The organism is Arthrobacter gengyunqii, assembly GCF_023022985.1.
GTDB lineage: Bacteria > Actinomycetota > Actinomycetes > Actinomycetales > Micrococcaceae > Arthrobacter_B > Arthrobacter_B gengyunqii.
In genome coordinates, this window is record NZ_CP095461.1 from 451,641 (window position 1) to 508,191 (window position 56,551).

The following is a 56,551-nucleotide window of genomic DNA, read 5'->3' on the forward strand; positions in this document are numbered from 1 at the left end:
GCAGGAAATTTGAGAAGGGCTGTCCTTAGTACGAGAGGACCGGGACGGACGAACCTCTGGTGTGTCAGTTGTACTGCCAAGTGCACCGCTGATTAGCTACGTTCGGATGGGATAACCGCTGAAAGCATCTAAGCGGGAAGCCCGCTTCGAGATGAGATTTCCATACACCTTGTGTGTGAGAGGCCCCCAGCCAGACCACTGGGTTGATAGGCCGGATGTGGAAGCGGGGACTAAAGACCCGTGAAGCTGACCGGTACTAATAGGCCGATAACTTACACCACACCATGATCTGGGCAGGAAACGACTTCAAACGTTCCCGCCAAAGAAGGATCATGTTGATCATGCTGCTTGCGTCCACTATGTGGTTCCCGGATAACAAACCCGTTGTGTGGTTTGTCACCGAAGGAACTGGTACTGAATCATCTGTTATGGGTGGTTTGGTGCCGTAGAATAAAGGAAGTGTTCATTCTTACGCGTGAACATCTTTTTCATGACAGGCACCCCGTAAAGGGTGTGTTTGGTTGTGACCCATGTTTTCCCCTCCACCAGGAGTTTTGGCTGGTGGTGCGGGTGGTAGGGTTACGGCGGTCATAGCGTGGGGGAAACGCCCGGTCCCATTCCGAACCCGGAAGCTAAGACCCACAGCGCCGATGGTACTGCATCCGGGAGGATGTGGGAGAGTAGGTCACCGCCGGACAATATTTTGGTTGAGAGGTTGAGGCCCGTACCCTTTTGGTACGGGCCTCAACTGTTTAAGGCCCCGCCCTGGTTGCGGGGCCCAACTTGTTTAACCCGATGTTCTTATATGGGGCCGCCCGTATACGGTCCAGGCCTGCGGGCAGCCGTGACAGCTAGGCTTGGACGATGAACTCTTCCCTCTTTTCACATGCTGAACAGCCCGAGCCGGCTAAGGAAACGATTTCCGTTCCGGACGTCGTCGTGGAACGGAGTGTGCCACGCGAATTGCACGAAGCGTTCAACGGGTTCACCGAGTACATCCATCTGTGGTGGCCCGAGGAGTTTACGGAGTTTGGTGAGGGGACACACCCTGAGTTTGAATCAGGCGCACTGACGGAGACCGGTCCTGAAGGGGAGTCCGCGGTGTGGGCGACGGTTGTCAGGAGGGTGCAGGACGCCGAGTTGGTGCTGGACTGGGTGGCCCGCCACAGCCCGCAGACCCCGACGGAGGTACATCTTCGTTTTACCGCAGTGAACGAGGCAACTACCCTCGTCATCCTGTCGCACTCCGGGTTCGACGCGGTCGCGGAGCCGGTGCAGACCCATGAGGACTTTTCTGCTGTTTGGCCGCAGGTCCTGGACCGGTACGCACGGTTCATGGGCGCCCGGTAGCATCCTCCTATGACTGCAGACACGCTCCTGGACCTGTCCCGCTCTTTGCCCGGCATTGATATGGATACGTCACCGGAGGTGCTGGCTGCCTACGGGACTGATCAGGGCCCTGTTCTGGAGTACGTGAATCCGTTGGCCGTACTGTGGGCGCAGTCCGTTCTCGAAGTGCAGGAGATTCTGCGCTGGGCTTCTCGCACCGGAACGGCAGTGGTTCCCCGCGGTGCCGGTACCGGGGTGTCCGGCGGAGCCCACGCCACAGCGGGATGCATCGTCCTCAGCCTGGAACGGATGAACAAGATCCACGAAATTCGTCCTGAGGATGAGCTGGCCAGGGTGGAGCCGGGAGTCATTAATGCCGACCTCAACGCAGCCGCGGCTGAATTCGGGCTGATGTACGCGCCCGACCCCGCGAGCTACCGGGTCTCCACTATCGGCGGAAATGTCGCGACCAACGCCGGAGGACTGCGCTGTGCCAAATACGGCGTGACGCGGGATTCCGTCTTGTCTCTTGAGGTTGTCCTGGCCGACGGAACCCTCGTGACCACGGGCCATCAGACTTTCAAGGGCGTGGCGGGATACGACTTGACGGGACTCTTCACCGGCTCGGAGGGGACCCTGGGAATCGTGGTGGGCATAACCGTGCGGCTGCGGTATCTCCCCGTTGAAGTATGCACGATCGCCGGGTTCTTCCCCGATATCGAGAGCGCTGCTGCCGGGGTGCTGGCGGTGGGCCGCGCACGCGTCCAGCCGGCCATCATGGAGCTGCTCGACGCCGAGACCATGGTGGCGCTGGACGCCGCGCACGGCTCCAACCTGCGCTCCCGGGGTGCCGCCCTGCTTCTTCTCCAGACGGACGGTTACGGCGCCGCGGCCGAGGCCGACGTCGTGCGTTCAGTGCTGAGCGAGCTGGGCGGGCAGGTCAGCATGGAGGGATCGGAGGAGGCACTGCAACTGGTTGACCTTCGCCGGCACAGCCGCGGAGACGCCATCCACACCGAGCACCGGGTGGGGGAGGACGTTGCGGTGCCGCGCTCCCGGCTGGTCTCCTATATCGCCGAATTGAACCGCATGGCACGCGAGCATGAGGTGCGCCTGAAAGTGGTGGCACATGCGGGAGATGGAAATCTTCATCCCACCTTCTGGGTGGACAAAACCGAAGGCAGCGCCGGCCTTGAACGGCTGGACGCTGCCCTCGATGAATCCATAGCCCTTGCCCTGGCGATGGGAGGCACTATCACCGGTGAACACGGGGTGGGCCAGTTCAAGCTCCGCTGGCTGGCGCAGGAGCAGCAGGAACAAGTCCTGGAACTGCAGCGCCGCATCAAAGCGGTGTTTGACCCGGCGGGGATCCTCAACCCAGGGAAAGCGATCCTCACCAACTGAGAGCATCCCCGGCAGGACCCGTGCTCCTGAGATACCTTAGGCCAGTCGAAGCCACACAGTGCAGTTCGGACGGATTTTGGTTCCTTCCAGAGCGGAAGCCGAACTCATGGCAAGCACCGGAAGCTCCGGCAGCTGGATCGGATTCTCTCCCATGTTCATGGCGACCAGGACGTTTCCGTTGACGAAGGCAACCAGCCCTTCGGCGTCGTGCTCCGGCCACCATGCCAGGGACCCGGAGCCCAGCGAGAGCTCGCGGCGAATCTCCAGCGCCGTGCGGTACATGTTCAGCGACGAGAACTGGTCCCTGCGCTGGATGTCCCGTGAATGCCGGCCCCAGTAGCCCGGCTGGGGCAGCCAGGTTTGTCCTGAGGAGCTGAACCCGAAGGACGGTTCGTGTACTCGCCAGGGCAGAGGCACGCGGCTGCCGTCGCGGCCCACCCGAACTCCTGCTGTGCGGTGATAAGTGGGATCCTGCCGGAACTCGTCAGGCATCAAGGTGTGGTCCGGGAGGCCGAGCTCCTCGCCCTGATACAGATACACGCCACCGGGCAATGCCAGCATCAGCATGGTGGCCGCGCGTGCCCGGGCCGCCCCCAGCTGATAGTTGGGCTGGACGTCGCGGGGGCCGACTCCGTCGCCGCTGCGCAGGGTATTGGCTTCCAGCCCGAAGCGGGACACATGCCGGACGACGTCGTGGTTGGACAGCACCCAGGTGGTGGGAGCACCTACCTTGTCGAAGGCCCGTAGCGAGGAATCGATAATCTCCCGCAACTTCTCGGGGTTCCACGGATGGGTCAGATACGCGAAGTTGAAGGCCTGCTGCATTTCATCCGAGCGGACCCAGTCCGTCAGCCGGTCCAGCGGGTCAACGTTGGCTTCGGCGCACAGGACACGTTCGCCGTCGTATTCGTCAAGGAGCTTCCGCCAGGACCTAAAGATGTCGTGGATGCCCGGCTGGCCGAACATGGGGGCTTCATATCCCGGGAAGCCTTCGGAGGAGGCGCCGTCGGCCTGCCCGCCCCAGTCCGGCAGCCCGGATTTCTTGATCAGCGCATGCGCCACGTCCACCCGGAAACCGCCCACGCCGCGATCCAGCCAGAACCGCAGGATGCGCTCAAACTCCTTCCGGACCGCAGGATTGTCCCAGTTAAAGTCCGGCTGGGAGGTGTCGAAAAGATGCAGGTACCACTGGCCCGGGGTTCCGTCCGGGTTGGCGATCCGGGTCCACGCTGGTCCGCCAAAGTGGGACTGCCAGTTGTTCGGGGGGTTTTCGCCGTTCTCGCCGGTTCCGTCCCGGAAGATAAACATGTCCCGCTCGGGTGAGCCGGGTTCCGCGGCGAGTGCTGCTTGGAACAGGGGATGTTGGTCGGAGCAGTGGTTGGGTACCAGGTCCACGATGACCCGGATGCCGTACTCGCCGGCTTTGGCCACCAAGGCGTCGAAATCCTCCATGGTGCCGAAGATCGGGTCCACCGAGCAGTAATCTGCGACGTCGTAACCGGCATCTTTCTGGGGAGACCGGTAGAAGGGTGAGAGCCAGATGGCATCGATCGCGAGTTCGGCCAGAGCCGGAATTTCAGCGGTAATACCCGGCAGATCCCCCACCCCGTCACCACGCAGATCGCGGAAGGAGCGTGGATAGATCTGATAAATCACCGAGGAACGCCACCATTCGCTGCCGGGCTGGCCGTTGTGCACGGGGACTGTCCGAAGGGCTTGTCCCGGAACGCGGGGAACTGCTGACGTGGACATGTTTGAGAAGCACCCTCCTGTCTTGATCCGCCTCAATCAGGTCTGTTACCAATGGCATTAACGCCCCGCAACCGGGCCTTATGCCACTCATTCTGTGTGAGTTTCGGCATAAATGCCCGCGCTGCGGCGGACTAATCACCTGCCATTTGGCCCGGGGCCCCTCCGGCTTCAAGGATTTTCATGGTCCGGGTATCGGTGGACAGCAGGATGGCTGCCTCATCCCGGCGGTGGCGGAGAACGGTATCCAGATAGGACTGCACCGCCTCGGCCATGGGGACATTGCGGTTTTCCCTTTCCGACATGTACCACCGGTGCTCGAGCACCTCATGCACCACTTCGGCCTGTTCCAGTTTGCTGCCCAGTTCCCGGGGCACGGCCTTCACGATCGGCTCGAAAACCTGGGTGACCCACAGATGGGCGCTGAGTTCCTCGTCCAGATCAGGGTGGTTGTCCGCTCGGTAGGAATCCATGTCATTGAGCAGGCGGCGGGCCTGGTTTTCCTGGGCATCCAGCCCGGTCAGCCGCAGCAGACGCCGCTGGTGATGGCCGGCGTCGACCACCTTGGGCTGGAGCTGGACCTGGGTGCCGTCCGCGGTGGTCTTGATGGTGAGTTCGTCGACGTCGAACCCCAGGTCATTGAGTCGGCGGATGCGCGCGTTCACGCGCCAGCGTTCACCCAGTTCGAAGGATTCCAGCTCCGTAAGTTCCGCCCAGAGATTCCGGTAGCTGTCCATGATGCGTTCGCTGGTGGCCAGCGGATCGACACTGTCTTCGATCAAACCGCCTTCCGCGAGGTCCATCAGCTCGCCGGCAATGTTGACCCTGGCGATCTCCAGATCATATTCGCGCTGGCCTCGGGACAACTCCGGGTAAAGCTCACCGGTTTCGGCATCCACCAAGTAGGCGGCAAAAGCGCCGGCATCGCGCCGGAACAGGGTGTTGGACAAGGACACATCACCCCAATAGAAGCCGGCCAGATGAAGCCGGACCAACAGCAGCGCCTGGGCGTCGATGAGCCGGGTGAGGGTGACCTGGCGCAGGGTCTGGGAAAAGACGGCCCGGTACGGCAGCGAAAAGCGCAGGTGCTTGGTGACGAGGACCGGCTGCAGCTCTTGGCCTTTCACATCGTAGCGGCCGGTAATGACGGCCACCGGCTCGACGCTGGGAACATTGAGCCGGCGCAGCTTGCGCAGCATGTGATATTCCTGCCGGGCCACGTGCTCACTGGTTTCTTTGATCGCTATCAGCGAGCCGCCCATTCGTGCGAAGCGGACGACATGGCGGGAAATACCCCGGGGCAGTGCCGCGAGGTTTTCCTTGGGCCAGTCTTCAAGGGGCAGGTGCCATGGCAGGTCCAGCAGCCCCGGGTCCATCGAGGCGGCGGTAATGTTCAGGGACGCGAGGGCCTTTTGCGGAGTCGAGGGATGAAGCCGGGGCAGTTTGCCCTGCTGATCCCAGTCCGTCGGCTCGTCACGCCATTTGGCGCCTGCGGGTTCGGTCATAAGCACATGCCTTTTATCGAACGTCCTGGTGAAACGGGGATGAGGTTAAAGCAGAAATGCGGTGGCCCCTTAAACGAGTTTAGATCAGTCGCAGAGGCCACCGCATATTCAGGGGAAGGATCAGGCGTGGTCCGCCAGGCGCTCACCGTTGGCGGCGTCGAACAAGTGCACGTGGCCCTGCTGCGGGCGGACGTACAGGGTGTCACCCTTCATCGGGGGACGGCGTCCGTCGACTCGAACCACCATGTCGCGGTCCGTGCCGTCCAGGGTGGTGTGGCCGTAAACGTACGCATCGGCGCCGAGCTCTTCGACCACATCAACTTCCACCTTGAGTCCGGAGCTGGAGGAATCCACGATCTCCAAGTCTTCCGGGCGGACACCCAAGGTGACGGTTTTGCCCGCGGCTGCACCCAGCACGGAGCTGGACACCGGGTAGATGGCGCCGCCGAAAGCGACACCGCCGTCCACCACGGGCAGTTCCAGCAGGTTCATGGCAGGAGAGCCGATGAAGCCGGCCACAAAGACGTTCTTAGGGTGGTCGTACAGGTTGCGCGGGGTATCCACCTGCTGCAGGATGCCGTCCTTGAGCACGGCCACGCGGTCGCCCATGGTCATGGCCTCGACCTGGTCGTGGGTGACGTAGACCGTGGTGACGCCGAGTCGGCGCGTCAATGATGCGATCTGGGTACGGGTTTGTACGCGCAACTTGGCATCAAGGTTGGACAGCGGCTCGTCCATGAGGAAGACCTGCGGGTTACGGACAATGGCACGGCCCATGGCGACGCGCTGGCGCTGGCCGCCGGAGAGTGCCTTCGGCTTGCGGTCCAGATAATCCTCGAGGTCCAGGAGCTTGGCGGCCTCGCGGACGCGCTCCATCCGCTCTTCCTTGCCGACGCCTGCGATTTTCAGGGCAAAGCCCATGTTGTCCGCCACGGACATGTGCGGGTATAGGGCGTAGTTCTGGAAAACCATGGCAATGTCACGGTCTTTGGGCGGAACATCCGTGACGTCGCGGTCACCGATGAGGATGCGGCCGGAATTGACGTCTTCGAGTCCTGCGAGCATGCGCAGCGAAGTCGACTTTCCGCAGCCGGAGGGGCCAACCAGAACCAGGAACTCGCCGTCGGCGATCTCCAGACTGAGGTTGTCCACGGCCGGGCGGTCAGTGCCCGGGTACAGGCGAGTGGCCTGGTCAAACGTTACCGTTGCCATGAGATTTCTCCTTCACGGGCAGGTACGTGCCCGACGATCCGTTGTGAAGTGCATATTGAGTTGTAAAGCAGGTGGCAGCGGTTGTGGCCGCGGTCACAGGGTCAGTATGCCATACCCGTCACCGGACGGTTCATCTGCGCGCGCGGCGCAGGTCCAGCAGCTGTTCCAGGACCGCGGTGAAGGCATTCGGGGACTCCACCCGGAAGGCGGCCCGGGTCTCCCCGGAGCCGATTTTGATGCCCAGGTCTCCGGGCTCCAGTGCACAGAAACCGTGCTCATCGGTGACGTCGTCGCCGGCGAACAGCACCGCCGTCGCACCGGTAAGTTCGCGCAGGGCGCGGATTCCTTCTCCCTTGTTGGTATGGACAACGGAGGCTTCCAGGACCCGCTTGCCGTCCGTGAGCTGTACACCGTCCAGTGCGCCGAGTCCCCGCCGTGCTGCGTCGGTTGCGGCTGAGGCGACATCATCCGGTGCGCTGCGGGTGTGGAGTACAACGCCGGCCGGCTTTGCTTCCAGCCACGTGCCCGGATGCGACGAGGTCACCCTTTCCACCGCTTCGCGTGCCCTCGCCAGCAAGTCAACCTGCTCCGGTGTCAGACGCAGCGGTTCGGCATTGGGGCCAGTCCAGGCCTCTGCGCCGTGGCTGCCGATCAGCAGGGTTTCCGGCTCGGGGGAGGCGGTCCGGCGCAGGCTGTCCAATGCGCGTCCGGAGATCAGGGCCGTAAAGGTGTCAGGGAGTTCGCCCAGCCCCGCCACGGCCGCAGCGGACGCCGGAAGCGGCCGTGCATCGTCGGCGTGCTCCACCAGGGGCGCGAGCGTGCCGTCAAAGTCCAGCGCCACCAGCAACGTTTCCGTGGCTGCCACCCGTGCCAGTGCCTGCATCAGGTCCGCAGGAAGTCCGCTCATTGTGCTGCCTCCGAATCTCCCTGCTGCAGGGCACTGAGGAAGTTCTTGGACCAGCGCTCCACGTCATTCTGCAGGACCTGCCGGCGCATCAGCCGCATCCGGCGCTGGGCGTCACGGTCCGGCATGTGAATGGCCGTAAGGATGGAATCCTTCAGCCCGTCAATGTCATGCGGGTTCATCAGCACCGCCTGGCGCAGCTGGTCCGCGGCGCCGGCGAACTCGCTGAGCACGAGCGCACCGGTGTTGTTGATGCGGGCGGCCACATACTCCTTGGCCACCAGATTCATGCCGTCCCGCAGAGCAGTGACCAGCATGACGTCGGCGGCGAGATAGAGGGCCACCATTTCCTCCACCGGATAGCTGTGGTGCAGGTAGCGGATGGCGGTGTTGCCCATGGTGTCGTAGGTGCCGTTGATCCGGCCCACTGTGCCCTCCACCTCTTCGCGCAGCAGCCGGTACTGTTCCACGCGTTCGCGGCTGGGGCTGGCAACCTGGATCAGCGAAGCATCCTCGACGTTGAGTTTGCCGTCCTGGAGGAGCTCCCCGTAAGCCTTCAACCTGTGGCTGATGCCCTTGGTGTAGTCCAGTCGGTCCACGCCCAGCAGGACAGTCTTGGGATCGCCGAGTTCCTTGCGGATCTGCTTGGACCGCTCGATGATGTCCTCGCGTTTGGCCAACTCGGTGATCTGTTCAACGTCAATGGAAATCGGGAAGGACTCAGCCCGCGAAACGTAGGAGACGCCGTCCTCATTGGTGACGTGCACCTGCTGCTGGCGGACGGTGTGTCCGGCGAAGCGGCGCACGCAGCGCAGGAAGTTGCTGGCATCCGAGGGGCGCTGGAAGCCGATCAGGTCCGCGCCAAGCAGGCCCTCAATGATGTTGCGGCGCCAGGGCAGCTGGGCGAAAATCTCCAGCGGCGGGAAGGGAATGTGGTTGAAGAAACCAATCTTCAGGTCCGGGCGGTCCTTGCGCAGCATCTGCGGCACCAGCTGCAGCTGGTAGTCCTGGACCCACACGGTGGCGCCCTTGGCCGCCATGGTGGCAGCGGCGTCGGCGAAGCGGCGGTTCACGGTCCGGTACGAATCCCACCAGGTGCGGTGGAATTCCGGCGGCGCAATGACGTCATGGTAGAGCGGCCACAGCGTGGCATTGGAGAAGCCCTCGTAATACAGCTCCACTTCGGATGCGCTCAGCGGAACCGGCAGCAGATGCATGTTGTCATGATCGAACTCGTCCAGCTCTTCGTCCGGGGCTCCATGCCAGCCCACCCACGCGCCGTCGGCCTTGGCCATCACCGGGGCCAGCGCCGTGACCAGCCCGCCCGGGGAGCGTCGCCAGCTTTCGCCGTCGTCCGTACTTACCCGGTCCACCGGAAGGCGGTTGGAAACTACGATGAAATCGAAATCGCCATACCCGTCCGTGGCATTCTGTCCTGCGGAATCAGCGGCAGCAGCGTTCACGATAGGCACCCCTTGTTTGGCTTATGTATTTAGGCCACTCTATCCAAGGCTGGAAACTTTATGCCTGCTGAGGCCGTTGAAAGTAAGGGCGGACACCCCCGGTGGCCTAAACTGTTGCCTGCCGGCCGCATGCCCAAACGGGCAGGCGTGAGAGAGACATGAGGAACTATGACTGAGCGGAACCCCAAGCCCAGCAAGGCCGATCGCACGGCTGCTGCGCGCGAACAGGCGCGTGCCCTGCGTGAAGCCCAGAAGAAGAAGGAGCGGCGCAACAAGCTCCTGGTGCGCTGGGGCGTGGTGGTTGCCGTGGTGGCAGTCATCGTTATCGTGGCGCTTATCGTGGTGAATTCCATGCGGAGTGGCAACGGAGCGGAAGCCCAGACCGGAGAATCTCCGGCCAATGCCAACGAATTCGGCGGAATCACCGTGACCTCCACCACCGCGCTGGAGCCGACCGAACCGTTCAGCGTTGACGTTGCCTCGCTGCCGGAGGCTCCGTCAGAAGCAAAGGACGATGCACCGGTTCCGCCGGGCATTGAAGCAGCCGAAGCCGGCCAGCCGGTGCCGATCGTGGCTTATGTGGACGTGAACTGCGTGCATTGTGCCGACTTCGAGAAGGCCTACAACTCGCAGATCGCCACCTGGCTCGACGCCGGCGAGGTCACCTTTGAGTACCGCACCGTAGCGTTCCTGGACCGCGGATCACCCACGAACTACTCCTCGCGCGGCGCCAATGCCGCAGCCTGCGTGGCGGACACCAACCCGGAGTCCTACTGGGACTTCATGAGCGCCATCTTTGCCAACTACGACAACGGCGAGATCAAGAACGCGGAGCTGGCTGACATGGCCGAGTCCGTGGGGGCCGGCGATGCGTCCGACTGCATCCAGAATGATGGCTTCCGCGCCTTCGTGAACTACTCGGACCGTCTGGCCCGCGTGGACTACGTCAGCGGAACTCCCACCGTGTATGTCAACGGTGCGGAGAGCAACCCCAATGACTTCACTGCCGCTGTTGAGGCTGCAATCGAGGCCACCAAGTAAGTCATTTTTGGCTCTTCCTTGCGCGCCCGTTTCGCGTGGAACCCTCTGCGGGTTTCGCGGGAACGGGCGCTCTGGGTTAACCTTGTCTAGCGCAGTTGCCGTGTTTGCCTTTTTGGAGCACGACGACGGCGGTTTGCCGGCTTAGGCCGGCGCCGCCCCCTTAGCTCAGCTGGCCAGAGCACCTGTCTTGTAAACAGGGGGTCGCCGGTTCGAATCCGGCAGGGGGCTCCGCAAAACCCCTCCTGATCAGGCATAACGCCCGATGAGGAGGGGTTTTTCTATGGTGGCGAGTTACATGCTTGCCCGACCCACTTTTCCTCATCCCTCTCACGGAGCATGATCTGCTCAAACATGCTTCCAGGTGTTGCACGCCGGAAACACAGGGGAAACCACCACTTCCTAATGTGTAGTCATGACCGAGCAAACAACGCCCCAGCGCCCCAGATTCTACAAATCATTGTTCGTGCAATTGCTTGTCGCGGTGGTACTCGGAATTGTCGTGGGCTACGTCTGGCCCGAGGTAGGCGCGGCGTTCAAGGTGCTGGGCGACGGTTTTATCCGGCTCATCAAGATGATCATTGCCCCACTGATTTTCCTTGTCATTGTGACCGGCATAGCCCATATCAGTGACGTGAACGCCGTGGGCCGGGTGGGGGTCAAAGCCCTCGCATACTTTCTTGCCGCGTCCAGTTTCGCCCTGTTGTTTGGCATGGTGGTAGGCAACGTGGTGCGTCCCGGCGCCGGGCTGAACATCGACCCCGGCACCTTGGACACCTCTGCCCTGGATTCGAAAACCTCTGCTGAGGTGGCATCGCCTACGGAATTTATCCTCAACATCATCCCGGTGAGTGTCATAGACGCGTTTGCGTCGAATTCACTGCTGCAGGTGCTTTTCTTCGCCGTATTCTTCGGCGCAGCCGCCGTGGTGATAGGGCGCGAGACGTGTGAACCGGTTCTTAAAGTGATGGAAGCGACCTTGGAAATCATTTTCAAGGTCATGTCTTGGATTATGCGGCTGGCACCGATTGGCGCCTTCGGCGCCATGGCTTTCATTATCGGCGAGTATGGTCTGGCAACTCTCGGCACCTATGCCAAACTGATCGCCGCCTGCTACGGCGCAGCACTGCTGTTCATCGGCATTCTGTTCGTGATTGCCCGAGTTTGCGCAGGCGTTCCGTTGTGGCAGTTCATCAAGTACACCCGCGAAGAGTTCCTGCTGGCGCTCGGAACTGCTTCAACCGAATCTGTGATGCCCCGAATCATGACCAAACTGACCAACGCCGGGTGTTCCCGTGCAACAACCGGCCTGGTCATTCCCACCGGATACTCGTTCAATCTGGACGGCGCAGCTATCTATTTGTCCATCTCAGTGGTCTTCCTCGCCCAAGCATTCAACATCGATCTGAGCTTCGAGCAGCAACTGGGTGCCCTGGGCATCCTGCTGCTCACGTCCAAGGGCATGGCAGGGGTTCCCGGGTCATCTTTTCTGGCTCTGTCGGCCACGGCGGCGGCCCTCGGATTGTTCCCCGTCGCCGGAGTTGCCCTCCTGCTCGGCGCTGATCGTCTGATGGATTCCATGCGGGTGGTCGTCAACCTGATGGGCAACTGTGTGGCCACCTTCGTGGTGGCCAAGTGGGAAGGCCAGTTCGACCGGCAGGCGATGCTGGATGCCTTCGCCGGGCACGCAGCGACGGCGGACGGACCCGCGCCGGCCGTCACGCTACTGCCGGAACCGGCCGTCACGCTGCCGGAACCGGCAGCCGGGCCTGCGCAGGATTCCAAGGCACCCGCCACCATCAGGCTCCAGGGTTAGCCACCGGAGTGCAGCCGTTCATGATCATTCCAACCACGACGCCGTGGCCGAGCACGTGAGGCTCGACCACGGCGCGTGGTGTGTTCGAGGCGCCACCGGCCGGAGCGGCGGCCGGCGGGGTCAGACGGTGACCGGTCGGCCCGTTCCCGGGGACCCAGGCAGGGCAGCCGGGGACTCGCCGGGGAGGTTCGCGTCGCGCACCTCCTGGTACTGAGGGAGGTGGGTGTACAGCTCGTCGCGCAGCGGATTGCGGTGCCGTTTGACGATGGTGAACACCTGGTAGACCGCGACGGCGATGTTGGCCGCCAGCGAGATGGCCGACACGACGAACAGCGCGGTCGGGTTGTGCGAGGACTCGACAGCGAACGGCGACGTGCTCACGAACGTGGGGACCGCCATCGTGAACATCATCCACAATGCCAGCGTGTGGGCGCGGTGCTGGAGCCATGCACCCTTCTTGAGGAAGAACGCGGGGATGGTGCAGGAGATGAGCAGCGCCGCACCGGCGTAGAACGAGTGGTCACCGACACAGTTGTAGACGTAGGCGAAGTTCCACAGGTCGTACGCGATGATCCAGAACCACATCATGTCGGGCCAGATCATGTCCTTCGACTTGTCGCGAGAGACGATGATGCCCGTCCAGCCGCAGATGGTGAGCAGGTTCAGGATGCCGGCGATGGCGTTCATGTAGTTCCATGGACCGCCGACCATGAAAACGCCGTCGTGCATGCCCTGCAGGCCCGCCACCTCAAAGTCTCGGATGACCGCCTCAGCGATGTTGATCGCAAGGATCAGTGCAGGGAACATCAGCATCCAGCGGTTCTTCGCCAAGCGCGGGACGTACCGGATGAGCATGAAGCCCAGGCACCCGAGGAGTGCCGAGTACACCTTCACCCAGTGGAACCACGTTCCTGTGGACGATCCTTCTCCGGCCGTCGTGGGCCACACGAACACGGTCAGGAGGACGGGCAACGCCACGAAGAAGGCCAGACCGGCCCACTTCCAGCGCCGCGTCACTTCGTTAAGCGCAATGAGGGCAACCAGGACGACGCCGAACATCGCCCAGGAATACCAGGGAATCGATTCGTACAAGAACATCTAGGGACCTCTCCTTAGCAGCCCGGTGTATAAATGCCTTCGGATTTAAAGGTAGAAATGCCGGTAGCACAGGTCATTAGACAGATGAAGCGATGTGTCCAGTTCCGCCCGGTGTTACCTTCAGACATGACCGATGAGGTCCGCCCGGCGAAGCGTCATACGGATGCAAGAGCGGCTCTCGCAGCCGCGCTCAAGTCCCGGCTGCGCTCCCAGCCGCTCGACAGGGTGACAGTCACCGAATTGGTGCGGGACTGCGGGCTGACGCGGCAGGCGTTCTACTATCATTTCCCTGATGTGCGGCAGCTCGCCGTCTGGGTGTTCGAGACAGAGGTTGCCCGGCAGGTCCGCGCTTTTGCGGCTGAGGTGGGATGGGCCGACGGACTGGTGCGGTTGATGCTGTACATGCGCGATAACCGCTCGTCGACGCTCGGTGTCCTCAACGGTGTGGGCCAGCCCGGGCTCGAGCGTTTCCTGTTTTGGCAGATGCGCCCGATCACCGAGGCCGTGATGGACCAGGACGGTGGCGGACCGTCGCGCCCGCAGGACCGGATCCTGGTGGTCGACTTTTACACCTCGGCCGTGCTCGCCGTGGTGCTGCGATGGGTCGCGGACGGCATGGTCGACCACCCGTACAAGGTGGTGGGGGACCTGGAAATCATGCTGCATGGCGCCGTGCGGGAGTCCATCCGCAGGCTTGACGCGCGGGCAGCGCCGCCGGACGGAGGTCGACGGCAGTAACCGGGAAGTCCCCGCCTGATCGTCGACAGTTTTGAGGTGCTGGATATTTTCATGAAGCTGCCCTAGTCTATTTATTGTCAGAGTGACAATAAATCATCAGGAGAGCTTCATGGACGCGGTACTGGACTGGATGAACTCCCCGGCGGCAACTTTGCTCGGAGCACCCGTCAGCTGGATTGAAATCATCGGATTCGTTACCGGTGCGGCCTGCGTTTACGCCGTCGCCCGGCAAAAGTTGTGGAACTGGCCTGTCGGCATCGTGAACAATGTTGCATTCATGGTCCTGTTTTTCGGTGCAGGGTTGTACGGCGAGACCCTGCTCCAAGCAGTCTTTGCCGCCGTATCCGTCTACGGCTGGTACAACTGGGTCCGGGGAGCCCAAAACGCTGCCGGCAAGGGCGATCTTCCCATCCGCGACGGGAGCAGGACAGAAGTGGTCTGGGGTCTTGGCGCTGTTGCACTTGCCACGGTTGGCGTTGCCATGATCCTCACGCACGGCACCGACTCCCAGGTTCCCTGGCCGGACGCCTTTGTCCTGGCCGCTTCGCTCCTGGCCACTTACTGGCAGGCCCGGAAGATCTTCCAGCACTGGTACGTATGGATTGTGATTGACCTGGTCAGCATCCCGCTCTATTTCTCCCGTGGGCTCAATCTCACCGCCATCCTGTATATCGGCTTCACGGCCCTTTGCATCTACGGCCTGGTGGGGTGGATGCGGACCCGGTTGGCGGCAGGCACCCAGCGCGGCCAAACGCAGGAGGTGCCGGCATGACCCGCTTCGGGCAGGGAGTCGTCATTGGAAAGTTCTATCCACCGCATGCAGGACACCGGCACCTCATAGCCCGGGCCTCGGAGCAATCCGATCGGCTTGCGGTGGTAGTCCTTGGCAGCAGGTTTGAGAGCATCGGCCTTGAAGACCGCGTGAAGTGGCTGGCCGCGGAGTTCGACGGAACAAACGTCACCGTCATTGGCATGCCGGATGACTGCCCCGTGGATTACACCTCCGAGGCCGTATGGAAGGCGCACAATGAGGTGCTGCGCATGGCCCTCAAGATGAAAGGGATCACGGCAGTTGACGCGGTCTTCAGCTCCGAGGACTACGGCTGGCGGCTGGCCGACGATTTTGGGGCCGTCCACGTCATGGTTGACCGGGGCCGCACGGATAATCCCGTCAGCGGCACGCTGTGCCGGGATGACCTCAGCGACGCTTGGCAAAGCATCATCCGGCCTGCCCGGCAGGATCTGGCCGTGCGGATCATAGTGGTGGGCGCGCAGTCCACGGGCACCACCACTCTCGCCTCGGACCTGGCCCGGCACTACCGGGCCAGGTACCCAGGGCTGGCGGATGTCCCGGAGTATGGACGCCAGTTCACTTATGACAAGTTCGCGGCGGCGCAGGCCGCAGACCCCGACGCCGGCCTGAAGGATCTGGTCTGGACCGCAGAAGATTTCGCCGTCATTGGTGAACGGCAGAACCGGATGGAGAACGATGCTGCGGACCGGTGTCCGCTGGTGATTGCGGACACCGACGTCATCACCACCAGGCTCTTTGAGCGGGTTTATGTCGGCGAGCAGAGCTATGGTTCATGCCTGGCTGTGGACCGTATCCCGCGCCGTGATCTCTACCTCATCACGGATCACGACGGCGTGCCGTTCGAGGACGACGGATGGCGCGAGGCGGACCACCCGAGGGAAGAGATGACAGAGTGGTTCAAGGAAGAACTCACGGCGGCCGGAGCCTCGTGGATCCTGGTTTCAGGTAGTCCGGCCGAGCGCTTGTCCACGGCAACTGAGATTATTGACTTGATCATTGCCCGGCGGAACTCCTTCACCTCCCCGCCCTGGGCCACCCGGACCGTACTGACAGGAAGCTGATGGCCACTCAAGAGGAAAGGTTTCTCGCGGACTACGTGCCCCATGAGTATCCGTCAGTTGCGCTCGCCGTGGACCTGGTGGTCTTCGCCGTCACCGGGAGTACGCTGAATGCCGCTTTCGTCCGCCGCGGGACGCACCCTTTCAAGGGTGCCCTGGCCCTGCCCGGTGGATTCGTTTTACCGGATGAAGACGCGCTGACCGCCGCGTGGCGCGAGCTGGAGGAGGAGACCGGGCTGGACCTGGGCGCACACCGCGCGCACGTTGAGCAGCTGGCCACCTACAGTTCGCCGAACCGGGATCCCCGTATGCGAGTGGCGTCCGTTGCCCATCTGGCCCTGCTGGCAACCGACGGCCGGACCCTTCCGGAACTGTCCACGGGGAGCGACGCCGCGGCGGCCGAGTGGCTGCCCGTGTACGACGTCCTTGCAAACGCGGACTTGGCGTTTGACCACCGGGACATCCTTGGTGCCGGATTGGACCGGCTGGCAGGAAAGATCGAGTACACGCTCACTGCAGCGCGTCTTTTACCGGAGGAATTCACGCTGAAACAGCTCCGCAGCGTCTATCGGGCCGTGTGGAACACCGACAAGCTCGACGCAGGTAACTTCACCCGCAAAATGACCGGAGCCCTGCAGGACACCGGTCGTAAGGTCACCCGCGGCAAGGGTGCTCCGGCCACGGTATTCACGGTCAGGGACGAATATCTGAGCCCCCCGTTGATCCGGCCGGACCGGTGAGGGAACCGCGATGGTGTTGGAGCGGAAACGACAATAAACAAGTGCCGACACTTCGGCTTTTGTCATTGCACGGGTTCAATTTCCTTCCCCCGGGAAGCGTCCCCGGGGCATAGCCTGCCGCACCTGCGGCACCAGCTCCAGCAGATGCTCCTCCACATAGTCCAGGGCCAGCCGCACCGCGCCTGTGGGCACGAGCATCTTGCCCATGTCCGAGACAGCCAGCCGCGGCGGCTCCGCCACGTAGCCGGCGAGTTCCCGGGTCATGGCAGGCAGCAATGCCTCAGCGGATGCTGCCACGGCACCGCCAATGACGATCAGGCGGGGATCGAAGAAGGACGAAACAAGGGCCAGCACCCGGGCCATGCGCCGGGCAATCCGGTCCAGGATGTCCTGGGCCACCGGATCGCCGTCGACTGCTGCCTCGAAGACATAACGGGCCGAGGCGCGGTTGGTTTTCGACCCCACGAGGTCCCGGATTCGCCCGTCATGCCCCTCTTTGAGGGCGGCACTGCCCCAGAGGCGTGCCAGTTTCGCGATGCCGTCCTCGTTGCCGACGCCCTCAACCAGTTCCAGCCCGCCCATCGCACCCGTTCCGCCGCGGGCACCGTGCAGCAGCCTTCCGGCGTCGATGATTCCGCTGCCCAGGCGCTCGCCGGCGAGGATCACGGCGAGGTTCTTCTCTCCGGCACCCACGCCGCGCCACCGCTCGGCAAGCGCCGCCAGCTTGGCATCATTCTCCAACAGCATCGGCCAGCCCCGGACCTCGCCGAATTCCCGCTGCAGACCGAGGTCAAACATGGGTGCCGTTGGCTGGCCGGGGATGACGACGCCGTCGCCGGTCACCTGTGCGGCAACACCCGTACCGACGCAGAACACCTCAGCTGAGGTGATGCCGGCGTCCCCAAGCGCCTTGTCCACCGCGTCAGTCAAGATCCGCCGTCGGGCATCCGGCTGTCCGCCGTGGCGGGGGAATTGGGCCTCCGCGCCGCCCACGACGGTTCCGGCGAGGTCGGCCACCAGGACCCGGACAGTTGCGATGCCGACGTCGAGCCCCAGGACATAGCCGGCGTTTTCATTGAACTCAAAGCGGCGGGCCGGCCGCCCCTTCTGGCCTTCGGTGCGCGGGGAATCCGCCTCACGGGCCCAGCCCCGGGCAATCAGGTCATCACACACGGCGATCACCGTGGCGCGCGTCAGCCCGGTGGCTTCGATCAGGTCGGTGCCGGTGACCGACGAGGTTGAACGCAGCACTTCCAGCACTGCACGGAGGTTGGTGCGGCGCAGAAACTGGGGGGTGTTTGCGGAGGGGTCCATGGGAGTGCCTTTTGACGTGTGGCGGTAATAACAGCATAATTGTAGAAGGTAATAAATTTAGTGTCTAAATCTAATCCTGATCGAGCCTGAGGAGGCCCCATGACGGTACGTGTCGGAATTAATGGTTTTGGTCGCATTGGCCGCAATTTCCTGCGGGCAGCACTGGAGCACGGAGAAGGCTTTGAGGTTGTGGCAGTCAACGATCTGGGCGATCCCGCCCAGCTGGCGCACCTGCTGAAGTACGACTCCGTTGCCGGACGCCTGAGCGAAAAGGTCTCCGTCGAAGAGGGCAACCTGGTGGTTGGCGGTCACACCATCAAGGTCCTGGCCGAGCGCGATCCCGCCAACCTGCCGTGGGGCGAGCTGGGCGTTGACATCGTCATCGAATCCACCGGCTTCTTCACCAACGCCGACGATGCCCGCAAGCACATCACGGCCGGCGCCAAGAAGGTCCTGGTTTCCGCACCCGCCAAGGGCGATGCGTTCACCGTGGTCATGGGCGTCAACGACGCGGATTACGACGCCGAGAACCACGACGTCATCTCCAACGCTTCCTGCACCACCAACTGCCTGGGCCCGCTGGCCAAGGTCCTGAACGACGCCTTCGGCATCGAAAAGGGCCTCATGACCACAGTGCACGCCTACACCGCAGACCAGAACCTGCAGGATGGCCCGCACAAGGACCTGCGCCGCGCCCGTGCCGCAGCCCTGAACATGGTTCCCACCTCCACCGGTGCCGCCAAGGCCATCGGCCTGGTTCTGCCGGAGCTCAAGGGCAAGCTGGACGGCTTCGCCATCCGCGTCCCGGTCCCCACCGGCTCCGTCACCGACCTCACGGTCACCCTGGAAAAGGAAGCCACCGTCGAGGAGATCAACGCCGCCTACGCCAAGGCTGCACAGGACCCGCGCTGGGCCGGCATCCTCACCTACACCGAGGATCCGATCGTGTCCTCGGACATCGTGGGCGATCCGTCCTCCTGCATCTTTGACTCCGGCCTGACCCGCGTCATGGGCAACCAGGTCAAGATTGTCGGCTGGTACGACAACGAGTGGGGCTACTCCAACCGCCTGGTGGACCTCACCGGCCTGGTTGCTTCCAAGCTGTAAGGTTTCGCAGCACTACCAAAGCACAACGCACGACGGCGCCGCGCCGGACCGCTTCCACGGTCCGGGCGGCGCCGTCAAGCGTTAACACCGTTGGTCCTTCAACCTGAGCAGTGACGCCCCGGCCTGCGTGCGCCGCCCTTGTTCGCCCCGCTGCCAACCGCGGACAATGAATCGGATAGCGGCATAAAACCCGGAAGCACCAGTGGTGCGGGGCAGGCCACTGTCTAACTCGACAGGACACATCACATGGAGCTCGTTCCCAACAACACCCTTATCTGTGCAAGCCCCGAAGACGGGAGACGGCTGGCCCTCAGTCTGGCAATGCAGACCTCATTCGCCATTCAGCCCGATGACCACGTGCAGAAAATTATCCGGGACGCCTATATGAACAACCCTGACGGCCTGATTGCCGCCGGTCATGTGGTGGCCATTGAGTTCGCCACCATTGCAGCCGCCAACAATTACTGGCGCTGACGTCAGGCCTGCCGGTCCTGGCTCAGTGACTGGGTGAGGAATTCGAGCGTGCGGGCCCACGCGTCGTCGGCGGCGTCCTTGTCGTAGGCAAACCGGTTGGTGTCATTGAAGAAGGCATGGCCGGTGCCGGGATAGACATCCGCGGTGAAGTCGATGCCGGCCTCGGTCATGGCGGCTCCCAAATCGGGGAGCGTTTCCACAAGGTCGGTGTCCTGATCGCCGTAAAACGCCAGGACCGGGCAATTGATGGCGGCCAGCTCGGCGACGGAATAATCGGCCCGGCCGTAGAAGGACACGCAGGCCTTCAGCCGCGGCTCCTGGACGGCAAGGGAGAGCGCGAAGGTTCCGCCCATGCAGAAGCCAACGACGCCGATTTGTCCGTTAACGCCGGGGGAGGACTCCAGGTACTCGAAACAGGACTCAACGCGTGCCGAGGCCTGGGCTGAAAAGTCCGGACTGCGGAACGGTGACATCAGGGCCCGCAGCTTTGGCTGTGCCTCGTGGCGCTGTCTCGGATCAGGGTTGAAGAGCTGCTCTCCCAATTCCGTGGCGACGTCGTCTGTGATGCCGTTTTCGCCCAGCAGGTCCGGGGCCACCGCGAGATATCCCTGCGCGGCAAACCGATCCGCCACGCTGCGGATCTGGCCAACCAGTCCCCACGCTTCGTGAATGACAATCACGCCGCCCCGAACCGTGCCCTCCGGCCGGGAAACGTAGGAGTGAACTGCGGAGGAAGCTGTGCCCATTTCAATCATTTCGCCCATGCCGACACCCTGCCACAGCCAAGGCGTGCGGGGCTAGGGATGATGAGGCGGACGGAACGGGCTGTCCCTGGACTGCTAGCCCGGGGTAGCTTACCCGGCATGTACACAGTTCGTGAGGCAGGGTCCGACGACGTACCGCAGCTGGCCTGGCTCCGGCAGCGCTGGATTGCTGAGCAGGAAACTGGACATCAAGCCGAACAGGACCGAGGACCCGGGGTGGAACCAGCCGACGCCGGACAACCCTCCGCTTCCGTGTTCGAGGCTGATTTCCGCAGGTGGATGGAACGGAATCCGCGGACGTTCTTCGTGGCCGGGCACGGCCGGGAACTGGTGGGCATGGTGAATCTTCTGGTTTTCGAGCGGATGCCCAAGCCGGGCCAGGGGACTTCCTGTTGGGTGTACCTCGGCAACGCATATGTGCTGCCTGACCACCGCAGCACCGGAATCGGCACCGCGCTCATGAAGGCAGCCCTGGAATTTGCCCAAGACATCGGTGCCGTCCGCATGGTGCTTGCTCCCTCGCCGAAATCCGCCGAGTTCTATGCCCGGCTGGGTTTTGGACCCGCCCGGGAGTTGGCTGTCCACCGGTTCACCGAGAGGCACGGCGAATCAGGACCGGGAACGCGGAACCGGAGAGACTCCCTTGACGCTGATCGTCCCCTCGGGAAGGGTTAACCGCACGTTGGCACTACACCGCATCCTCAGGAGCCGCCATGCTGCGCATCCTCTCCATCGACGGCGGCGGGGTCCGCGGGATCATTCCGGTCATTTGGCTCACCCATTTGGAAAAGCGCTCCGGGCAGAGGACCGCAGACCTTTTCGACCTCATTGTCGGAACTTCAGTGGGCGGCATGATCGCCCTGGCACTAACCTGCCCCCGCGGCGGCGGCGCGCCGTACAGTGCAGCCGACCTCCGGCATCTGGATCTGACCAGCGTAAAGAGCATCTTCCCCCGCAAGCACGGGTCAGCCCGTCCCACAGCCGCACCCGGGACAGCGGCCTATTCCGCCGCACCGCTGCAGGAGTTTCTGCATCAGGTCATGGGTCACACCAAACTCTCCGAGGCGTACCGGCCCGTGGGAGTGGTGACGTGCGACCTGGTCCATACCCAGGCCCTGCACTTCGCGGGCGGAGGCCTGGACCAATCGCAGCTGGGCGATGCCGACATGGCGGTTGCTGCCCGGGCGACGTCGTCGCTGCCGCGGTTTTTCCCACCCGTCACCTATACGGACCCCGGTGGGCAGGCGCGCGAGCTGGTGGACGGCGGGCTGGCCGCTGATGATCCGGCGCTGGTGGCCTACACCCTGGGCCGCTCCCTGGCTGGGGCCGACGACGGCGTGCTGTTGGTTTCGTTGGGCACCGGAACCAGCCAAACCTCCTCCGGCCTGCTGCTGAGCTCGGAACAAACCAGCAGCACCGCAGACGTGCAGGGGATGAAACGGGACTTTTCCATGGTCTACGAAGGGCCGGGACAGCTGGTCCGGGAGAGCCTGCGCCAGCTTCTGGGCGAGGACTACGTCCGGATCCAGAGCCGGTTGCTTCCCGGTACCCATCACGATTCCGACGACGCGAGCCCCAAAAACATCCTGGGACTGCTGGCTACCGCCGAGAAGATGGTTCTGGAGACTTCCTCCGAGCTGGACCGCCTGTCCAACCAGTTGCAGGGCAGGTAGCCCCGAGCGGTCCCCCGTTCCCGCGGAACCTGCTGCCTGAGAGCTGTCACAAATCCCGCTCGACCGGTGTCCCATGTCCAAGCCGGCAATGAGTCGGTGGGTCAGGTGAAGGATCAGGGACAGGAGAAGGACATGGGAACCACAGCAGTTGTCCTGGGCGGCGGATACGCGGGAGTCATGGCGGCCAATCGGCTGGCCGCCGCAGCACGGCCCGGACTCGACGTCGTGCTGGTAAGCCCGGGAGAGCGCTTCGTGGAGCGGATCCGGCTGCATGAGTATGCCGCCGGAATCCGCAGTGATGCCACCGCCTCCTTTGAATCCGTGCTGCATCCGGCGATCCGACGGGTGTGGGACACGGCGCTGCGCATCGATGCTGCCGGCCGGAGTGTGCTGCTGGCCGGCGGCCGGCTGCTGAACTACGACTATTTGGTCTACGCAGTGGGATCAGGTGCGCCGCAGGTTCCGGACGGTGCGCTCACCGTCCAACAGCTGGAGGGGGCCGAAGATACCCGCACGGCACTCGAGGCGCTGGCCCCGGGCGGCCGGGTTGCGGTGGTTGGCGCCGGGTTGACCGCCGTCGAATCGGCGGTGGAAATTGCCGCCCACCGGGGTGACCTGCACGTCAGCCTGCACACGGAGGGTGTTCCCCTCCCGCAGGTGACAGCGGCCGCCCGCCGCGGTCTGGAACGGAGCCTTCGCCGCACATCAGTGGAGCTGCAGTCCGGCGTGCGGGTATCCGGGTCCGGTGATCCGCATCTGCGCCTGAAGGCCGACGTGGTGCTCTGGTGCACGGGTTTTGGCATTCCGGATCTCGCCTTGGACAGTGGCCTGCCCGTTGACGGGGAGGGCCGGCTGCTGCTGGAACCGACCCTGCGAGTGCCGGGTGAGGGCCGCATTTACGGGGCCGGTGACGCTGCCGTGATTGCCGGCCCGGAGTACGCCTACCTGCGGATGAGCTGCGCGGCGGCGATGCCCATGGGTGCTGACGCGGCGGGAAACATCCTGCGCGGAATGGATGGAGCACCCGGCATCCGGCATGACAGCGGATTCGGCGGCCAGTGCGTTAGTCTGGGCCGCAGCGACGGGCTGGTCCAGTTTGTTCGGGCGGATGACACCCCGATCCGCGTCCACCTGCACGGCAGGTTGGCGGCGGTCCAGAAGGAGATTATCTGCCGGATGACGCTGCGCTGGATCCGCAGCGAAATCAAACGGAGCGGAGCGTACACATGGCCCAAAGGCCCGCGGAAAACGACGGCGGAGCAGACTCAGGCGCCGGCCGGACGGTGAACCGCGACGACGATTTCCTCGCCCACCGCGGGATGGTGTTCACCATCGCCTATGACATCCTGGGGGCCGTCACTGATGCCGAGGACGTTGTCCAGGAAACCTATCTCCGGTGGCGGACGGTCGGGGAGCCGGTGCGCAACCCCCGGGCCTACCTGGCACGGATCGCCACCCGGCAGGCACTGAACGCCGTCCGCTCCGCAGCTCGGCGGCGTGAGGATTATCCGGGGGAGTGGCTCCCGGAGCCGCTCCGCACCGGCGCCGGCTCAACAGGCCCCGCCAACGCCACCCCGGAAACCGCAGCCCTGACCGCTGCCGAAGTCTCCACCGCCATGCTGGTGGTCCTGCAGACACTGAGCGGACCGGAACGCGCGGCGTTCATCCTGCATGACGTGTTCGGGTTTGGTTATCCGGAAATCGCAGAGGCGTTGGAAGCCGAACAGCCTGCTGTCCGGCAACTGGTGCACCGGGCGCGGGAGCGGGTGGAGACGGGAAGGCCGCGGACCCGGCCTGACCCCGCCGAACACCGGGCCGCCGTCGGACGCTTCCTGGAAGCCACCCTGACCGGCTCGCTGCAGGCGCTGCTGGATGTGCTGTCCCCGGAGGTGGTGCTGCGTTCCGACGGGGGAGGCAAAGCCAGCGCCGCACTGAATCCGGTGGTCGGACCGGAGAAGGTTGCCCGCCTGATGCTCGGGCTGGCCTCGAAGTATGCGGCCGGTGCCCTGCCGGAGTTTGTGGAACTGAACGGATTGCCCGCCGTCGCCTTCCGGGAGGACGGAAACGTCACCACCGTGTTCCAGTTAAGTCTGGTGAACGGACGCGTCCAGGGGGTTTACGCCATGCGAAACCCGGACAAGCTCGTTCACCTGCAGAGCCCGGCTGTAGGCTGAATCGGGTGACTATTTCCCCGACCCCGAGCCGCCGCTGGTCCGAAGACGCCATCCGGCGCATCGAAGCCGACAGCAACCGTTCGGCGGACACCCACCTGTTTGAGATCCCTGTTCCGGCGGGCTGGTCAGTGAAGGTGTATCTCAAGGACGAGTCCACCCACCGCACCGGAAGCCTCAAGCACCGGCTTGCGAGGTCACTGTTCCTCTTTGGCCTGGTCAACGGCTGGATTACCCGCGGCATGACCATTGTGGAGGCCTCCAGCGGCTCCACCGCTGTTTCCGAGGCCTATTTTGCGCAGCTGCTGGACCTGCCGTTTGTGGCCGTCATGCCGCGCAGCACCAGCGCGGAGAAGATCGCGCTGATTGAGCAGTACAACGGCAGCTGCCACTTCGTGGACGATCCGTCGCAGGTATACGCTGCGGCCGAAGAGATCGCCCGCAGCACCGGCGGCCACTACATGGACCAGTTCACCTACGCGGAACGCGCCACGGACTGGCGCGGCAACAACAACATCGCCGAATCCATCTACGGACAGCTGAAGCTCGAGGATTTCCCGGTGCCCGAGTGGATTGTGGTGGGCGCGGGAACCGGCGGCACCAGCGCAACGATCGGACGCTACATCCGGTACCACCGCCATGCCACCCAACTGGCCGTGGTGGACCCGGAGGACTCGGCGTTCTTCCCGGCCTGGCGTAATCCGGGGGCTCCCGCCGTCGGCGGTCCATCCCGGATCGAAGGCATCGGCAGGCCGCGGCTGGAACCCAGCTTCGTGCCTGCTGTCATTGACCACATGATCCAGGTCCCTGACGCCGCATCAGTTGCCGCGGCGCGGCACCTGCGGGAGGCGGCAGGCCTCCACGCCGGGCCTTCCACCGGAACCAACCTCTGGGGAGTGTGGCAGCTGGGGGCGCAGATGGAGGCCGAAGGCCGCGCCGGCAGCATCGTTTCGCTGATGTGTGATTCCGGGGACCGGTACGCTGCCTCGTACGGCGACGACGCCTGGCTGGCTTCCCGCGGCCTCGACCCGGCGCCCGCTGCGGCTTTGCTGACGGAACTGTTTGAGACCGGCCGCTGGCCGGAATAACGGTCGGACACGAAGTGCATTCCGGCCCAATCAGCCGGCCATGTCCTTTTCAGCGGTGCTGATCAGCTTTTCCTCGTCATCCCGGACATCCACGGGGCGTTTTCCCTGCAGCGACCGGTTAGGGGAATAGAACCACAGCGCCACCTGCTCGTCGGTCCATCCCGCCCACCGCCCGCGCCGAACGACATCCTTGACCGTGGGAATGGTCCGGCCGCCGGGTTCGTCAAACTGGAAACCCGGATACAGGAAGGTGTTGCCGCGGTGCACGGCCAGCACCCGTGCCTTGCCGGTCAACCGGCCTGCCCGGAGGTTGGGTCCGTAACCGAACCCCAGGCGCTGAGCGGCTTCGGTGATGGTGTAGAGGCCATGCTCCCGTTCCATCGCGCGCCACAGGGCGTCGGCATTCTTGCCGGACGGGATGGAACGGATGGCGCCGGTCGGATGGGAACTGTGCCGCTGGTGGGTGTCGCGGTCGCTCATAAGTCAACCGTACAACCGCCGCGGGCGTTGAGGCAGTGCGGGCGGCTCCTGCAGCCCCGGCAGAGGCGATCCTCTCCCGGGCGGCCGGCAGAACGGCCAAATAGGTTCTGTCCGCCTTCGGCTGGGATCATGGAAGCATGCGATCACTCAGCCATCAGGAAGCCACCCGACTTGCCGAGCAAACAGCGGCCGTGGCTGAGGCCCACATCCCCTACGGATCCGGACTGGGTGCGCCGGCATCATTCACCCTGGCTTGGCTGATGGCGGGAGCGGGCGTTGAAGACATCCGTGTGGCCAGCGGAAGCTCGGGCATGGGGGACCATTTCTGGATCGAAACGGCGGAATGGCGGATCGATCCGACGATGCGCCAGTTTGCCCGTCTGTTGCACCGTTCGCTTGTGGAGCCGGTGACGGAGCCCGGCAGCTTCGAGGCCTTGAAGTACCACAGCGTGCCGGCTTCCCGCGAGGAAGCGGTACGCGAAGTGTCCTACGGTTTCCGGAACGCCGTTGAAACGGAGGCCTTCGTCAATGAGATGACGGCCGCTGTCAGCCTCTAATCTCTTGAGGTCCTAACGCCCTGAGCCGGGCTGCTGCGGGACGCCGTAGCGAAGGAACACCACCCCGTTGCCGAACCGGCGCTCGTCGAGCAGTTCAAGGTCCAGCCGCAGCCCGTCCGGCAGGAAAGGCTTCCCGCCTCCGACGACGACGGGGGAGAGCAGCTGGTGCAGGTCGTCCACCAGTCCTGCGCGAAGCGCCTGGGCAGCCAGCATCGCGCCTCCCACGGACAAAGGCCGGACGGAGCCCTCTTTGAGCCGGCGTACGGCGTCGGAATCGAAGCTCCGTTCCAACCTGGTGTTGGTCGTATCCACGCCCGGCAGGGACCGGGAAAAGACAATCTTGTCTGTTGCCTTCCAGATGCCGGCATAGTCGCGGATTACCTCCGGTTCATCCGCCAGGGCCATGGTGTCCCACACCGCCATCACCTCGTACAGCGCCCGCCCGTAGAGGGCTGTGCCGATGCTCCGCTCCAGGTCGTTGACGAAGGCGTGGACTTCTTCATCCGGCGCGCTCCAGTCGAACTGCCCGTCCTCGTCAGCGACGTAACCGTCCAGCGAAGTGATGCCCGAATACACCAAACGTCCCATGCTGTTCCTCCTGGGCTTTCGCCGGCGGGCGGGGATCCGGCGCCGGTGGCTTCCGCCTGCCGGTGCCGCCACGTTAGCATCCGGTAGCTGCCGCTGTCGGTAATCTCAGCAAAACTGCGCACGTTCTCCGCTTCGCGCCGGGCGGCCACTCGATCGAGCGGGGCAATGAAAGGGTAGGTGCCACGTGCACGACAACCGTGAACTGGTGGAAGCACGAATCAACAGGTTTCTCCGGGAACGGCTGCCCGGAAACCTCTGGCGGGACCGGAGGCCGGCGGAACTGGCAGTCTGGCAGGCGCCGGGGGAGCCGGTTCCCTTTTCCCAGGCCGTCCATCAGGAGTTTTTGCCCTTTGCCGCCGGCCAGGCCTGGGGCGCTCCCTGGGGAACCACCTGGTTCCGCATCTCGGGTACGGTTCCGCTGGAATGGCGGGGCCCCGGAGCAGGCCGGCCGGAACTGCTCATCGACCTGGGGTTCAGCGGCGACGGCCCCGGCTTTGAGGCGGAAGCACTGGTGTACACGCCGTCGGGAGACATCGTGAAGGCCGTGGAACCGCGCAACCTGTACGTCCCGCTGCGGCAGCAGCCGGGGAAATCCTTTGAGTTTTATGTGGAAGCAGCGTCCAATCCAAACATCATTTCCGGCTTCACCTACGCGCCAACACCATTGGGAGATCCGGCGACCGCGGGCGGGAACCCGCTGTACGTGTTCCGCGGGGCGGATGCTGCTCTGCTGGATGTCGAGGCGTGGAACTTGGCGCAGGATTTCTGGACCCTCAACGGTCTGATGCATGAATTGCCGATGGACCTTCCCCGGAGGTATGACATCCTCCGGGCCATGGAACGGGCGGTCACTGCCGTCGACCCGTCTGATGTCTCCGGAACCGCAACGGCAGCCCGGGCAGAGCTTGCCGAAGTGCTGTCCACACCCGCCAACGCCAGCGCGCATCGCGTGCACGCCGTCGGGCACGCCCACATTGACAGTGCCTGGCTGTGGCCGGTGCGGGAGACGGTTCGCAAAGTCGCCCGCACCTTCGCCAATGTGCTGGAGCTGATGGAGCAGGATCCCGAGTTTGTTTTCACCGCATCCTCTGCCCAGCAGTACGCCTGGCTCAAGCAGTACTATCCGGATCTGTTCTCCCGGGTCGCGGAAAAGGTGGCCACCGGCCGGTTTGTGCCCACCGGGGGCATGTGGGTGGAGGCCGACACCAACCTGCCCGGAGGCGAGGCGATGGCCCGGCAGTTCCTGGCCGGAAAGAAGTTCTTCCTCGAGAACTTCGGCGTCGAATCAGAGGTCGTATGGCTGCCGGACTCCTTTGGATACTCTGCGGCGCTGCCGCAAATCGCCCGGGCGGCCAACTGCCGCTGGTTCCTGACCCAGAAGATCTCCTGGAATGAGACCAACGTGGTGCCGCACAGCACGTTCCGCTGGGAAGGAATCGACGGATCCTCCCTGTTCACGCATTTTCCGCCGGTGGACACCTACAATTCCGACCTGTCCGGGCGGGAACTGGCCCGTGCCCAGCGCGGGTACAAGGAGAAGGGGTTTGCAAACACTTCGCTGGTGCCGTTCGGGTGGGGCGACGGCGGCGGCGGGCCAACCCGGGAAATGCTGGCTGCCGCCCGCCGCACCGCTTCGTTGGAGGGATCACCCGCAGTAAGGCTGTCCAGCCCGGTGCACTTTTTTGCCGTGGCGGAGGCTGAGCTGAAGGACCCGGCGGTCTGGTCCGGAGAGCTGTACTTGGAGTTCCACCGCGGCACCTACACCAGCCAGGCCAATACCAAGAAGGGCAACCGCCGCAGTGAGCACCTGCTGCGCGAGGCCGAGCTGTGGGCGGTGGCAGCCTTCCTGGCCACGGAAGCCGACTATCCCTATGACGCTCTGGAACAGGCCTGGCAGACGGTCCTGTTGCAGCAGTTCCACGACATCCTGCCGGGAACCTCCATCGCCTGGGTGTATCAGGAGGCGGAGCGGAACTATGCACTGGTGTCGGCCGGGCTTGAGGACCTGATCGAGCACTCGGCGCGGGCGCTGCTGGGCGACGGAGACCGGACGGCGGCGCTCAATGCCGGCCCGTTCGCCGCGGCAGGGGTGGCTGCCGGGGGCGCAGGACCGGTGCCCGGACCGGCTCCCTGGACGTGGCAGCGTTCCACCGAGGGCTGGGTTATCGGCAGCGACCGGCTGCAGCTCGTCGTGGACGGGGAGGGGCTGTTCCGTTCCCTCACCGAGCTTCCCGGCGGCCGCGACGCCTTCCTGCCGGGGCGGCCGGGCAACCTGTTCCAGCTGTTCCGGGACACCCCCAACCAGTGGGACGCCTGGGACCTGGATGCCTCCTACAAGTACAGCACCACGGATCTCATGCAGCCGGATGCCATGGACGTCGAGGAGGGCAGCGGAGGCCGGACCCTTCGACTTACACGCTCCTTCGGGAACTCGTCGATCGTCCAGCGGATCTCCCTCAGCCCCGACGGAACGGCGGTGGACCTGGAGGTGGAGGTGGACTGGCACGAGCAGCAAAAGCTGCTGAAGTTTGCCTTTCCCCTGGATGTGCACGCCGCCCAGGCGGCCTCGGAAATCCAGTTTGGCCATCTGTACCGCCCTACGCATGCCAACACCTCCTGGGATGCGGCACGTTTTGAAACGGTGGCACACCGGTGGATCCATGTGGGGGAACCCGGTTACGGGGTGGCGGTGGCCAATGATTCCACCTACGGACATGACACCTTCCGCGAGCTGGTGGGCAGCAGGAGCTGCACCACGGTGCGGCTTTCCCTGCTCCGGGGGCCGCTGTTTCCGGATCCCATGGCCGATCAGGGCCGGCACAGCTTCCGGTTTTCACTGCGGCCCGCGGCAAGCATCGCGGACGCGCTCGCCGAGGGATACCGGCTGAATCTTCCCCTTCGACAGATCAGCGGAGTGTCCCGCACTTCGCTGGACCCGGTTGTTGCCGTGGACAACCCGGCAGTGGTGGTGGAAGCGGTCAAGCTTGCCGAAGACCGCAGTGGCGACGTGATCGTGCGGCTGTATGAGGCGCACGGCGGCCGGGCCGGAGCGCAGGTCCGGGCGGGCTTTGCCTTTGACGCCGTGGCGGCTGCGGATCTGCTGGAGCGTCCGCTGGCTCCCGGATCGCCGCTCACCGGCCGGACCGGGGCAGGGGAAGCGGTGGGGCTGCTGCTTCATCCGTTCGAGATCGTCACCCTGAGGTTTCGGCGCGGGGGGCGGCAGGGCAGCGAAAAGACCAGCGCCGAAGGCATGAAAAACTGAAGGCATGCAACCCAGTGACACCGTCCAGCCGATCGTCCTGCTCGTGGATAAGGAAGACCCCGCCGCCCACCTCGATGCGGTGGCCGCGGCAGCGGTGGCGAGCGTGAGCGCCTACGCCCGGCGGGAGGAGGACGAGGCCTGGGACAACTGGGTGTACGGCCGGTTCACGAAGTCGGTCCGCCGCGCGGGACCCAAGGTATTCGAGAAGATGGCGGCTTCCGCGCCGTCAGGGACCGTCGCCGTCGGCCGGGCGAAGGCAGTGGCCTTTGAGCCGGTGAGCTATGAGGAGATGCCCAAGAAGCTGCGTGCGCTGCAGGTTTCGGGCACGCACCTGCCGGACGGCGAGCCCGTGCCCGGCAGCCAGGGAACGCCGCTCATTGTGGTGAACGCTGATCTTGAAATGTCCACGGGCAAAGCGGGTGCGCAGGCTGCGCACGCCCTGATGGCCTGGTACCTCACACTCTCGGCGGAGGAGCGCACTGCCTGGTACGACGACGGCGGCCGGGCCAGCGTCCGGCTTGCCGCGGGCGCGGAGTTTGAGGCGCTGGCGAAAGCGCCGGGAGCAGGACCGCTGATCGTGGACGCCGGGATGACGGAGATCGCTCCCAATACGGCCACCGCGTTTGTCGCGGCCGCCAAATAAGACGGCGGCCGCGGCTCTGCGCAGGTCCGGCGCGCTGGGACTTAGGCGAGGCGGCTGCGGACGATCTCGCTGACAGCCTTGCCGTCAAAGCGGCCGGCAACCTTGGCGGTGACCGGCTTCATGACCGCACCCATCTGGCGCATGGTCAGTTCCGTGCCGTCGGCCGTCAGTTCCGCCACGGCTTCATCCACGATGGCTTCGACGTCAGCGGCGGTCAGCGGGGCCGGCAGGTAGGCTTCGATGATTTCAGCTTCGGCGATTTCGGCGGCTCCGCGTTCTTTTTCGCCAGCCTCCAAGTAGATTCCTGCGGTGTCGCGGCGCTTGGCGGCTTCCTTCTGCAGGAGCGAAACAACCTGGGCATCGTCGAGTTCCACTGGGGTCTTGCCGGACTTTTCCCGGGTTTCGATTTCACCCAGGACGTTGCGGACCGTCATCAGGGCCGTGCGGTTGCCGGCCTTCATATGGGTTTTCATGTCGGACTGGAGCTGCTCTTTGAGTGTCATGCGGACTCGTTTCCGGTGAAGATTATTGAAGTGTGTTCTTCCTATGATCTCAGCTATGTGCTCTCAGCCGGGAGCGTCCGCCGCGGCGGCACAGACCAAACGGGTTCGCACGCCGAGGGACCGCAGATCACCGCCGGGCAACAGGGCATCGCCCAGAAGGGAACGCCCCAGCACGACGGCGGCGGCCCCGGCGGCCAGCCAGTCGGCGACGTCACCGCACTCGATTCCGCCTCCGGGAATCACCGGGATGTCCGGCAACGCCCGCCGAAGGGCCGCAAGATAGCCCGGTCCCTGGGAACCGCCGGGAAACAGCTGCACGGCGGTGGCTCCCGTCCGCCACGCAAGATGAACCTCGCTGGGCGTCAGGGCTCCGGGGTAGCTGGCCAGCCCGATGCCACGGGCGGCATGGACCATGTCCGGAGCCACAAGCGGGGACATCACAAAATCTGCACCGGCGCCCGCCGCCCGGACTGCGTCCTCGGGTGCCAGCACCGCTCCCAAGCCCAGCTCCGCGCCGTCGGGCAATCTGGTGGCCAGCTGTTCGAGCACCGTCAGGCCGTTTCCCGCCCACGGGGACAGCGCCAGGCAGAGCACGCCGTTTTCCACCAGGGTGTCGGCGACGGCCGCAATCCTGAAGCTGTCGGGGCGGTCATGGCCGGCGGATGCAGAACCGGTCTCAAGCACAGCCACGATTCGCGTTCGCTGCAGCCCGCTGCCCATCGGCGCCCGGTTCGGCATCGGTCGAACAGGTTCCGTTGTCATGGGCGGGGCCAAATCATGTGCGGGCCTTTCGCAGCTATGAGCGTGTTCCGGGGTCTTTTTCGCCGGCTTCCACGGGGATGCCGATGATGTTGCTGCCCACCGGCATGGGGCAGGTTCCGAACGCCGTGAAGGCGCTGGGATAGTTCACGGCCCGGTTGAAGTCCACGGTGACCGCGGACGTTCCCGGCTCCGGTGCATCGAAGACGACTTTGCGCCATCCGGCAGTGCTTTCGTTGTTGGTGGCATCGTGGAAGGCGAGGGCCAGCCGGCCGGACCCTTCAGCGCTGACCTGCAGCCGGTATTCCTGCTCTGCCCCGGGCAGCTGCAGCATCAGCTCACCCACGGTGACATGTACGCCGTCGACGGCGGGATGCGCGGTCCGGATCGGAACCTCCACCGGCTCGGGATAGGCCGCATACCGTCCCGGGACCACCAGATCGGAGCGGTAACCGAAGGCCGGCACACCGTCGAAATCGGTGAAGACCGCCGAGGCGGCGTCGCGGGTGCGGACCGCGCAGCGCCCGCCGCGCCTTGCCAGCTCCACGCCGATGCGCCGACCGTCCGACCCGCCGAAATACACCCACAGAAGCGATTCCTCGTCCGCCAGGGAGGCGGTGACGGTGCCGTCCACCGGGGCGCCGGTTTCGGCGAGGGTGATGCCGTCGCCGGCGGCTGCGGACAGCGTCGCTTCGGCGCCGTCCGCAGACCAAAGGCCTGGGAGGTGGTCCAGTGCTGCAGGTTCTTCCGTCAGCCACTGCAGCGAGGTCAGGGTCAGCCAGCCATGCTCCTGCGCCAACTCGGCATCCCGTGCGCTGCGGAACCGGTGCCATTCCTCTTGAACTTCGGGCGTGGGCGTACTCATGGGTCCTCCTGCTTGTCCGCCAAATAGTATTCGGCTCTCTGGAGGGAAGTGTAGCGGCGCGGTTTGTAGGATGAGGTATGGAAACCAACGGTTCACTGCCATCTCTCGACCAGTTGCGCCACCGCCAGACCGAACTGGTGGCTGCTCTCTCGGTCGAGACCAGTACCTCGGCCCTGGCCGCGCTGAGCACGGAGCTGGAAGCTGTCCTTGAACAAATCCAGCATCACGGCGGCAGGTCTGCGTAGCGTTTGAAGCCACCGGCACGGCCCGCATGAGTGGCCCAGCCAACACCTAAATATGAGCCACGCCTCATAACAGATAGGGTTGGTTGGTCCCATCTAAGAAAGGCCACCATGCACGACCGCATTCACCATGAAGGACTGCTTGAGCGCAGAATGTCCGCAGAACAGGCGGCAGCGCTCATCAAGCCGGGTATGACCGTGGCGATGAGCGGGTTTACCGGCGCCGGCTATCCCAAAGCCGTTCCGCAGGCGCTTGCCATGCAAATGGAAGAAGCCCACGCCCGCGGCGAAGAGTTTCAGATCAAAGTACTCACCGGTGCGTCCACCGCCCCCGAGCTCGACGGCGTGCTCGCGAAGGCCGGCGGCATGGAACTGCGACTTCCGTACCAGTCCGATCCCACCCTGCGGAAGCGGATCAACGACGGCGAACTGGAGTACATCGACATCCACCTGGGCCATGTGGCCCAGTACACCTGGTTTGGTTTCTACGGCCACATTGACCTTGCCGTGATCGAGGTGGTGGGCATCAACGAGGATGGCTCCCTGATCCCGTCGTCGTCCGTTGGCAACAACAAGACGTGGATCGAGCAGGCGGACAAGATCATCCTGGAAGTGAACGTGCAGCAGGCCGCTGCCATGGACGGCATGCATGACGTGTACTACGGCACGGCACTGCCTCCGCACCGCAAGCCCATCATGCTGGTCAACCCGGATGACCGGATCGGTGAACCGTACCTTCGGCTGGACCCGGACAAGGTCATCGCCGTCGTTGAAACCGATGCCCCGGACCGCATGACCCCCTTCGCCGCACCCGATGAAACCTCCACACAGATCGCCGGGCACCTGATCGATTTCTTCGGGGACGAGATCAAAGCCGGCCGGCTGACCGACAAGCTCCTGCCGCTGCAGTCCGGTGTCGGGAACATCGCCAATGCCGTTCTGGGCGGGCTGGCCACCTCGGGGTACACCGGGCTGACCGCGTACACCGAAGTCATCCAGGACGGGATGCTGCACCTGATCCGCGACGGCGTGATCCGGGTGGCGTCCGCAACGTCCTTCTCGCTGAGCCCAGCGGGAATCGAGGAGTTCAACTCCAACATAGAGTTCTACCGCAAGCGCATCATCCTGCGCACCCAGGAGATCTCCAACCACCCCGAACTCATCCGCCGGCTGGGCTGCATCGCCATGAACGGCATGATCGAGGCGGACATTTACGGCAACGTGAACTCCACCCACGTGGCCGGCACGGCCATGATGAACGGCATCGGCGGATCCGGCGACTTCGCCCGCAACGGCTTCCTGTCCGCGTTCCTCTCTCCGAGCACGGCCAAGGGCGGGAAAATCTCCGGCATCGTGCCCATGGTCAGCCATGTGGACCACACGGAGCATGACACCATGCTGATCGTGACCGAGCGGGGCCTTGCGGATCTTCGCGGTCTCTCGCCCAAGCAGCGGGCCCGCACGATCATCGACAAGTGCGCGCACCCGGACTTCCAGCCCCTGCTGCAGGATTACTTCGACCGTGCCAGCCGCGAGAGCTTCGGCAAGCACACCCCGCACCTGCTGGATGAGTCGCTGTCCTGGCACCACCGGTTTGTGGAAACCGGTGACAGCCGCCCCGCGGTGGCCGCTCAGGCGTAGGGACACCCAGCACGGCAGCGGGCGTGCTGTTTGGGAGCAGACATGCTAGAAACGCTCAGATGAGCGATTTAAGCAGCCGGTCTGCCACCCACCGTAAAGGCACCGTGCCGCTGCCCGTGTGGCTGGCCGCCGTCGCGGTCATCCTGGTGGCAGTAAACCTGCGGCCGGGCGCGACGTCAGTGGGGCCGGTCCTCGCGGAGATCCAGTCGGGTCTCGGCATGGGATCGGTCCAGGCCGGGATTCTGACCGCGTTGCCCGGCTTCACTTTTGCCGTGGTGGGAGCGCTGGCCGTGATGGTCTCGCGCAGGGCAGGCATCGCGTGGACCATCGCCCTGGGACTGGGCGTGGTGGCCGCCGGTCTGCTGATCCGCTCCGTCGTGGCCTCTCCGGTGCTGTTCATGATCCTGACGGTGCTCGCCTTCGCCGGCATGGCGATGGGCAATATCCTGGTGCCCGCCTTCATCAAGACCCACGGCGGAACCCGGACGGCCCTGTTGAATTCGGTGTACGGCACCACTCTCGCCGTGGGTGCCACACTTCCCCTGCTGGTTGCTGCGCCGCTGGCGGGATGGGACTCCGGAGGCTGGCAGCTGAGTCTGAGGGTATGGGGGCTGGCGGCACTGGCGGCGTTTGTTCCCTGGATCCTGGTCTCGGTGCGGAGCCGCAGGGCAGTTGTGCAGACTGATGCCGGTGCGGGGCCAACGGAGCGGCTGCGGATCACATCTTCCCGGACAGCCGTGGCGCTGTGCGTGTATTTCGGCGTGCAGTCCATGCACGCCTACGTCCAGTTTGGCTGGGTACCGCAGATATACCGGGATGCCGGGTTGGAACAGGGGCATGCCGGGCTGATGGCAGCCATCATTGCTTCGCTGGGGATAGCGGGCGGGCTGATCATGCCGGCACTGGTGGCGAGGGCACCGGGGCTGCATTTCTACATAGCCGGACTGGCAACAGCCGTGGCGGCAGGCTACCTGGGCCTGTTGCTGGCTCCCGCAACGATGCCCTGGATGTGGGCCCTGCTGCTCGGGATCGGCGGGTTTGCGTTTCCCACGGCTCTGGCCTTGATCACCGCGCGTTCACGCGACCCCCGGGTGACTGCCGAGCTGTCGGGCTTTTGCCAGCCCGTGGGCTATCTGCTGGCCGCTGTGGGGCCGTTTGCCATCGGCGCCCTGCACGAGGCCACCGGCAGTTGGACTGTTCCTCTGGTCATTCTCATTGCGTCGGCAGCGGTCATGGCGGCCGCCGGGATCATTGCTGCGGCTCCGCGCTTTGTGGACGATCAGTTGAGGCGGCGTCCGGCCTAACCCGGTGTCCGGCCAGTCCTGTGTGACCCGGGCCCGACCGGTCAGCGGTCGCCGCGCAGTCTGTCGATTTCCCGGCGGTCCTTCTTTGTGGGACGTCCGGCGCCCCGGTCCCGCAGCGGCACTCCCAGCACGGGGCCAACCGGCCGGGGCGGGGTGTGGTCGGTGAAGCAGTGGGAGGCGGCCTCCGCACCCACCCGCTTGGCGATGAGCTGGCGGACTTCCAGGATCCGTTCGTAGCCCGGCTGGCGAACCCTGATGGTGTCTCCGGGCTGGACCGGCTGGGCAGCCTTGGCCGGGTTGCCGTTCAGCCGCACATGGCCGGCACGGCAGGCAGCGGTGGCTGCAGACCTGGTCTTGTAAGCCCTGACGGCCCACAGCCAAGCGTCCACACGGACTGATTTCGAGGTGCTGGCGGGAATGCTCATGGGGATACCGATTCTACTGTGTGTCCCGCGGAGGCAGGGAGGTGTCCCGGAGCCGGGCCGCGTCCTCTTGGGCGTTTAGCTGTTCCGGCGAGGGGATTGTCCCGGGAATGGAGGTGCGCACCGGCCGTGGTCCCGCCGCCGAGGCCAGCATCCGCCGGACCTCCGCCGGCGTGTACGCATCAGGGGAGCCCCGGTGCGCCATGGCGTGGCAATTGGGGCACATCGGCACCAGATCGGCCACCGGATCCAGCACGTAGTCCGGGCTGATGGCCGACGGCGGAACAATGTGGTGCACCTGGATGAAGGACGCTCCCGCCGGTCCGTACATCTGCTCCATCGACAGGCCGCACGCGGCACAGGATGTGCCGTGGAAAGCCACGCACCGCTGCACGCCGTCGGGGTCGTGTTCGCAGCGGTTCACCGCCACTTCGCGCAGGGTGTCCTGGGGAAGGCTTCCCGGCAGCGGAATGGTGGGGTCCACAGCCCCCAGCCAGTCCTCGGGAACGGGCCGGGACCGCAGGTAGGACGTCCATGCGGCACGCAGCTGCCCTTCTGCGGCGGGCGGAACAACGGTTCCCGTACTGCGCACGGCGTTCCAATTCAGGTCCGGAACACTCTCCTGCAGCACTTCCGCCGGGAGGGCATCTCCCGGTGGCAGCAGCAGGTCAAAAACGACTCCTGCCAGCAGCCCCAACCGGGCCGGCAGCGCCGCGCCCGGTTGGGGCGCGGCGGCCACCACCCCGTGGCCCAGCAGCCCGCGGCCGTGCCGGCCCTGGGCGAACAGCCACACGTCGGTGCCGCGCGCCATCTGCTGTCCGCGTCCCACCCGCCAGCGGATCCCGAAGAGTCCCGTGCGGTCCACCGTCGCCGCAGCCATGGCATAGTCTGCGCGGCCGGGTCCGGCACCAAACGCAGTGGCCGGATTCCAGCCCAGCACGACGGCGGCCATGTGTTCTCCTTACCCGTTACGGATTGCGGTCCGGTTCGCTCAAAAAGTTCCCTAGTTAATGCGCGCTTCGCGGCCTTCCCATTCCGAGGACCGCAGTTCATTCTTGCGGATTTTCCCGGTGGATGTCTTGGGCAGATCGATAATGAACTCCACGCTGCCCGGAGCCTTGTAGGAAGCAATCTGGGATTTGACGTGCTTCAGCAGGTCCGCTTCGGTCACGTCCCGGCCCGGGACCAGCACCACAAAAGCCTTGGGCCGCTCACCCCATCGTTCGTCGGGGATGCCGATCACGGCGACGTCGGCTACTGCCGGGTGGCTGGCCAAAGCCTGCTCCACTTCGATGGTGGAAATGTTTTCGCCGCCGGACACCACCACGTCCTTGGAACGATCCAGCAGCTGGACGTAACCGTCCGGATGCATGACCCCCAGGTCTCCGGTGTGGAACCAGCCGCCGAAGAACGCTGTTGCCGTCCCCTCGTCGTCGCGGTAGTAGCCCTTCATGACAGAGTTCCCGCGCATCACAATCTCGCCCATTTCGACGCCGTCGGCTGCCACGTCCGCCAGCCCGCCGTCGTCGGCCGGCAGGTCACGGACCACGCGCAGGCGTTCGGACGTCAGCATGCCCACGCCCTGGCGCGCCATGTTCTTGGCCAGCGCGTCCGCGTCCAGATCCGCCCAGACGGCCTGCGGCTCGCATACCGCGTACGGCCCGTAGGACTCGGTGAGGCCGTAGACATGCACCACTTTGGCCTGCAGCTGATGGATTTTATTGATGATGGTGGGGCTCGGGGGAGCCCCCGCGGTGACGATGGTCAGCGGGTGCTCCAGTGAATGGGCTTCCTCAGCGGTGGCAATGGCGCTCAGGACGGTGGGGGCGCCGGCGAGATGGTCGATCCCATGGGTGTCGATCAACCGCCAGATCTCCGGCCCGCGGACGGCGCGCAGGCACACGTGGGTGCCCGAAGCGGCGGTCAGCGCCCAGGTGGTGCACCAGCCGTTGCAGTGGAACATCGGCAGCGTCCACAGGTAGGTGGTGTCTGAGTCGAAGCCCTGGTGGTGGACCTCGCCGAGCGAGTTCAGGTACGCCCCGCGGTGGGTGTACATCACGCCCTTGGGCCGGCCGGTGGTGCCGGAGGTGTAATTCAGGCTGATGACGGTGTTTTCGTCTGCGACCTCCCAGGGGAGCGGAGTGTCGGTTCCGCGGGCCAGGAAGTCGGAGTACGACGTCGTTCCCTCCACGGTGTCGGAGGTTCCGTCCTGCAGGGGGAAGGAGAAGGCTTCGGCCACGGTTTCCAGTTCCGGGGAGCCCAGGCCGCGCAGCAGTTCCGGGTCGCCGAAGAGCAGTGTGGCTCCGGAATGGTTGCAGATGTAGGCGACTTCCGGCGGAGAGAGCCGGGTGTTCAGCGGAACAATGACGCCGCCGGCCAGAGGGACGGCGTAATGGGCGATCAGCAGTTCTGCGGAATTGGTGCCGAGGAAAGCCGCGCGGCCGCTCTCCTCCAGGCCGGATGCCCGTAACGCATGAGCAGTGCGGGTCACCGCTGCGGCCAGCTCCCGGTAGGTCAGGGTCCGGTCTCCGTCGATGACGGCCGTCTTTTCCGGGTGTACCTGTGCTGCGCGTTCCAGGAAGCGCAGGGGCGTTAAAGCGGTGTCCAAGCCGGGCATTGTTCTCCTTTAGTGCAGGTGGATGGCCACCTACGCTACAGGGTTTATGAGGCTTGGGTCACATCCTATGTTGCTGGTGCCGGCTGAACGGGGCGGCGAGCCTGCCCGGCCGGCCTGTCACTGCGCTGACGCGGGCGCCCGCTTCAGCGTGACTGGTACGTGAGGCAGTCTGCCGACTCGGCTCCGGGGCCGACTCTGACGTCATGGGCAGTGCACATGAGGTGGTCATTGTGTCGGCATTCGCTGCGCAGGCACGCTCCGACGGAGGCCAAAACCTTGGGGAGGCCACCGGTCTCGGTGGTGTCGATGAAGGTGGAGCAGCTGGCGTGGTCGGGAGTTCCACCCACCGTGATGGCATAAGCGGTGCAGCCATCGTGGTTGTAATCGCAGCTGTCTACGGAGCAATCGCTGACGGGCGCTACATGATCAGTCATGGTTCCTCCAAGAGGGGTAATGTCTGCCGAATTTCGAACGTACCACCGTTGGCTGCAGATAATTAGGACGAATTTGTTGGACGTATTTGGTGCTGTTCCGTGCCCGTATCAAGGGTTTTGGTGCTGCAGAGCAGGGTGTCAGAGGGTGCCTGTGGGGCGAGAGGAGAGCTGTCGGAGGGGGGCGGCACCCGAACGGTGGATGTGCCCCGCTTGTCGGAGAAATACGGAGAAATACGGAGAAATCCCGGGCAGTCCGGGCATGCGTCCAAAGGGGGAGGTGGCTCGGCAGCAGGTATACCGCTCCGCGAACAGGTAGTTGGTGCTGAAAGTGGGGTATTTGAAGGGCCTCAAAAGGGGGCGTTCTGGGCCTTTTGGGGCTGTTTCCGGGACGGAAATGTCAGTGGCGGGTGAAAGGCTGAAGACATGGATCAGAACGGATCTTCTCGACGCGGCAGCGGTTGTGATTTCCCCGGTGCCGGTACCGGGCGAGCTGTCGGGTCGAGCCTGTCGGTTTACGAGGCCAAGCCCGGCATTGCCCCGAGGGATCCCGGTATTGCCCATAGCGATTCCGCACAGACACCAGACCTCGGCCCGTCGTTCAGGGACGGGTTTACCGGGTCGTTGAGTTTGCAGGGGGCTGAGTCCCTGACCCAGGACGAAGCCGGTGTGGTGCTGTCCCGGTTGGATGCTTTGGTGCGCTGGGCTCAAGCTCAGCAGGCAAAAGTCCTGCACCGGATGGAGACCGTCTTCCGCGATGACCTCCTCCAAGACATCGGTAGGGAGGATCCGGGACTGACGTTCAGTCTTGCTGCGGAGGAAGCTGCCGCGATCCTGTGCCTGCCTACCAACACCGCGAAGATGCTGATGAGCGACGCCGGACAGCTGTGCTCCACCCACACGGCAACCCTGGCCGGCCTGGAAGCGGGCACCCTCAGTTACGGGCATGTCCAAACCGTGCTGGACCAGTCCCAAAACGTCCCCGAGGCTGAGCTGGCCGGCTTTGAAAAGGACCTGCTGGCGGTTGCTGCCGCGGGTCAGACGTCGTCCCAGTTCCGGGTGAAGGCCCGCCGGATGCGGGAAAAGACATATCCGGAAACCATCAGCGTCCGGCACAAGACAGCGTTTGAGCGGCGCCGGGTCTGTTTGGCACCGGACGAGGACGGCATGTCGTGGTTGTCGGCCTTGTTGCCGGCGGCCCGTGCCCAGCTGATCTACACGCAGCTGACCACAGCCGCGCGGGGTGAACAGTCTGCCGGGGACCCGCGGCGGGTGGATGAGTTGCGGGCGGACATCCTCGCGGACCTGCTCGAGGGTGGGGATGACGGTGGAGAAGCTGATGTGGATGCCAGGAGCGGGAGGGAGGGCAGCGGTACAGCCGGGCCCAGCGGACCTAGCGATGGCCCCGCCAACGGCGACCTGGTCCGCGATGATAAACCCGACGGCCGGAACACCCACGAAAGCCGCACCAAGGACACCAAGGCCAGGGCTCGCACCGAAATCCTGGTCCTGATCACCGCGGAAACCCTCTTCGGAGCTGATGAACAGCCGGCGGAACTGCACGGGTACGGGCCCATCAGCCCGGAGACGGCCCGCAGGCTCGCCCGGCAGGCAGCCCACTGGACACCGGTCGAACGTCACCCGGGCACCGACGAGATTATGCGGGTCGGCCGGCGACGGAAAGTTCCTGCCGGGCTGCAGCGCTGGCTCCGTGCCCGCGACGGAACCTGCCGGTTTCCCGGATGCCGGACCAATGCCGTCATTTCCGAGATCGACCACACCAAACCCTGGTCCCACGGCGGCACCACGGACCACGACAACCTCGAACACCTCTGCCGGCGGCACCACATGTTCAAAACCCGGGGGTTCTGGAAAGCACGACAACGCTCACCGGGAATCATCGAGTGGACGTCACCGGGAGGCCGAACTTACCGCACCGACCCGCACCTCACCTTGGTCCCGGGACCTGCAGCAAGGAACCCAGCTGCGCCCGACAATCCAGTTGCACTCGAAATGTCCGGCTGGAGCTCCGTCGGCGAGGCCCGGAATGATTACGGCGACAATCCGCCACCCTTCTAAGATTCCGTCCGCTCTTCTAACCTGTGTGAGCTGCCGGGACGGAGCTGAGCTAGCCCAAGCCCTCGAGTTTCGCCTGCGCCTTCTCCACCGCACGCCGTGCAGCGCGTGCGGTTCGGCGGGCGCCGTCGCGCTCCCGTTCCAAGGTGCCGGCACGGCGGTCCGTGGCAGCCACTTCACGTTCAAGTTCGCGGATACGGTCCCGCAGGTCGTCAATTTCATCAGTCAGTCCGTCGCGGCGGTTCGCGACGGCGTCGACTTCGGCCTGTGCGGTACGCAGCGCTTCCTCGGCCTGCTCAGCTTCCCGTTCGGCTTCCGTCAATAACGTTTGCGCCGCGCGGCGTGCCCGCGCAGCCGCAGCAGTGGCAGCAGATTTCTCTTTGGCTGACTGATTTCCGCTGTCACCGGATCCCGTGCGGACCTTGGCAGCGGGTTTGCGCCGCTGGCCGCCGCTGGCCGACAGCGCCTGGACTGAGTCCGGATCCGCTACGGATCCGTCCACGTTGACGGGATCCCAACCATTGGCTTCCAACGTGCGCACCAGTTGGCCGCTGGCCGCAGCCGCTGCTGCAGCGGCATCCGTCATGGCCGCCCACAAGGTCTGTTCCACCTCGGCACCCACCGCCGCGCTGACCGGACGACCAAGTTCCTCAGCGAGGCTGCGGGCCTCCCGGGCCGCAGAACGCAGCAACCGCTGACGCTCGCCGCTCAGTCGCCGCAGCTGCTGCTGGTCCATGTCATCTTGGGCTTCACGCAAAACAGCACCCAGCTCAAGGACTTCAGAGATCAGCTCAGGCCGATGCAGGGCCAACATGTTGACCAGCCATGCACCCGCGGACGGCTTGGGCAGCGCCCGAATGGCTTTGCCCAGCTCCTTGTTCCCGGCTTTGGTCGCTTCTGCAGCCCGTTTGTTTCGGTCTGCGGTGAAGGCATCGGGCATCAGCGCGTACAGCTCCGCTACGGCCTGGGCCACGTCCGGCATGCCACTTCACCCATTTCATTGCGTCCAAGGATTGGTTCATTCAATCCAAACACGTCTGGTGCGGAAGCCGTGTGTGCGTTGTGCCGGGTCGGTGCCTGTCCGGTTACAACAGCTGGTCCAGCCGGCCCCACAGCACAATTCCAGCCATCACCAGCAGGATAGCCGGAAGTACAGCGGATTGCTGTTGGCCCCTCCTCAAGTGCATCAGCACTGCCAGAGCCATCAGCACCGCCAACCCGCCCGCGGCTACGGCTGTCAGAAGGGGAGACCACCCAAGCATTCCGGGAACCAGGACAAGGAGGCCGGCGACAAGTTCCAATGCGCCGAGAGCCCGGATGGCCGCAAGGGGATAGCCGTCCGTCCACGGCAGTCTCCTCAGCCGTGGGGCAGGGCTCACCAGACGAAGCCCTCCGATTCCCACGAACATGAGGGCCAGGACTATCTGCAGGATCCAGAGAAAAACGGACATAGGCGTGGCGGTGTTCCTTTGGCGCAGGACGGCAGGACAGCAGGACGGCTGGACGGGATCGGCGGACGCTCAAGTCAAGCACGGTTTGGGCGCCATAACGAGGGTCATGAGTCCGGCGCGGGCACTCCGATAGCGATCGCCGGGGACACCCTCAATTACCGGCGTAGGTCGGAGGCAACCGAGGTGCTGGAGCGGACAATGAATTCGGTCGGATAGAACCGCTGGATCCAGTCGGCTTCCACGGGTTTCTGCGCCAGGAGGGACAGCACCGCAGCGACGGCGGCCGCCCCCTGGCCCTTCGGATCCTGGCCGATGGTGGTCAGGCCGAAAACCTCACCCAGTTCATGGCCGTCAATCCCGATAACGGACAAGTCCTCGGGAACCCGCAGTCCCAAGCCCCCGGCCGCAAGGATGGTGCCGATGGCCAGCTCATCTGAGGCGCAAAAAATGCCTGTGGGAGGGTTCTCGGGGGCGGCGAGGAGAGTCTTCGCAGCCTTCACGCCGCTGGCGACTGAAAAGTCGGGGCTGTTGATGTGCCGGCACTCCAACCCAGCCCGTCCCATGGCCCGTTCATAGCCGTCCCGGCGGGTGCTGCCCAGCCGGAAGTCCCGCTCGAGTTCTTCGCCGCCGCCGATATGGGCAATACGCGTATGGCCCAGCGAGATCAGATGATCGGTTGCCAGCATGGAAATGCTGGCTTCATCCACGCGGATGGTGTGGGTCCCGGGCAGCGGGCCGCCGATGGCGACAATGGGCTTGCCCACAGCATGCAGCTGGGCGAGTTCCTCGTCCGTGAGCTTCAACGCCACCGCTATGACGGCGTCGAGCCTCTTGCGACGCAGCATTTCCGTCAGCACACTCTCGCGGTGACCCGGACCATCGCTGGTGTTGTACAGCGTGAGGTCGTAGCCGGCGTCGATGAGTGCAGCAGCAGCACCTTCGAGGACCTGGGAGAAATACCACCGGCCCACGGTGGGCATGACAATTCCAATGTTGCGGCTCCGCCCCGAGGCCAACGACGACGCGTTGTAGGACAGGACGTAGCCCAGCTCATCGGCGGCCGCTTGAACCCTGCGGCGCGTGGACTCGGACACCTTCCCGTTGCCGCTGAGGGTGCGCGAAACCGTCGCTGATGAGACGCCGGCACGGGCGGCCACATCTTTGATGCCTGCCACGGTTTCTCCTCGGTTGGGCTGCTGCGGGGGCGGAGGGCCGGCAGCTAAACGGTTCTGCGGCACCGGGCCAGGCCCGGTGCCGCAGGAATTAGCTTAGCCGGAGCCAGACGGCGTGGTTGGGTGCCAGGATTCCTCCGGGGGCAGCCCCCGCTTCGCTGGTCACCAGCACCTCGCCCGCGGGAAGGTCCACCGGATGGTTGCCCATGTTGAGCACCACCAGCACGTTGCCGTTGAGGAAGGCAACGACCGAGTCGCCGTCGACGTCCGGCCACCACGCGAGCGAACCGGCGCCGAGGGCATACTCCCTGCGAACGGCAAGCGCGCTGCGGTACAGATTCAGCGTTGACGCCGGGTCCTCGCGCTGGACGTCCCGGGCCAGTGATGCCCAGTCGGCAGGCTGGGGCAGCCAGGCAGAGCCGGTGCTGCTGAAGCCGAAGCTGTCAGTCGACGCGTGCCACGGCAGGGGAACGCGGCAGCCGTCGCGGCCCAGGCGCGCACCGCCGGTGCGGTGGTAGCTGGGGTCCTGGCGGTAATCGTGGGGCATGGTGGTGTGGTCCGGAAGACCCAGTTCTTCACCCTGGTACAAATAGACGCCGCCGGGCAGCGCCAGCATCAGCAGCGTCGCGGCGCGGGCACGGGACAGCCCCAGTTCATAGTTGGGCTGCGGGTCCTCCGGACCCAGTCCGTCTCCGGGACGCTCCTGGTGGCCTTCGATGCCGAAGCGCGTGGCATGGCGGACGACGTCGTGGTTGGACAGCACCCACGTGGTGGGCGCACCGACTTTGTCGAAGGCCTCCAGCGAGGAGCCGACGACGTGGCGCACGGCGCCGGCGTGCCAGTCATGGTTCAGGTAAGCGAAGTTGAAGGTCTGGTGCATCTCATCGGGGCGGACCCAGTCGGACAGGCGGTCCAGCGGATCGATGGTGGCCTCGGCGCACAGGACGCGTTCGCCGTCGTACTCCTCCAGCAGTTTGCGCCAGGACCGGAAGATGTCGTGGACCTCAGGCTGGCCGAACATCGGAGCCTCGTGTCCCGGGAAACCGTCCGATGAGCAGCCGTCAGCACGGCCGCCCCAGTCCGGAAGGCCGGACTTCTTGATCAGGGCATGGGCAACGTCCACGCGGAAACCGCCGACGCCGCGGTCCAGCCAGAAGCGCAGCACGCGCTCAAACTCGGCACGGACCGCAGGATTGTCCCAGTTGAAGTCCGGCTGGGTGGAATCGAAGAGGTGCAGGTACCACTGGCCGGGAGTTCCGTCGGTGTTGTTGGTGCGGGTCCAGGCCGATCCGCCAAAGTGGGACTGCCAGTTGTTGGGCGGAGCGTCACCGTTTTCGCCGGCACCGTCGCGGAAGATGAACATGTCACGCTCAGGAGAATTCTCCGGAGCGGCCAGGGCAGCCTGGAAGAGTGCATGTTCGTTGGAGCAGTGGTTGGGCACGAGGTCAACAATGATCCGGATGCCGTGGCCGGAGGCCTCGGTGACGAGGGCATCAAAATCGTCCAGCGTTCCGAACAGGGGATCGACGGAGCAGTAGTCGGCGACGTCGTAGCCTGCGTCATTCTGCGGCGACTTGAAGAACGGCGAAAGCCACAGCGCGTCAATGTCCAGTTCGGCCAGGGACGCCATCTCCGCCGTAATGCCGGGAAGATCGCCAATGCCGTCACCGCTGAGATCGCGGAAGGAGCGCGGATAGACCTGGTAGATCACTGACGAGCGCCACCACTGGCGGTCGCGCTCGCTGGAGGCAGCGTGAAGGGGAATGAGGGCGGGGGAGGCGTCAGGGCCAGGGCTGGAGATAACGTCGCTGAGCATGGGTGCCATCCTAGGGGGCTTCCAACCATAAATGAAAACGCTTACACCGCACCGTTCCAGTGCTAAGACTGCTGATAATTCCGGGCCTGCTCCATGGAAGCGGCGCGGGAGCCGCACCCGGTTGGTCCTCGTTCTGTGACGTAGATCTGTGATTGGACGCACAACGTGTACGCGCTTACACTTTCTCCATGCTTAGGTCCCGACGGAGACTCTCCGTTTGCTCCTGACCCTTGCGCTGCGAGAGCACAGGGAGGGCTCGGGTGCTGCCTGAGAAAGCCGGACACCATTGAAAACTAGGAGAGGTACACCAATGAAGGTGCACACCACGGGAACGACGGCGTTTGGCCGCCGTTCCTTCGCTCTCGGGGCCGTTTCGGTCACCGCTGCCCTTGTCCTCAGTGCCTGCGGCGGCAGTGACGCCGCCGAAAGCACGGACTCCACCGATCTGGCCAGCGCCGGCGCCACCACCCTCACCATGTGGGTTGACGCGGAGCGTTCCCCGGCCCTGACCGATGTCACTGCCCAGTTCAAGGAAGACACCGGCATTGAGATCAAGCTGGTGACCAAGGACTTCGAGCAGGTCTCGGACGACTTCATCACCCAGGTTCCCACCGGCAAGGGCCCGGACCTGATCGTGGGCCCGCACGACTGGCTGGGCAAGTTCGTCCAGAACGGCGTGATTGCGCCGATCGAGCTGGGCGACAAGGCGGCAGACTTCCAGGAATCCTCCGTCGCAGCGATGACGTATGAGGGCAGCACCTACGGCGTTCCCTACTCCATCGAAAACATTGGCCTGCTGCGCAACGCCGACCTGGTTCCCGAACCGGCAACCACCATGGACGAAGTCATCGCCAACGGCAAGGCTGCCGTCGAAAAGGGTGCCGAGTTCCCGTTCCTGGTGGGCATGGACCCCAAGCAGGGCGACCCGTACCACCTGTACCCGTTCCAGACTTCCATGGGCGTACCCGTCTTCGGAACTGACGAGACCGGCGGCTACGACGCCTCCAAGCTGGAGCTGGGCAACGAAAACGGTGCTGCCTTCGCCGCCAAGGTGAAGGAATGGGGCGAGGGCGGAGCAGGCATCCTGAACTCCAACATCACCGCAGACATCGCCAAGGAAAAGTTCAACGCCGGGGCCTCCCCGTACTTCCTGACCGGCCCGTGGAACGTGCCGCTGGCCCAGGAAGCCGGCATCAACGTCGTCGTCGACCCGCTTCCCACCACCGGTGACCAGCCCGCCCAGCCCTTCATCGGCGTCAACGGCTTCTTCATCAGCTCCAAGAGCCAGAACTCCCTGGCCGCCACTGAGTTTGCCCTGAACTACCTCACCACCGAGGCTGTCCAGGACGCCATGTTCGAAGGCGGCGGACGTCCGCCCGCCCTGACCGCATCGTTCGACAAAGCAGCCGAAGACCCGATCGTCGAAGCCTTCGGCAAGATCGGCGCCGACGGCGTCCCCATGCCGGCCATCCCGGAAATGGGCGCCGTCTGGGCTGACTGGGGCGGCACCGAACTCGCCCTGATCAAGGGCCAGGGCGATCCCGCAGAATCCTGGGCAAAGATGGTCAGCAACGTCGAAGCCAAGATCGCCAAGTAGTCCGGCATCAGCCGTACCTGAGATAGACACGTCCGCCGGCGCATACGCCGGCGGACAAGGTATCCGGGCCGGGACGCCGCCCAGTTTCTGAGCGGTGTCCCGGCCCGAACCGGTTCAAGGAGAACCCCGATGGTTGACCAGCTGGACACCCCTGTCCGCTCCCGCACTCCCGCAGCGCACAAGAAACCCCGCCGCAGCCCCGATTCAACAGCAGGCCTGCTCGCTAAAATCCTGCTCCTGGGCCTGACGGATGCGTTTGCCGTATACGTCCTTATGGCCCTGTTCATGAGTGAGAAATGGCTCATTCTTGCCGTTGCCGCCGCCGTAACGGTGCTCATCAACTGGATCTACCTGCGGCGCGGGGGTCTCCCGGCCAAGTATCTGGCCCCCGGCGTCCTGTTCCTGCTGATCTTCCAGGTCTTTGTGGTGGTGTACAGCGGCTACGTGGCGTTCACCAACTACGGCGACGGGCACAACAGCACCAAGGCTGATGCGATTTCCTCCATTTCCATGAGCGCGCAGAAACGCGTTCCGGATTCTCCTGCCTATCAGGTGTCCGTGGTGGAAAAGGATGACGTCCTGTCCTTGCTGGTCACCGATCCCGACGGCGGCGTGCGCATCGGCACCACCGGAGAACCGCTGGAGGACGTCGAAGACGCCCAAATGGGCGGCGCCGGCAAAGCCGTGGGCGCCGACGGCTACCGGACCCTGAACTTTAACGAACTGCTGTCCGTCCAGCAGGACATCACCGCCATCAAGGTTCCGCTTTCGGAAGACCTCGATGACGGCATCCTGCAGACCGCCGACGGTTCCAACGCCTACGTCTTCAAGCCGGTCCTGGTTTACGACGAGGCGGCTGACACCTTCACGGACACCGAGACCGGCGTGGTCTACGCCGCCGGCGGTGAAGGCTCCTATGTCTCGGACAACGGCGAACGCCTGGCCACCGGCTGGAAGGTGGGCGTGGGCTTCGACAACTTCAAGACGGCCTTCACCGATCCTGACCTGCGCGGCCCGCTGGTCAGCGTCATCCTCTGGACCTTCACCTTTGCCCTGGGATCGGTGCTGCTGTGCTTCGGACTGGGTCTGTTCCTGGCACTGACGTTCAACCACCCGAACCTGCGCGGCAAGAAGATCTACCGCACCATCATGATTCTGCCTTACGCGTTCCCTGCGTTCCTGGCCGGACTGGTGTGGTCCGGAATGCTCAACCAGGAATTCGGCTTCATCAACGAAGCACTCTTCGGCGGGGCGGACATTCCTTGGCTGACCGACCCGTGGCTGGCCAAGTTCAGCGTGCTGCTCGTGAACACCTGGCTGGGCTTCCCCTACATGTTCCTGGTCTGCACCGGAGCCCTGCAGTCCCTGCCGGAGGACGTCAATGAAGCAGCACGCATGGACGGTGCTTCGGCCTGGCGGATCTTCCGTTCCATCAAGCTGCCGCTGCTGCTGGTTTCCACCGCTCCGCTGCTGATCTCGACCTTTGCCTTCAACTTCAACAACTTCAACGTGATCTTCATGCTCACCGGCGGCGGGCCGCGGTTCTCCGACACCAACATGGACATCGGCGCCACGGATTTGCTGATCACCCTGGTCTACAAGGTGGCGTTCGGGCAGGGCTCAGGGCGTGACTATGGCCTGGCCAGCGCGTTGGCGGTCATCATCTTCATCATCGTTGCAGTCATCTCAGCGGTCAGCTTCCGGCAGACCAAGGCGCTGGAGGAAGTGAACTCATGAGTAATTCGACTCTGACCCCGGCAGGCAAGGGCGCCGCGGAACGCACCGCAGGCACCGTCACGGCTGCCCAGCCGCGCAAAAGCTTTGGACACTGGTTCCGTGACAAGGGCTGGCGCCACCTGGTGGGCGTGGTCATGGGCGTATTTGCCCTCTTCCCCCTGGCCTACGTGCTCTCAGCCGCACTGAGCCCCACGGGAACGCTGGTCTCGGCCAACGGCCTGTTCACCACCATCGCGTTCGACAACTTCATCGACCTGTTCTCGGATCCGCAGAAGCCCTTCGCCAAGTGGTTCATGAACACGCTCATCGTCGGGCTGATTACCAGCGCGGGGACCGTCTTCCTCGGCGCCCTGGCCGCTTACTCGTTCTCCCGGATGCGGTTCACCGGCCGCCGGTTCGGGCTGATGAGCCTGATGCTTCTGCAGATGTTCCCGCAGATGCTCGGCGTCGTGGCGATTTTCCTGCTGCTCAGCGGGATCTCCGACGTCGTGCCCTGGCTGGGCCTGGGCAGCCAGACCGGCCTGATCATGGTCTACCTTGGCGGAGCGCTGGGCGTGAACACCTATCTGATGTACGGGTTCTTCAATACTGTGCCGAAGTCCCTGGATGAGGCGGCGCGCATCGACGGCGCCAGCCACGTCCAGATCTTCTTCACGATCATCCTGCGGCTGGTCACTCCCATTCTGGCCATCGTGGGACTGCTGTCCTTCATCACGGCCACCGGCGAATTCCTCATCGCATCCATTGTCCTGAATGATCCGGACGCCCAAACCCTGGCCGTGGGCCTCTACTCCTTCGTAGGGGACAGCCAGTCCCGCACCTGGGGCGTGTTCGCCGCCGGCGCGGTTCTTGCAGCGCTGCCTGTCATGGCACTGTTCCTGTTCCTGCAGCGGTTCATTTCCTCCGGGCTCACCGCCGGAGCCGTCAAGGGCTAGAACCCCACCACGGGGCGGGGAGTGTAGCCCTGCTCCAGCTCGTCCAGGTCCTCCGGCGAGAGCCGGAGGTCCAGGGCGGCCACCGCATCATCCACGTGCCCGACGTCGGAAGCGCCAACCAGCGGCGCGGTCACCACCGGGTGGGCCAAGACCCACGCCAAGGCCACCCGTGCACGCGGAACGCCGTGGCGCAGCGCCACCCTGAGGACGGCGTCGGCGACGGCCCGGTTGGCATCTTCGGAGCCCGCATAGAGCGAGTGGCCCAGTTCATCCTGCTGCTGCCGCCGGGTGACGTCATCCCACGGTCGTGCCAGCCGGCCCCGGGCCAACGGCGAGTAGGCCAGCACTCCGGTCCCTGTCGCCACGCACAGGGGCAGCATTTCCCGCTCCTCCTCGCGATAGACCAAGTTATAGTGGGCCTGCATGGTGACGAACGGGGACCATCCGTGCGCCTGCTGCAGGGTCAGTGCCCGGGCAAACTGCCAGGCGTGCATGGTGGAGGCCCCCAGATAACGGACTTTTCCTGCCCGCACCAGGCCGTCCAGAGTTTCCAGTGTTTCCTCCAGTGGAGTGGAAGCATCCCAGCGGTGCACCTGGTAAAGGTCGATGTAGTCAGTGCCGAGGCGTTTCAGGCTCTCATCCACCTGCCAGAGGATGTGTTTGCGGGACAGGCCCCACCCGTTGGGGCCGGGTGCCATTTGACCGTGCACCTTGGTGGCGATCACCAGCTCGTCGCGGCGGGCATGCTTCAGCACGGTGGCGCCCAGCATGCATTCGCTGTCCCCGGTGGAGTAAACGTTGGCGGTATCGAAGAAATTGATTCCCAATTCCACTGCCCGGCGCAGGATGGCAGAGGATTCAGGTTCGCGCAGGGTCCAGCCGTGCATTCCTTGATGCGGGTTGCCGAACGTCATGCATCCCAGCCCCACGGCAGAGACTGTGGCTCCTGAGTTGCCTAGTTTTACGTATTCCATGCCTGACCCTCATGCCTTGAAGATGCCCTCATGCCTTGAAGATGCTCTGCACAGCGGTCCTGCGCCGCTCGTATCGGCGATGCTACCGGTGGCTCGAGACCAAATAACAGGGGACTCAGCCTCCCGGCTGCCGTAAGACCCCAACACCCTGCCACGGACGGCTTTTCCAGACCTATACTGAGCCATGCCCACCGCTCAGGAGCCGGAGATCCAGGAGCACGCTCCGCGCTCCGGCAGCACGAATAAGCCCAAAACCACTTCCGAAGCGTCAGTATCCGCGTCTGCACGGGGAAAGCCTGCTCGGGGAAAACCTGCACAGGGAAAGCCTGCACAGGCGAAGTCCGGGCGCACGAAGCCGGGACAGCCGCGGTCCAAAACTGCAAAGCCCGCCGCAGCAAAATCCGTTCCGAAGGAAGCTGCGCGGGGAACCAAGCCCGCGCAGTCTGTCGCGCAGATGGCCGTGCGAATGGCTGCGAAACAGCCCGCATCGCCGAAGCCCGGCGGCCCTGTCGGGCTGCTTTTGCAGGCATACCTGCACGGGCAGTTCCTCGCCATGCTGGCCGAGGATCCGAGGATGCGGGCCAACGAGGCGGATGCCGTCCACAAGATGCGGGTCTGCACCAGACGGATGCGATCGGCCTTGGGCAGCTACCGCAGCTTTGTGGCCCCGGAGCCGGCGCGTGAAGTGCGGGACGAATTGAAATGGCTGGCGGGAATCCTGGGAGAAGCACGGGATGCGCAGGTGATGCGGTCACGGCTGGACGCATTGGTGGCGGACCAACCCGCTGAACTGGTGATGGGGCCGGTGCAGCAGCGCATCGATAAAGAACTGCTCGGCGAGTACAAGTCAGCGCGCACCGTCGCCATGCGGGCGCTCGACGGCGACCGGTACCTCCGGCTGCTGGAGCAGTTGGAAACCGTGGTGACCGCCCCAGGATTCACCCCGAAAGCGGACAGGCCTGCCGCCCCGAGTGCCGGACGCATGCTGAAACGGGACCGCAAGCGCCTTCATCAGGCGGTTCGGGAAGCCCGCAGGGCAGGCAGTGAGGAACAGCAGTCCGAGTTCCTGCACGAGGCGCGCAAGGACGCCAAACGCCTGCGCTATGCCGCTGAGGTTGCTCAGCCGGTGAGAACCAAGGGGTCCTCCGAACTGATCGCCGGTGCCGAACATCTGCAGAAGATTTTGGGCGAACATCAGGACAGCGTGGTCAGCCGCGAGTACCTGCGCCGGTGGGGTGCCGAACATGCCGGAGGCGGGCAGAACGGTTTTACCTACGGGCGGCTGCACGCGCTGGAGGAGGAACGCGGAGAGCGGGCGCGGAAACGGTTCCGCAAAGCGTGGGCGGGATTTCCCCGCGTGGTCTGACCCGCTGCCGGCACCCGCACCTGCACCCTTTACCGTCCGGATGGAGGCGCTCTGATGGCTTCGGAATCACCGTGGGCGCCCCTGCGGCGCCGGGCGTTCCTCATCCTCTGGCTGGCGAATATCGGCTCCAGCATCGGCACGTGGATACAGACGGTGGGAGCTCAGTGGTACCTGGTGGAAAACAGCTCCAATCCTGCGCTGGTGTCCCTGGTGCAGACGGCCAATCTGGCGCCGTCCCTGCTGCTTGGCCTGATCGCCGGTTTCCTTGCCGATGCCTTCAACCGGCGCCGCCTGATCCTCGGGGCAAATCTCTTTGCCGCCGGTGCCGCCAGCCTGCTGACCCTGGTGGCTGCCTTGGGAATGCTGGATGCTGACGCCCTCCTGCTGTACACCTTCCTCATTGGCTGCGGGGTGGCCCTGAGCCAGCCGGCGTGGCAGGCCATCAATCCCGATCTGGTGCCACGGGAGGAAATCCGGGCGGCATCAGCACTGAGCAGTATGGCAGTCAACGGTGCACGGGCGGTGGGTCCGGCGCTGGGCGGCGTGCTCATCTCCCTGTTCGGTCCGGCCTTTGTCTTCGGCCTCAATGCGGTCTCATTCCTGGGTACCGCAGTGGCTGTATATGTGTGGCGGGCGCCCCCGGAACCCGATGATCCCGAACGGATGGGGGAGGCGCTCGCCGCCGGCATGCGCTACATTCGGGCAGCGCCGCGTATCCGCCGCATCCTGCTCCGGACCGCTCTCTTTATGGCACCCGCGAGTGCTCTGTACGCGTTGCTGCCGGTGGCCGCGAACGGGCACCTCCGGCTCGGGTCAACCGGTTACGGAGCGCTGCTGGGAGCGATCGGCATCGGCGCCGTCATGGGCGTGATTATGCTTCCCAGAGTGAAGGACCGGGTCCACGACAACCTGATGCTGGGTCTGTCCGCCGTTGTGTTTGGTGCGGCAATCATCGGCGCCGGTTTCCTGCCGGCAGTCCTGCTGGCCATCCTGCTGGTCCTTGCGGGGATTTCCTGGATCGCCACCTTCTCGATCCTCAACAGCGCCATGCAGCTCACGCTGCCCGAATGGGTGCGGGCGCGCGGACTGTCGGTCTATCTGATGGTGACCACCGGGTCTCAGGCCATTGGCGCCGCCGTTTGGGGCTCTTTCGCCACCGCGTTCGGCTACGCCCCGGTGCTGGTGGCGGCAGGAAGCCTGTTGGTGGCAGCAGGACTGAGCGTTGCCGTGCTGCCGCTGCTGCCGCGCACGGGAAGGCTGGACCGGAGCGTCGCAGAAGCGGACCTGGGTATCGAAGCCGCACAGGAACCCGCGCCCAATGACGGACCCGTCACCATCCTCACCGCCTATGAGCTGGCGCCGGACAAAGCTGCAGAGTTTGTGCGGGTGATGCACGAGGTCCGCCTGGCCCGGATGCGGACCGGAGCCCGGGACTGGGAACTGGTGCATTCCGTGACGGATGCCCGACAGTTCCGGGAAATTTACGACGTAGCCACCTGGCGGGAATACCTGCGGCAGGAACAGGAACGCCTCACGGGGGAAGACCGGAAGATCATGGACGAGGCGGCGGGGTTGGCCGAAGGGGCACCCCGCACGCGCTGGTTCCTCCCGGCGTCGGCCTAGTTGTTCCCCGTCTGCGAAGGCGTGGCCGCGAGCTGCTCGCGGACCAGCGGAGCAACTTCCGTGCCGTACAGCCGGATGCAGTTCATCAGGTTTTCGTGCGGAAGGGTGCCCAGGCTGTACTTCAAGTCGAAACGGCTCAGGTCCAGTTCCTTTGCCACCCGGACAATCTTGGTGGCGACCGTTTCGGGGGAACCGATGAACAGTGCGCCGTCGGGGCCGGCGGAGGCCAGATAGTCGCTGTGGGTGGTGGGGCTCCAGCCGCGCTCGCGGCCGATCCTGTTTTGCATGCGTTCGAAATGCGGCCAGGCTTCCTCCAGCGCCTGCTCGTCACTGGCAGCAACGTAACCGGGGGAGTGGGCTCCCACCGGAAGCATCGGACGGCCGAACTGGGCCAGGGCACGCTTGTACAGATCCACGAACGGGGCAAAGCGCGCCGGTTCACCGCCAATAATGGCCAGCATCAGGGGCAGTCCGTAGTGGGCGGCCCGCACCACGGACTGAGGGGTGCCGCCGACGGCGATCCACGCCGGAAGTTCCCCCGAGGCGGTGGGCGGATAGACGCGCTGGTTTTGCAGGGGCGCCCGGGTGCCGCCGCTCCAGGTCACCGGATTCTCGCCGCGCAGCTGGGTGAAGAGCTCGAGCTTTTCCTCGAAGAGGTCGTCGTACTGTGCCAGGTCCAGCCCGAAGAGCGGAAAGGACTCCGTGAACGAGCCGCGGCCCAGGATCACTTCGGCACGGCCGTTGGACACTGCATCGAGGGTGGAAAAGCGCTGGAAGACACGGATGGGATCGTCGGAGCTCAGGACCGTGACGGCCGAACCCAACCGAATGCGGCGGGTTTGACCCGCGATGGCCGCCAGGACCACATCCGGCGCCGACACGGCAAAGTCTTCGCGGTGGTGCTCACCAATGCCGATAAAGTCGATGCCCACCGAGTCTGCCAGCACGGCCTCCGCCACGACATTGCGCAGCACCTGATGCTGCGGGAGCCGTTCACCGTCCGGCTCAGAGGTGACGTCGCCAAAAGTGTCCAGTCCGAGTTCCAGCTGCCGTCCCATGTGAAGCTCCCGCCATTCCCTCAAAAGTCCATGTATTTGCATCTAGTCTAACCGTATGGGCCAGTGGTGCAGGCCGGCGCTTCAGACCGGCGGATTTCCTCCAGCCACGACACCAGCGGATAGACTTGTGGACGGTTCCCCGGAGGTTTTCCCGGGGCCGCTCCGGATCAGCCGCAATGGTGCAAGCGATCAAGCGATCAAGCGATTAGTTGAGGTATTTTGCGAGACTTTAGTGCACGCCTGGCCACCGCCGACGAGATGGAAAAGTGGGACAGCCACGTACAGTCCAACCCGTGCGGCGGGAATGTGCTGCAGTCCGCTTCCTACGCGGAGGTCAAGTCACACCACGGCTGGAATCCCATCCATCTGGTGTTCACGGGCCGCGGCTATACGACGTACAACCTGGCCATTGAGAAGAAGGTGCCGGGACTGGGCAGCCTCTGGTACCTCATCAAGGGCCCGGACGTGGCGGATCCGTCCCACGTTGCCGAAGTCCTCGACGCGCTGCGCCTGTTCATCAAGGAATCCAAGCGGAACGTGTTCGCCGTCAAGGTGGAGCCGGACATCGTGGACAGCCCAGAGGTGCGGGCGCAGTTCGAGGGCGCCGGGCTGGTCAAGACGTTCAATCTGCAGCCCAATGACTCCACGGCGCTGCTGGACACCACACCCGACACCGAGCAGCTGCTGAAGAACCTCTCCTCGCGCGGCCGCAACGCGGTCCGCCGGGCCATCCGCGAGGGGGCCGACGTGCGGCGGGTGGAGCCCACCGAAGAGAACATGCGTGTCATGTACAGGCTGATGAGCCATATCGAGGATCGATCCTCGGCGCGGATGCGTTCATATGAGTATTACCACCGCTTCTGGTCCAACTTCGTGGCGGCCGGCCAGGGCCGGTTCTACTTCGCTTTCGAAGAGGGCGAACCCACTGTGGGGGCTTTCGTCATCGCCTATGGCAAGAAGGGCACCTACAAGG

At 64.5% G+C, this 56,551-nt stretch carries 51 protein-coding genes, 1 tRNA gene and 2 rRNA genes (2 of these 54 only partly in view); 31 read left to right on the top strand and 23 right to left on the bottom strand.

The window, feature by feature from the left end; all coding sequences use genetic code 11:
• The 4 genes from MUG94_RS02160 to MUG94_RS02175 form a co-directional block, all read left to right on the top strand.
• Positions 1-281 (top strand): 23S ribosomal RNA (locus tag MUG94_RS02160) (it extends 2,884 nt beyond the left edge of the window).
• A 299-nt stretch (positions 282-580) separates the two neighbouring features.
• Positions 581-697: ribosomal RNA gene (gene rrf, locus MUG94_RS02165) — 5S ribosomal RNA — on the top strand.
• A 167-nt stretch (positions 698-864) separates the two neighbouring features.
• Positions 865-1,350, top strand: a complete 486-nt coding sequence (locus MUG94_RS02170; RefSeq protein WP_227909079.1) for an SRPBCC family protein — start codon at positions 865-867, stop codon at positions 1,348-1,350.
• 9 nt (positions 1,351-1,359) lie between these two features.
• A complete protein-coding gene (locus tag MUG94_RS02175; protein WP_423724461.1) occupies positions 1,360-2,733 on the top strand; it encodes an FAD-binding oxidoreductase in 1,374 nt (457 codons plus the stop codon).
• Positions 2,734-2,769: 36 nt separating this feature from the next.
• Here MUG94_RS02175 and MUG94_RS02180 read toward each other — a convergent pair whose 3' ends face one another.
• From MUG94_RS02180 to MUG94_RS02200, 5 genes are all read right to left on the bottom strand, one after another.
• Positions 2,770-4,485: a glycoside hydrolase family 13 protein gene (locus MUG94_RS02180; RefSeq protein WP_227909078.1), complete on the bottom strand. Its 1,716-nt coding sequence runs from the start codon at positions 4,483-4,485 to the stop codon at positions 2,770-2,772.
• Between the two features lie 131 nt (positions 4,486-4,616).
• Complete coding sequence (locus MUG94_RS02185; RefSeq protein ID WP_227892544.1) at positions 4,617-5,987, bottom strand: DUF4032 domain-containing protein; 1,371 nt, start codon at positions 5,985-5,987, stop codon at positions 4,617-4,619.
• A gap of 120 nt (positions 5,988-6,107) precedes the next feature.
• Entirely contained in the window at positions 6,108-7,199 is a 1,092-nt protein-coding gene (locus MUG94_RS02190; protein WP_227909077.1) for an ABC transporter ATP-binding protein, read from the bottom strand.
• A gap of 130 nt (positions 7,200-7,329) precedes the next feature.
• A complete protein-coding gene (gene otsB / locus MUG94_RS02195; RefSeq protein ID WP_227909076.1) occupies positions 7,330-8,106 on the bottom strand; it encodes a trehalose-phosphatase in 777 nt (258 codons plus the stop codon).
• Entirely contained in the window at positions 8,103-9,566 is a 1,464-nt protein-coding gene (locus tag MUG94_RS02200; RefSeq protein WP_227892547.1) for an alpha,alpha-trehalose-phosphate synthase (UDP-forming), read from the bottom strand. The genes otsB and MUG94_RS02200 overlap by 4 nt, the downstream gene beginning before the upstream one ends.
• Before the next feature lie 168 nt (positions 9,567-9,734).
• Between MUG94_RS02200 and MUG94_RS02205 the strand changes: the two genes are divergently transcribed.
• The 3 genes from MUG94_RS02205 (at position 9,735) to MUG94_RS02215 (ending at position 12,420) form a co-directional block, all read left to right on the top strand.
• Positions 9,735-10,607 carry a DsbA family protein gene (locus MUG94_RS02205; RefSeq protein WP_227892548.1) on the top strand — a complete coding sequence of 291 codons (873 nt, stop codon included), beginning with the start codon at positions 9,735-9,737 and terminating at the stop codon, positions 10,605-10,607.
• Between the two features lie 154 nt (positions 10,608-10,761).
• Positions 10,762-10,835, top strand: a tRNA-Thr gene (locus tag MUG94_RS02210).
• Between the two features lie 184 nt (positions 10,836-11,019).
• The gene (locus MUG94_RS02215; protein ID WP_227909075.1) at positions 11,020-12,420 is read left to right on the top strand and encodes a cation:dicarboxylate symporter family transporter; all 1,401 of its coding nucleotides are present in this window, start codon (positions 11,020-11,022) and stop codon (positions 12,418-12,420) included.
• 120 nt (positions 12,421-12,540) lie between these two features.
• Here the strand turns inward: MUG94_RS02215 and MUG94_RS02220 are convergent, their stop codons facing one another.
• Entirely contained in the window at positions 12,541-13,518 is a 978-nt protein-coding gene (locus tag MUG94_RS02220) for a DUF5692 family protein (protein ID WP_227909074.1), read from the bottom strand.
• 126 nt (positions 13,519-13,644) lie between these two features.
• Here MUG94_RS02220 and MUG94_RS02225 point away from each other — a divergent pair, with 126 nt between their 5' ends.
• The 4 genes from MUG94_RS02225 to MUG94_RS02240 all read left to right on the top strand — a co-directional run bounded on the left by MUG94_RS02225 (position 13,645) and on the right by MUG94_RS02240 (position 16,868).
• On the top strand, positions 13,645-14,256 hold the full coding sequence (locus MUG94_RS02225) for a TetR/AcrR family transcriptional regulator (RefSeq protein ID WP_227909073.1): 612 nt from the start codon (positions 13,645-13,647) through the stop codon (positions 14,254-14,256).
• 109 nt (positions 14,257-14,365) lie between these two features.
• A complete protein-coding gene (gene pnuC / locus MUG94_RS02230) occupies positions 14,366-15,028 on the top strand; it encodes a nicotinamide riboside transporter PnuC (protein WP_227909072.1) in 663 nt (220 codons plus the stop codon).
• Positions 15,025-16,131: an AAA family ATPase gene (locus MUG94_RS02235; protein ID WP_227909071.1), complete on the top strand. Its 1,107-nt coding sequence runs from the start codon at positions 15,025-15,027 to the stop codon at positions 16,129-16,131. Before pnuC ends, MUG94_RS02235 begins: the two co-directional genes overlap by 4 nt.
• On the top strand, positions 16,131-16,868 hold the full coding sequence (locus MUG94_RS02240) for an NUDIX hydrolase (RefSeq protein ID WP_227909070.1): 738 nt from the start codon (positions 16,131-16,133) through the stop codon (positions 16,866-16,868). The genes MUG94_RS02235 and MUG94_RS02240 overlap by 1 nt, the downstream gene beginning before the upstream one ends.
• A 75-nt stretch (positions 16,869-16,943) precedes the next feature.
• Here the strand turns inward: MUG94_RS02240 and MUG94_RS02245 are convergent, their stop codons facing one another.
• Positions 16,944-18,182, bottom strand: coding sequence for an ROK family protein (locus MUG94_RS02245; protein ID WP_227909069.1), 1,239 nt, complete (start codon positions 18,180-18,182; stop codon positions 16,944-16,946).
• 99 nt (positions 18,183-18,281) lie between these two features.
• Between MUG94_RS02245 and gap the strand changes: the two genes are divergently transcribed.
• Both gap and MUG94_RS02255 read left to right on the top strand, forming a co-directional pair.
• A complete protein-coding gene (gene gap, locus MUG94_RS02250; protein WP_104055998.1) occupies positions 18,282-19,289 on the top strand; it encodes a type I glyceraldehyde-3-phosphate dehydrogenase in 1,008 nt (335 codons plus the stop codon).
• A 246-nt stretch (positions 19,290-19,535) separates the two neighbouring features.
• On the top strand, positions 19,536-19,763 hold the full coding sequence (locus MUG94_RS02255; RefSeq protein WP_227892556.1) for a hexameric tyrosine-coordinated heme protein: 228 nt from the start codon (positions 19,536-19,538) through the stop codon (positions 19,761-19,763).
• 2 nt (positions 19,764-19,765) lie between these two features.
• Here the strand turns inward: MUG94_RS02255 and MUG94_RS02260 are convergent, their stop codons facing one another.
• Complete coding sequence (locus MUG94_RS02260) at positions 19,766-20,527, bottom strand: dienelactone hydrolase family protein (RefSeq protein ID WP_227909068.1); 762 nt, start codon at positions 20,525-20,527, stop codon at positions 19,766-19,768.
• 99 nt (positions 20,528-20,626) lie between these two features.
• Between MUG94_RS02260 and MUG94_RS02265 the strand changes: the two genes are divergently transcribed.
• From MUG94_RS02265 to MUG94_RS02285, 5 genes are all read left to right on the top strand, one after another.
• Positions 20,627-21,202 carry a GNAT family N-acetyltransferase gene (locus tag MUG94_RS02265; RefSeq protein ID WP_227909067.1) on the top strand — a complete coding sequence of 192 codons (576 nt, stop codon included), beginning with the start codon at positions 20,627-20,629 and terminating at the stop codon, positions 21,200-21,202.
• A 38-nt stretch (positions 21,203-21,240) separates the two neighbouring features.
• The gene (locus MUG94_RS02270) at positions 21,241-22,200 is read left to right on the top strand and encodes a patatin-like phospholipase family protein (protein WP_227909066.1); all 960 of its coding nucleotides are present in this window, start codon (positions 21,241-21,243) and stop codon (positions 22,198-22,200) included.
• A 132-nt stretch (positions 22,201-22,332) separates the two neighbouring features.
• Positions 22,333-23,487, top strand: a complete 1,155-nt coding sequence (locus tag MUG94_RS02275) for an NAD(P)/FAD-dependent oxidoreductase (protein WP_227909065.1) — start codon at positions 22,333-22,335, stop codon at positions 23,485-23,487.
• A complete protein-coding gene (gene sigJ / locus MUG94_RS02280) occupies positions 23,427-24,374 on the top strand; it encodes an RNA polymerase sigma factor SigJ (protein WP_227909064.1) in 948 nt (315 codons plus the stop codon). Before MUG94_RS02275 ends, sigJ begins: the two co-directional genes overlap by 61 nt.
• A gap of 5 nt (positions 24,375-24,379) precedes the next feature.
• The gene (locus MUG94_RS02285; protein ID WP_227909063.1) at positions 24,380-25,459 is read left to right on the top strand and encodes a PLP-dependent cysteine synthase family protein; all 1,080 of its coding nucleotides are present in this window, start codon (positions 24,380-24,382) and stop codon (positions 25,457-25,459) included.
• A gap of 30 nt (positions 25,460-25,489) precedes the next feature.
• On the opposite strand, the gene MUG94_RS02290 is transcribed toward MUG94_RS02285, so the two are convergent.
• The gene (locus tag MUG94_RS02290; protein ID WP_227909062.1) at positions 25,490-25,939 is read right to left on the bottom strand and encodes a hypothetical protein; all 450 of its coding nucleotides are present in this window, start codon (positions 25,937-25,939) and stop codon (positions 25,490-25,492) included.
• 137 nt (positions 25,940-26,076) lie between these two features.
• Here MUG94_RS02290 and MUG94_RS02295 point away from each other — a divergent pair, with 137 nt between their 5' ends.
• Positions 26,077-26,496: a hypothetical protein gene (locus MUG94_RS02295; RefSeq protein ID WP_227909061.1), complete on the top strand. Its 420-nt coding sequence runs from the start codon at positions 26,077-26,079 to the stop codon at positions 26,494-26,496.
• A 12-nt stretch (positions 26,497-26,508) separates the two neighbouring features.
• Here the strand turns inward: MUG94_RS02295 and MUG94_RS02300 are convergent, their stop codons facing one another.
• The gene (locus MUG94_RS02300) at positions 26,509-27,084 is read right to left on the bottom strand and encodes a dihydrofolate reductase family protein (RefSeq protein WP_227909060.1); all 576 of its coding nucleotides are present in this window, start codon (positions 27,082-27,084) and stop codon (positions 26,509-26,511) included.
• Positions 27,085-27,268: 184 nt separating this feature from the next.
• On the opposite strand from MUG94_RS02300, the gene MUG94_RS02305 reads away from it, so the two are divergent.
• A complete protein-coding gene (locus MUG94_RS02305; protein ID WP_227909059.1) occupies positions 27,269-30,346 on the top strand; it encodes an alpha-mannosidase in 3,078 nt (1,025 codons plus the stop codon).
• Positions 30,347-30,350: 4 nt separating this feature from the next.
• The gene (locus MUG94_RS02310; protein WP_227909058.1) at positions 30,351-30,989 is read left to right on the top strand and encodes an aminoacyl-tRNA hydrolase; all 639 of its coding nucleotides are present in this window, start codon (positions 30,351-30,353) and stop codon (positions 30,987-30,989) included.
• Between the two features lie 41 nt (positions 30,990-31,030).
• Here the strand turns inward: MUG94_RS02310 and MUG94_RS02315 are convergent, their stop codons facing one another.
• The 3 genes from MUG94_RS02315 to MUG94_RS02325 form a co-directional block, all read right to left on the bottom strand.
• Positions 31,031-31,492: a GatB/YqeY domain-containing protein gene (locus tag MUG94_RS02315; RefSeq protein ID WP_104105006.1), complete on the bottom strand. Its 462-nt coding sequence runs from the start codon at positions 31,490-31,492 to the stop codon at positions 31,031-31,033.
• A gap of 63 nt (positions 31,493-31,555) precedes the next feature.
• Positions 31,556-32,254, bottom strand: coding sequence for a bifunctional 4-hydroxy-2-oxoglutarate aldolase/2-dehydro-3-deoxy-phosphogluconate aldolase (locus tag MUG94_RS02320; RefSeq protein ID WP_227909057.1), 699 nt, complete (start codon positions 32,252-32,254; stop codon positions 31,556-31,558).
• 34 nt (positions 32,255-32,288) lie between these two features.
• A complete protein-coding gene (locus tag MUG94_RS02325) occupies positions 32,289-33,116 on the bottom strand; it encodes a DUF1684 domain-containing protein (RefSeq protein ID WP_227909056.1) in 828 nt (275 codons plus the stop codon).
• A 77-nt stretch (positions 33,117-33,193) separates the two neighbouring features.
• On the opposite strand from MUG94_RS02325, the gene MUG94_RS02330 reads away from it, so the two are divergent.
• The 3 genes from MUG94_RS02330 (at position 33,194) to MUG94_RS02340 (ending at position 36,303) form a co-directional block, all read left to right on the top strand.
• On the top strand, positions 33,194-33,361 hold the full coding sequence (locus MUG94_RS02330) for a hypothetical protein (protein WP_227892570.1): 168 nt from the start codon (positions 33,194-33,196) through the stop codon (positions 33,359-33,361).
• Between the two features lie 108 nt (positions 33,362-33,469).
• Positions 33,470-34,999 carry a succinyl-CoA:acetate CoA-transferase ScpC gene (gene scpC / locus MUG94_RS02335; protein WP_227909055.1) on the top strand — a complete coding sequence of 510 codons (1,530 nt, stop codon included), beginning with the start codon at positions 33,470-33,472 and terminating at the stop codon, positions 34,997-34,999.
• A gap of 59 nt (positions 35,000-35,058) precedes the next feature.
• Positions 35,059-36,303 carry an MFS transporter gene (locus MUG94_RS02340; protein WP_227909054.1) on the top strand — a complete coding sequence of 415 codons (1,245 nt, stop codon included), beginning with the start codon at positions 35,059-35,061 and terminating at the stop codon, positions 36,301-36,303.
• Positions 36,304-36,344: 41 nt separating this feature from the next.
• On the opposite strand, the gene MUG94_RS02345 is transcribed toward MUG94_RS02340, so the two are convergent.
• The 4 genes from MUG94_RS02345 to MUG94_RS02360 form a co-directional block, all read right to left on the bottom strand.
• Positions 36,345-36,728 (bottom strand): RNA-binding S4 domain-containing protein, encoded by a 384-nt coding sequence (locus tag MUG94_RS02345; RefSeq protein WP_227892573.1) that lies wholly within the window; start codon positions 36,726-36,728, stop codon positions 36,345-36,347.
• A 13-nt stretch (positions 36,729-36,741) separates the two neighbouring features.
• Positions 36,742-37,677 (bottom strand): HNH endonuclease, encoded by a 936-nt coding sequence (locus MUG94_RS02350; RefSeq protein WP_227892574.1) that lies wholly within the window; start codon positions 37,675-37,677, stop codon positions 36,742-36,744.
• Between the two features lie 51 nt (positions 37,678-37,728).
• Positions 37,729-39,342: an AMP-binding protein gene (locus tag MUG94_RS02355; protein ID WP_227909053.1), complete on the bottom strand. Its 1,614-nt coding sequence runs from the start codon at positions 39,340-39,342 to the stop codon at positions 37,729-37,731.
• A 143-nt stretch (positions 39,343-39,485) separates the two neighbouring features.
• Positions 39,486-39,776: a DUF1540 domain-containing protein gene (locus MUG94_RS02360; protein WP_227892576.1), complete on the bottom strand. Its 291-nt coding sequence runs from the start codon at positions 39,774-39,776 to the stop codon at positions 39,486-39,488.
• Positions 39,777-40,199: 423 nt separating this feature from the next.
• Here MUG94_RS02360 and MUG94_RS02365 point away from each other — a divergent pair, with 423 nt between their 5' ends.
• Complete coding sequence (locus MUG94_RS02365; protein ID WP_227909052.1) at positions 40,200-41,852, top strand: HNH endonuclease signature motif containing protein; 1,653 nt, start codon at positions 40,200-40,202, stop codon at positions 41,850-41,852.
• A gap of 49 nt (positions 41,853-41,901) precedes the next feature.
• Here the strand turns inward: MUG94_RS02365 and MUG94_RS02370 are convergent, their stop codons facing one another.
• The 4 genes from MUG94_RS02370 to MUG94_RS02385 form a co-directional block, all read right to left on the bottom strand.
• Entirely contained in the window at positions 41,902-42,822 is a 921-nt protein-coding gene (locus tag MUG94_RS02370; RefSeq protein ID WP_227909051.1) for a hypothetical protein, read from the bottom strand.
• A gap of 112 nt (positions 42,823-42,934) precedes the next feature.
• Positions 42,935-43,300, bottom strand: a complete 366-nt coding sequence (locus MUG94_RS02375) for a DoxX family protein (RefSeq protein ID WP_227909050.1) — start codon at positions 43,298-43,300, stop codon at positions 42,935-42,937.
• 155 nt (positions 43,301-43,455) lie between these two features.
• Entirely contained in the window at positions 43,456-44,475 is a 1,020-nt protein-coding gene (locus MUG94_RS02380) for a LacI family DNA-binding transcriptional regulator (protein WP_227909049.1), read from the bottom strand.
• Positions 44,476-44,563: 88 nt separating this feature from the next.
• Entirely contained in the window at positions 44,564-46,288 is a 1,725-nt protein-coding gene (locus MUG94_RS02385) for a glycoside hydrolase family 13 protein (RefSeq protein WP_227909048.1), read from the bottom strand.
• Between the two features lie 310 nt (positions 46,289-46,598).
• Between MUG94_RS02385 and MUG94_RS02390 the strand changes: the two genes are divergently transcribed.
• The 3 genes from MUG94_RS02390 to MUG94_RS02400 all read left to right on the top strand — a co-directional run bounded on the left by MUG94_RS02390 (position 46,599) and on the right by MUG94_RS02400 (position 50,557).
• Positions 46,599-47,885 (top strand): sugar ABC transporter substrate-binding protein, encoded by a 1,287-nt coding sequence (locus tag MUG94_RS02390; protein WP_227909047.1) that lies wholly within the window; start codon positions 46,599-46,601, stop codon positions 47,883-47,885.
• A 129-nt stretch (positions 47,886-48,014) separates the two neighbouring features.
• Positions 48,015-49,622 carry an ABC transporter permease subunit gene (locus tag MUG94_RS02395; protein ID WP_227909046.1) on the top strand — a complete coding sequence of 536 codons (1,608 nt, stop codon included), beginning with the start codon at positions 48,015-48,017 and terminating at the stop codon, positions 49,620-49,622.
• Positions 49,619-50,557: a sugar ABC transporter permease gene (locus MUG94_RS02400; protein WP_227892584.1), complete on the top strand. Its 939-nt coding sequence runs from the start codon at positions 49,619-49,621 to the stop codon at positions 50,555-50,557. The genes MUG94_RS02395 and MUG94_RS02400 overlap by 4 nt, the downstream gene beginning before the upstream one ends.
• Here MUG94_RS02400 and MUG94_RS02405 read toward each other — a convergent pair.
• Positions 50,554-51,531: an aldo/keto reductase gene (locus MUG94_RS02405; protein ID WP_227909045.1), complete on the bottom strand. Its 978-nt coding sequence runs from the start codon at positions 51,529-51,531 to the stop codon at positions 50,554-50,556. The genes MUG94_RS02400 and MUG94_RS02405 overlap by 4 nt on opposite strands.
• A gap of 466 nt (positions 51,532-51,997) precedes the next feature.
• Here MUG94_RS02405 and MUG94_RS02410 point away from each other — a divergent pair, with 466 nt between their 5' ends.
• Complete coding sequence (locus MUG94_RS02410; protein ID WP_227909044.1) at positions 51,998-52,897, top strand: CHAD domain-containing protein; 900 nt, start codon at positions 51,998-52,000, stop codon at positions 52,895-52,897.
• Positions 52,898-52,951: 54 nt separating this feature from the next.
• Positions 52,952-54,520 (top strand): MFS transporter, encoded by a 1,569-nt coding sequence (locus tag MUG94_RS02415; RefSeq protein WP_227909043.1) that lies wholly within the window; start codon positions 52,952-52,954, stop codon positions 54,518-54,520.
• Here the strand turns inward: MUG94_RS02415 and MUG94_RS02420 are convergent.
• Positions 54,517-55,578, bottom strand: coding sequence for an LLM class flavin-dependent oxidoreductase (locus MUG94_RS02420; protein WP_227909042.1), 1,062 nt, complete (start codon positions 55,576-55,578; stop codon positions 54,517-54,519). The two genes, MUG94_RS02415 and MUG94_RS02420, sit on opposite strands and share 4 nt — an antisense overlap.
• Positions 55,579-55,797: 219 nt before the next feature.
• On the opposite strand from MUG94_RS02420, the gene MUG94_RS02425 reads away from it, so the two are divergent.
• On the top strand, positions 55,798-56,551 hold the 5' portion of the coding sequence (locus MUG94_RS02425) for a lipid II:glycine glycyltransferase FemX (RefSeq protein ID WP_227909041.1). Its footprint extends 320 nt past the window's final position; the window shows 754 of its 1,074 coding nt (coding positions 1-754); its start codon is at positions 55,798-55,800; the stop codon falls past the right edge of the window.

Coding starts and splice junctions, on each gene's coding strand:
- MUG94_RS02170 (WP_227909079.1), top strand. CDS start 865: ATGAACTCTTCCCTCTTTTCACATGCTGAACAGCCCGAGCCGGCTAAG.
- MUG94_RS02175 (WP_423724461.1), top strand. CDS start 1,360: ATGACTGCAGACACGCTCCTGGACCTGTCCCGCTCTTTGCCCGGCATT.
- MUG94_RS02180 (WP_227909078.1), bottom strand. CDS start 4,485: ATGTCCACGTCAGCAGTTCCCCGCGTTCCGGGACAAGCCCTTCGGACA.
- MUG94_RS02185 (WP_227892544.1), bottom strand. CDS start 5,987: ATGACCGAACCCGCAGGCGCCAAATGGCGTGACGAGCCGACGGACTGG.
- MUG94_RS02190 (WP_227909077.1), bottom strand. CDS start 7,199: ATGGCAACGGTAACGTTTGACCAGGCCACTCGCCTGTACCCGGGCACT.
- otsB (WP_227909076.1), bottom strand. CDS start 8,106: ATGAGCGGACTTCCTGCGGACCTGATGCAGGCACTGGCACGGGTGGCA.
- MUG94_RS02205 (WP_227892548.1), top strand. CDS start 9,735: ATGACTGAGCGGAACCCCAAGCCCAGCAAGGCCGATCGCACGGCTGCT.
- MUG94_RS02215 (WP_227909075.1), top strand. CDS start 11,020: ATGACCGAGCAAACAACGCCCCAGCGCCCCAGATTCTACAAATCATTG.
- MUG94_RS02220 (WP_227909074.1), bottom strand. CDS start 13,518: ATGTTCTTGTACGAATCGATTCCCTGGTATTCCTGGGCGATGTTCGGC.
- MUG94_RS02225 (WP_227909073.1), top strand. CDS start 13,645: ATGACCGATGAGGTCCGCCCGGCGAAGCGTCATACGGATGCAAGAGCG.
- pnuC (WP_227909072.1), top strand. CDS start 14,366: ATGGACGCGGTACTGGACTGGATGAACTCCCCGGCGGCAACTTTGCTC.
- MUG94_RS02235 (WP_227909071.1), top strand. CDS start 15,025: ATGACCCGCTTCGGGCAGGGAGTCGTCATTGGAAAGTTCTATCCACCG.
- MUG94_RS02240 (WP_227909070.1), top strand. CDS start 16,131: ATGGCCACTCAAGAGGAAAGGTTTCTCGCGGACTACGTGCCCCATGAG.
- MUG94_RS02245 (WP_227909069.1), bottom strand. CDS start 18,182: ATGGACCCCTCCGCAAACACCCCCCAGTTTCTGCGCCGCACCAACCTC.
- gap (WP_104055998.1), top strand. CDS start 18,282: ATGACGGTACGTGTCGGAATTAATGGTTTTGGTCGCATTGGCCGCAAT.
- MUG94_RS02255 (WP_227892556.1), top strand. CDS start 19,536: ATGGAGCTCGTTCCCAACAACACCCTTATCTGTGCAAGCCCCGAAGAC.
- MUG94_RS02260 (WP_227909068.1), bottom strand. CDS start 20,527: ATGGGCGAAATGATTGAAATGGGCACAGCTTCCTCCGCAGTTCACTCC.
- MUG94_RS02265 (WP_227909067.1), top strand. CDS start 20,627: ATGTACACAGTTCGTGAGGCAGGGTCCGACGACGTACCGCAGCTGGCC.
- MUG94_RS02270 (WP_227909066.1), top strand. CDS start 21,241: ATGCTGCGCATCCTCTCCATCGACGGCGGCGGGGTCCGCGGGATCATT.
- MUG94_RS02275 (WP_227909065.1), top strand. CDS start 22,333: ATGGGAACCACAGCAGTTGTCCTGGGCGGCGGATACGCGGGAGTCATG.
- sigJ (WP_227909064.1), top strand. CDS start 23,427: ATGGCCCAAAGGCCCGCGGAAAACGACGGCGGAGCAGACTCAGGCGCC.
- MUG94_RS02290 (WP_227909062.1), bottom strand. CDS start 25,939: ATGAGCGACCGCGACACCCACCAGCGGCACAGTTCCCATCCGACCGGC.
- MUG94_RS02295 (WP_227909061.1), top strand. CDS start 26,077: ATGCGATCACTCAGCCATCAGGAAGCCACCCGACTTGCCGAGCAAACA.
- MUG94_RS02300 (WP_227909060.1), bottom strand. CDS start 27,084: ATGGGACGTTTGGTGTATTCGGGCATCACTTCGCTGGACGGTTACGTC.
- MUG94_RS02310 (WP_227909058.1), top strand. CDS start 30,351: ATGCAACCCAGTGACACCGTCCAGCCGATCGTCCTGCTCGTGGATAAG.
- MUG94_RS02315 (WP_104105006.1), bottom strand. CDS start 31,492: ATGACACTCAAAGAGCAGCTCCAGTCCGACATGAAAACCCATATGAAG.
- MUG94_RS02320 (WP_227909057.1), bottom strand. CDS start 32,254: ATGACAACGGAACCTGTTCGACCGATGCCGAACCGGGCGCCGATGGGC.
- MUG94_RS02325 (WP_227909056.1), bottom strand. CDS start 33,116: ATGAGTACGCCCACGCCCGAAGTTCAAGAGGAATGGCACCGGTTCCGC.
- MUG94_RS02330 (WP_227892570.1), top strand. CDS start 33,194: ATGGAAACCAACGGTTCACTGCCATCTCTCGACCAGTTGCGCCACCGC.
- scpC (WP_227909055.1), top strand. CDS start 33,470: ATGCACGACCGCATTCACCATGAAGGACTGCTTGAGCGCAGAATGTCC.
- MUG94_RS02340 (WP_227909054.1), top strand. CDS start 35,059: ATGAGCGATTTAAGCAGCCGGTCTGCCACCCACCGTAAAGGCACCGTG.
- MUG94_RS02345 (WP_227892573.1), bottom strand. CDS start 36,728: ATGAGCATTCCCGCCAGCACCTCGAAATCAGTCCGTGTGGACGCTTGG.
- MUG94_RS02350 (WP_227892574.1), bottom strand. CDS start 37,677: ATGGCCGCCGTCGTGCTGGGCTGGAATCCGGCCACTGCGTTTGGTGCC.
- MUG94_RS02355 (WP_227909053.1), bottom strand. CDS start 39,342: ATGCCCGGCTTGGACACCGCTTTAACGCCCCTGCGCTTCCTGGAACGC.
- MUG94_RS02360 (WP_227892576.1), bottom strand. CDS start 39,776: ATGACTGATCATGTAGCGCCCGTCAGCGATTGCTCCGTAGACAGCTGC.
- MUG94_RS02365 (WP_227909052.1), top strand. CDS start 40,200: ATGGATCAGAACGGATCTTCTCGACGCGGCAGCGGTTGTGATTTCCCC.
- MUG94_RS02375 (WP_227909050.1), bottom strand. CDS start 43,300: ATGTCCGTTTTTCTCTGGATCCTGCAGATAGTCCTGGCCCTCATGTTC.
- MUG94_RS02385 (WP_227909048.1), bottom strand. CDS start 46,288: ATGCTCAGCGACGTTATCTCCAGCCCTGGCCCTGACGCCTCCCCCGCC.
- MUG94_RS02390 (WP_227909047.1), top strand. CDS start 46,599: ATGAAGGTGCACACCACGGGAACGACGGCGTTTGGCCGCCGTTCCTTC.
- MUG94_RS02395 (WP_227909046.1), top strand. CDS start 48,015: ATGGTTGACCAGCTGGACACCCCTGTCCGCTCCCGCACTCCCGCAGCG.
- MUG94_RS02400 (WP_227892584.1), top strand. CDS start 49,619: ATGAGTAATTCGACTCTGACCCCGGCAGGCAAGGGCGCCGCGGAACGC.
- MUG94_RS02405 (WP_227909045.1), bottom strand. CDS start 51,531: ATGGAATACGTAAAACTAGGCAACTCAGGAGCCACAGTCTCTGCCGTG.
- MUG94_RS02410 (WP_227909044.1), top strand. CDS start 51,998: ATGGCTGCGAAACAGCCCGCATCGCCGAAGCCCGGCGGCCCTGTCGGG.
- MUG94_RS02415 (WP_227909043.1), top strand. CDS start 52,952: ATGGCTTCGGAATCACCGTGGGCGCCCCTGCGGCGCCGGGCGTTCCTC.
- MUG94_RS02420 (WP_227909042.1), bottom strand. CDS start 55,578: ATGGGACGGCAGCTGGAACTCGGACTGGACACTTTTGGCGACGTCACC.